Annotated in this window: 46 protein-coding genes and 1 pseudogene (2 of these 47 running past the window's edge); 19 read left to right on the top strand and 28 right to left on the bottom strand. The window is 66.4% G+C overall.

The features are described from left to right. On the top strand, positions 1–142 hold the 3' portion of the coding sequence (locus IFT58_RS13850) for a hypothetical protein (RefSeq protein ID WP_192095542.1). Its footprint begins 1,676 nt before the window's first position; only the last 142 of its 1,818 coding nucleotides appear in the window; its start codon lies off the left edge, out of view; it ends in the stop codon at positions 140–142. A 43-nt stretch (positions 143–185) separates the two neighbouring features. Here IFT58_RS13850 and IFT58_RS13845 read toward each other — a convergent pair whose 3' ends face one another. Next, entirely contained in the window at positions 186–668 is a 483-nt protein-coding gene (locus tag IFT58_RS13845; protein ID WP_249405708.1) for a hypothetical protein, read from the bottom strand. A gap of 232 nt (positions 669–900) precedes the next feature. On the opposite strand from IFT58_RS13845, the gene IFT58_RS13840 reads away from it, so the two are divergent. Together IFT58_RS13840 and IFT58_RS13835 are read left to right on the top strand one after the other, a co-directional pair. Beyond that, entirely contained in the window at positions 901–3,390 is a 2,490-nt protein-coding gene (locus IFT58_RS13840) for a DEAD/DEAH box helicase (protein WP_192095541.1), read from the top strand. A gap of 227 nt (positions 3,391–3,617) precedes the next feature. Beyond that, positions 3,618–4,412: pseudogene (locus tag IFT58_RS13835) on the top strand (ribonuclease H-like domain-containing protein); the annotation flags it as partial. A 1-nt stretch (position 4,413) separates the two neighbouring features. Here the strand turns inward: IFT58_RS13835 and IFT58_RS13830 are convergent. Continuing rightward, positions 4,414–5,016, bottom strand: coding sequence for a hypothetical protein (locus IFT58_RS13830; protein WP_192095537.1), 603 nt, complete (start codon positions 5,014–5,016; stop codon positions 4,414–4,416). A gap of 195 nt (positions 5,017–5,211) precedes the next feature. On the opposite strand from IFT58_RS13830, the gene IFT58_RS13825 reads away from it, so the two are divergent. Continuing rightward, positions 5,212–5,466, top strand: coding sequence for an I78 family peptidase inhibitor (locus IFT58_RS13825; RefSeq protein WP_249405218.1), 255 nt, complete (start codon positions 5,212–5,214; stop codon positions 5,464–5,466). 69 nt (positions 5,467–5,535) lie between these two features. Here the strand turns inward: IFT58_RS13825 and IFT58_RS13820 are convergent, their stop codons facing one another. The 6 genes from IFT58_RS13820 to IFT58_RS13795 form a co-directional block, all read right to left on the bottom strand. Further along, positions 5,536–7,359 (bottom strand): M56 family metallopeptidase, encoded by a 1,824-nt coding sequence (locus IFT58_RS13820; RefSeq protein WP_192095535.1) that lies wholly within the window; start codon positions 7,357–7,359, stop codon positions 5,536–5,538. 3 nt (positions 7,360–7,362) lie between these two features. Continuing rightward, positions 7,363–7,749 carry a BlaI/MecI/CopY family transcriptional regulator gene (locus IFT58_RS13815; RefSeq protein ID WP_188325620.1) on the bottom strand — a complete coding sequence of 129 codons (387 nt, stop codon included), beginning with the start codon at positions 7,747–7,749 and terminating at the stop codon, positions 7,363–7,365. Positions 7,750–7,843: 94 nt separating this feature from the next. Beyond that, positions 7,844–8,326, bottom strand: coding sequence for a hypothetical protein (locus tag IFT58_RS13810; protein ID WP_249405707.1), 483 nt, complete (start codon positions 8,324–8,326; stop codon positions 7,844–7,846). Between the two features lie 591 nt (positions 8,327–8,917). Further along, positions 8,918–9,697: a hypothetical protein gene (locus tag IFT58_RS13805; protein WP_197974632.1), complete on the bottom strand. Its 780-nt coding sequence runs from the start codon at positions 9,695–9,697 to the stop codon at positions 8,918–8,920. 2 nt (positions 9,698–9,699) lie between these two features. Then, entirely contained in the window at positions 9,700–11,121 is a 1,422-nt protein-coding gene (locus tag IFT58_RS13800; RefSeq protein WP_192095533.1) for an XVIPCD domain-containing protein, read from the bottom strand. Positions 11,122–11,263: 142 nt separating this feature from the next. Continuing rightward, positions 11,264–12,391 carry an SDR family oxidoreductase gene (locus IFT58_RS13795; RefSeq protein WP_192095531.1) on the bottom strand — a complete coding sequence of 376 codons (1,128 nt, stop codon included), beginning with the start codon at positions 12,389–12,391 and terminating at the stop codon, positions 11,264–11,266. Between the two features lie 223 nt (positions 12,392–12,614). Here IFT58_RS13795 and IFT58_RS13790 point away from each other — a divergent pair, with 223 nt between their 5' ends. Then, entirely contained in the window at positions 12,615–12,959 is a 345-nt protein-coding gene (locus tag IFT58_RS13790) for a hypothetical protein (RefSeq protein WP_192081994.1), read from the top strand. Here the strand turns inward: IFT58_RS13790 and IFT58_RS13785 are convergent. Continuing rightward, a complete protein-coding gene (locus IFT58_RS13785; RefSeq protein WP_192095530.1) occupies positions 12,943–14,007 on the bottom strand; it encodes a DNA topoisomerase IB in 1,065 nt (354 codons plus the stop codon). The genes IFT58_RS13790 and IFT58_RS13785 overlap by 17 nt on opposite strands. 118 nt (positions 14,008–14,125) lie before the next feature. Here IFT58_RS13785 and IFT58_RS13780 point away from each other — a divergent pair, with 118 nt between their 5' ends. The 3 genes from IFT58_RS13780 (at position 14,126) to IFT58_RS13770 (ending at position 20,651) form a co-directional block, all read left to right on the top strand. Beyond that, positions 14,126–14,512: an I78 family peptidase inhibitor gene (locus tag IFT58_RS13780; protein ID WP_188325616.1), complete on the top strand. Its 387-nt coding sequence runs from the start codon at positions 14,126–14,128 to the stop codon at positions 14,510–14,512. A 168-nt stretch (positions 14,513–14,680) separates the two neighbouring features. Beyond that, positions 14,681–19,135 carry a glutamate synthase large subunit gene (gene gltB, locus IFT58_RS13775; RefSeq protein ID WP_192095528.1) on the top strand — a complete coding sequence of 1,485 codons (4,455 nt, stop codon included), beginning with the start codon at positions 14,681–14,683 and terminating at the stop codon, positions 19,133–19,135. Between the two features lie 70 nt (positions 19,136–19,205). Beyond that, entirely contained in the window at positions 19,206–20,651 is a 1,446-nt protein-coding gene (locus IFT58_RS13770; RefSeq protein WP_192081991.1) for an FAD-dependent oxidoreductase, read from the top strand. Between the two features lie 13 nt (positions 20,652–20,664). Here the strand turns inward: IFT58_RS13770 and IFT58_RS13765 are convergent, their stop codons facing one another. Beyond that, positions 20,665–23,442 carry an ATP-binding protein gene (locus tag IFT58_RS13765; RefSeq protein WP_192095526.1) on the bottom strand — a complete coding sequence of 926 codons (2,778 nt, stop codon included), beginning with the start codon at positions 23,440–23,442 and terminating at the stop codon, positions 20,665–20,667. 185 nt (positions 23,443–23,627) lie between these two features. On the opposite strand from IFT58_RS13765, the gene IFT58_RS13760 reads away from it, so the two are divergent. Then, positions 23,628–24,491 carry a methylglyoxal synthase gene (locus tag IFT58_RS13760; protein WP_192095524.1) on the top strand — a complete coding sequence of 288 codons (864 nt, stop codon included), beginning with the start codon at positions 23,628–23,630 and terminating at the stop codon, positions 24,489–24,491. A 540-nt stretch (positions 24,492–25,031) separates the two neighbouring features. Here IFT58_RS13760 and IFT58_RS13755 read toward each other — a convergent pair. Genes IFT58_RS13755 through ttcA form a run of 3 tightly spaced genes read right to left on the bottom strand, consistent with a single transcriptional unit; the run spans position 25,032 to position 27,675 of the window. Next, positions 25,032–25,811, bottom strand: a complete 780-nt coding sequence (locus IFT58_RS13755; RefSeq protein WP_188325611.1) for a SprT family zinc-dependent metalloprotease — start codon at positions 25,809–25,811, stop codon at positions 25,032–25,034. A gap of 58 nt (positions 25,812–25,869) precedes the next feature. Then, positions 25,870–26,775 carry a recombination-associated protein RdgC gene (locus tag IFT58_RS13750; RefSeq protein WP_188325610.1) on the bottom strand — a complete coding sequence of 302 codons (906 nt, stop codon included), beginning with the start codon at positions 26,773–26,775 and terminating at the stop codon, positions 25,870–25,872. 12 nt (positions 26,776–26,787) lie between these two features. Next, complete coding sequence (ttcA, locus tag IFT58_RS13745; RefSeq protein WP_192095522.1) at positions 26,788–27,675, bottom strand: tRNA 2-thiocytidine(32) synthetase TtcA; 888 nt, start codon at positions 27,673–27,675, stop codon at positions 26,788–26,790. A 90-nt stretch (positions 27,676–27,765) separates the two neighbouring features. Here ttcA and IFT58_RS13740 point away from each other — a divergent pair, with 90 nt between their 5' ends. Continuing rightward, positions 27,766–27,969, top strand: coding sequence for a DUF465 domain-containing protein (locus tag IFT58_RS13740; protein WP_188325608.1), 204 nt, complete (start codon positions 27,766–27,768; stop codon positions 27,967–27,969). Positions 27,970–28,234: 265 nt separating this feature from the next. Here IFT58_RS13740 and plsB read toward each other — a convergent pair whose 3' ends face one another. Next, entirely contained in the window at positions 28,235–30,865 is a 2,631-nt protein-coding gene (gene plsB, locus IFT58_RS13735; protein ID WP_192081987.1) for a glycerol-3-phosphate 1-O-acyltransferase PlsB, read from the bottom strand. Continuing rightward, positions 30,865–31,806 (bottom strand): hypothetical protein, encoded by a 942-nt coding sequence (locus IFT58_RS13730; RefSeq protein WP_249405706.1) that lies wholly within the window; start codon positions 31,804–31,806, stop codon positions 30,865–30,867. Before IFT58_RS13730 ends, plsB begins: the two co-directional genes overlap by 1 nt. Positions 31,807–32,312: 506 nt before the next feature. Between IFT58_RS13730 and IFT58_RS13725 the strand changes: the two genes are divergently transcribed. Further along, positions 32,313–33,113, top strand: coding sequence for a serine protease (locus tag IFT58_RS13725; protein ID WP_192095518.1), 801 nt, complete (start codon positions 32,313–32,315; stop codon positions 33,111–33,113). 33 nt (positions 33,114–33,146) lie between these two features. After that, positions 33,147–33,953, top strand: coding sequence for a serine protease (locus IFT58_RS13720; protein WP_192095516.1), 807 nt, complete (start codon positions 33,147–33,149; stop codon positions 33,951–33,953). Positions 33,954–33,991: 38 nt separating this feature from the next. Here IFT58_RS13720 and pyrF read toward each other — a convergent pair whose 3' ends face one another. Together pyrF and IFT58_RS13710 are read right to left on the bottom strand one after the other, a co-directional pair. Continuing rightward, positions 33,992–34,714: an orotidine-5'-phosphate decarboxylase gene (gene pyrF / locus IFT58_RS13715; RefSeq protein ID WP_192095513.1), complete on the bottom strand. Its 723-nt coding sequence runs from the start codon at positions 34,712–34,714 to the stop codon at positions 33,992–33,994. Then, the gene (locus tag IFT58_RS13710; RefSeq protein WP_188325602.1) at positions 34,711–35,625 is read right to left on the bottom strand and encodes a 5'-nucleotidase, lipoprotein e(P4) family; all 915 of its coding nucleotides are present in this window, start codon (positions 35,623–35,625) and stop codon (positions 34,711–34,713) included. Before IFT58_RS13710 ends, pyrF begins: the two co-directional genes overlap by 4 nt. A 100-nt stretch (positions 35,626–35,725) precedes the next feature. Between IFT58_RS13710 and IFT58_RS13705 the strand changes: the two genes are divergently transcribed. Further along, complete coding sequence (locus IFT58_RS13705) at positions 35,726–36,376, top strand: DUF480 domain-containing protein (RefSeq protein ID WP_192081982.1); 651 nt, start codon at positions 35,726–35,728, stop codon at positions 36,374–36,376. 234 nt (positions 36,377–36,610) lie between these two features. On the opposite strand, the gene IFT58_RS13700 is transcribed toward IFT58_RS13705, so the two are convergent. Together IFT58_RS13700 and IFT58_RS13695 are read right to left on the bottom strand one after the other, a co-directional pair. Further along, complete coding sequence (locus IFT58_RS13700; protein ID WP_192095511.1) at positions 36,611–37,132, bottom strand: GNAT family N-acetyltransferase; 522 nt, start codon at positions 37,130–37,132, stop codon at positions 36,611–36,613. Positions 37,133–37,172: 40 nt separating this feature from the next. Then, complete coding sequence (locus tag IFT58_RS13695; protein ID WP_188325598.1) at positions 37,173–39,149, bottom strand: UvrD-helicase domain-containing protein; 1,977 nt, start codon at positions 39,147–39,149, stop codon at positions 37,173–37,175. 94 nt (positions 39,150–39,243) lie between these two features. Here IFT58_RS13695 and IFT58_RS13690 point away from each other — a divergent pair, with 94 nt between their 5' ends. After that, a complete protein-coding gene (locus tag IFT58_RS13690) occupies positions 39,244–39,846 on the top strand; it encodes a thymidine kinase (RefSeq protein WP_188325597.1) in 603 nt (200 codons plus the stop codon). 133 nt (positions 39,847–39,979) lie between these two features. Here IFT58_RS13690 and IFT58_RS13685 read toward each other — a convergent pair whose 3' ends face one another. The 5 genes from IFT58_RS13685 to IFT58_RS13665 form a co-directional block, all read right to left on the bottom strand. After that, complete coding sequence (locus tag IFT58_RS13685; protein WP_188325596.1) at positions 39,980–41,581, bottom strand: glucan biosynthesis protein D; 1,602 nt, start codon at positions 41,579–41,581, stop codon at positions 39,980–39,982. Between the two features lie 49 nt (positions 41,582–41,630). Further along, the gene (locus IFT58_RS13680) at positions 41,631–44,102 is read right to left on the bottom strand and encodes a serine/threonine-protein kinase (RefSeq protein ID WP_192095509.1); all 2,472 of its coding nucleotides are present in this window, start codon (positions 44,100–44,102) and stop codon (positions 41,631–41,633) included. Between the two features lie 17 nt (positions 44,103–44,119). Continuing rightward, positions 44,120–44,683 (bottom strand): ECF-type sigma factor, encoded by a 564-nt coding sequence (locus IFT58_RS13675; protein ID WP_188325594.1) that lies wholly within the window; start codon positions 44,681–44,683, stop codon positions 44,120–44,122. A 68-nt stretch (positions 44,684–44,751) separates the two neighbouring features. After that, positions 44,752–45,564 carry a bifunctional DNA-formamidopyrimidine glycosylase/DNA-(apurinic or apyrimidinic site) lyase gene (gene mutM / locus IFT58_RS13670; RefSeq protein WP_188325593.1) on the bottom strand — a complete coding sequence of 271 codons (813 nt, stop codon included), beginning with the start codon at positions 45,562–45,564 and terminating at the stop codon, positions 44,752–44,754. A gap of 480 nt (positions 45,565–46,044) precedes the next feature. Next, positions 46,045–46,401 (bottom strand): EF-hand domain-containing protein, encoded by a 357-nt coding sequence (locus IFT58_RS13665; RefSeq protein ID WP_192095507.1) that lies wholly within the window; start codon positions 46,399–46,401, stop codon positions 46,045–46,047. Positions 46,402–46,532: 131 nt separating this feature from the next. Here IFT58_RS13665 and IFT58_RS13660 point away from each other — a divergent pair, with 131 nt between their 5' ends. Both IFT58_RS13660 and IFT58_RS13655 read left to right on the top strand, forming a co-directional pair. After that, positions 46,533–47,378 (top strand): ATP-binding cassette domain-containing protein, encoded by an 846-nt coding sequence (locus IFT58_RS13660; protein ID WP_249405175.1) that lies wholly within the window; start codon positions 46,533–46,535, stop codon positions 47,376–47,378. 110 nt (positions 47,379–47,488) lie between these two features. Next, a complete protein-coding gene (locus IFT58_RS13655; RefSeq protein WP_192095506.1) occupies positions 47,489–48,331 on the top strand; it encodes a phosphatase PAP2 family protein in 843 nt (280 codons plus the stop codon). 68 nt (positions 48,332–48,399) lie between these two features. On the opposite strand, the gene IFT58_RS13650 is transcribed toward IFT58_RS13655, so the two are convergent. Next, on the bottom strand, positions 48,400–50,667 hold the full coding sequence (locus IFT58_RS13650) for a TonB-dependent receptor (RefSeq protein WP_192095504.1): 2,268 nt from the start codon (positions 50,665–50,667) through the stop codon (positions 48,400–48,402). A 156-nt stretch (positions 50,668–50,823) separates the two neighbouring features. On the opposite strand from IFT58_RS13650, the gene IFT58_RS13645 reads away from it, so the two are divergent. After that, a complete protein-coding gene (locus IFT58_RS13645) occupies positions 50,824–51,849 on the top strand; it encodes a TIGR00266 family protein (protein ID WP_192081977.1) in 1,026 nt (341 codons plus the stop codon). Between the two features lie 167 nt (positions 51,850–52,016). Beyond that, entirely contained in the window at positions 52,017–53,003 is a 987-nt protein-coding gene (locus IFT58_RS13640) for a patatin-like phospholipase family protein (RefSeq protein ID WP_188325588.1), read from the top strand. A 248-nt stretch (positions 53,004–53,251) separates the two neighbouring features. Here IFT58_RS13640 and IFT58_RS13635 read toward each other — a convergent pair whose 3' ends face one another. Further along, a complete protein-coding gene (locus IFT58_RS13635) occupies positions 53,252–55,273 on the bottom strand; it encodes a hypothetical protein (RefSeq protein WP_192095503.1) in 2,022 nt (673 codons plus the stop codon). Between the two features lie 535 nt (positions 55,274–55,808). On the opposite strand from IFT58_RS13635, the gene IFT58_RS13630 reads away from it, so the two are divergent. Next, positions 55,809–56,213: a hypothetical protein gene (locus tag IFT58_RS13630; protein ID WP_192081974.1), complete on the top strand. Its 405-nt coding sequence runs from the start codon at positions 55,809–55,811 to the stop codon at positions 56,211–56,213. Positions 56,214–56,275: 62 nt separating this feature from the next. On the opposite strand, the gene IFT58_RS13625 is transcribed toward IFT58_RS13630, so the two are convergent. Then, positions 56,276–57,610 carry an XVIPCD domain-containing protein gene (locus IFT58_RS13625; RefSeq protein WP_192095502.1) on the bottom strand — a complete coding sequence of 445 codons (1,335 nt, stop codon included), beginning with the start codon at positions 57,608–57,610 and terminating at the stop codon, positions 56,276–56,278. After that, a protein-coding gene (locus IFT58_RS13620) for a hypothetical protein (protein WP_192095501.1) crosses the window boundary here: on the bottom strand, positions 57,607–57,671 show its final stretch. Its footprint extends 793 nt past the window's final position; the window shows 65 of its 858 coding nt (coding positions 794–858); its start codon lies off the right edge, out of view; it ends in the stop codon at positions 57,607–57,609. Before IFT58_RS13620 ends, IFT58_RS13625 begins: the two co-directional genes overlap by 4 nt.

Genomic DNA, 57,671 nt, shown 5'->3' with positions numbered 1-57,671 from the left:
GCACCGGCTGGCCACGACCGAACCGACGCCGGTGCAGGCCAGCCAACGCGTGCCGGGGCCGCGCTGGCCGTGGTGGCTCGCGTTCGTCGCCTGTACGTCGCTGCTGTGGTGGTTGGAACGACGGCCGGCCCCTTCGGCGTAAGCGCGCTCCGGTCGCCTCATGGTGAAGGCACGACGGACACTGCCTATTCCTGTGGCGGTGCGCCGCACCCTTCCTGCTGCGCGCAGAACTGCAGCGCGCGCCGTTGCTGCTCAGCGCTCAGTTCCGGCGGCGGCCGGGCAATGGCCGCCTGGATCTGGTCCGGGCCGCCGGTGATCTTGTTCAAGCCCTTGGCCGCTGCGGCCACCCCTTTGACAACACCCATCATCAGGTAGCCACCGCTCATGCTGACCTGCTCGGGCGACGGCGGCTCGCTCCAGTTACGGCTGAAGCGGTTGTCCTCCGCGCGCATCGGGTTCTTGAAGCGATACAGGTCCAGTGGCTGCTCGTCATCAGGCCGGAGCGCGCGCACTTCGCCCAAGGTGGTGACATCGTTCTGTGCGGCCGACCCGCCGACCCGTTCCACAGCGCCCGGCGCCGTCGCGGGATCCTCCACAGGCACGGACGCGGCCACCGGTGCGGCCTGCTGCGCCTGCGCGCCCCCTGCCAGCAGCAAGACCGCCAGCATTGCGCCCTGCATTGCACGTCGTGCCACCGCCCTCCCCCCGTGCCGCCTGTGTCCAACGGGCGAGGATACGGTCATGGGGCTTCAGATTTCGTTGATACGCGTGCGCGTGGCCGGCGCGCTGCACGGCGTATCGGGTCGCACTGCGCTGAATGATTCACGCCCTTCCGTCATGGTGTCTCACACGCTGAGACCCATCTGTGGTGCCATGTCACCCCCTGTAATCTGTGTCCCCATGGCCTACGAACTCGCCAAGCGCACCGCCGACGCCGAGCACCAGCTCGCCACCCGCGACGGCCTGCCGGCGCGCGATGGCGCCCTGCTCAGCACCCGCCTGCAGCGCCGTTACCACGACCGCATCACCGGCAGCTTCGCCATCCCCGGCCGCGAAGGCAGCTACGCGCCCATTCCGGACAGCGTGCCGCCTGCACTGGCTGCGGCCTTGAAGGCGCGCGGCATCGACCAGCTTTACAGCCACCAGGCGCAGGCCTGGGAGGCAGCGCAACGCGGTGAGCACGTGGCCATCGTCACCCCCACCGCCAGCGGCAAGTCGCTGTGCTACACCTTGCCGGTGATCAGCGCGGCCATGCAGCACAAGGCCAAGGCGCTGTTCCTGTTCCCGACCAAGGCGCTGGCGCAGGATCAGGTGGCCGACCTGCTGGAGCTCAACCGCGCCGGTGACCTGGGCGTAAAGGCGTTTACCTTCGACGGCGATACACCGGGTGATGCCCGCCAGGCGATCCGCCTGCACGGCGACATCGTGGTATCCAACCCGGACATGCTGCACCAGGCCATCCTGCCGCATCACACCAAGTGGGCGCAGTTCTTCGAGAACCTGCGCTACGTGGTGATCGACGAAGTGCACACCTATCGGGGCGTGTTCGGCAGCCACGTCACCAACGTGCTGCGTCGCCTGAAGCGCATCTGCGCGTTCTACGGGGTGCAACCGCAGTTCATCCTGTGCTCGGCCACCATCGGCAATCCGCAGCAGCATGCCGAGGCACTGATCGAAGCCCCGGTCACCGCCATCACCGAATCCGGGGCGCCCAGTGGGCCAAAGCAGGTACTGCTGTGGAACCCGCCGGTGGTCAACCCGGATCTCGGCCTGCGCGCATCGGCACGCTCACAGAGCAACCGTATCGCCCGCATCGCGATCAAATCCGGATTGAAGACACTGGTGTTCGCGCAGAGCCGGCTGATGGTCGAAGTGCTGACCAAGTACCTCAAGGACATCTTCGACCACGATCCGCGCAAGCCGGCGCGCATCCGCGCCTACCGCGGTGGATACCTGCCAACCGAGCGCCGCGAGACCGAGCGGGCCATGCGCGCCGGGCAGATCGACGGCATCGTCAGCACCTCCGCACTGGAACTGGGCGTGGATATCGGCAGCCTGGACGTGGTGATCCTCAACGGCTACCCGGGCAGTGTCGCAGCCACCTGGCAACGCTTCGGCCGCGCCGGGCGTCGCCAGCAACCGGCACTGGGCGTGATGGTGGCCAGTTCGCAGCCGCTGGACCAGTACGTCGTGCGGCATCCGGACTTCTTCGCCGAGGCATCGCCGGAGCATGCACGGATCGCGCCGGACCAGCCGCTGATCCTGTTCGACCACATCCGCTGCGCGGCCTTCGAGCTCCCGTTCCTGGTCGGCGATGGCTTCGGCCCGATCGACCCGGAGGTGTTCCTGGAAGCACTGGCGGAAACCGAGGTCGTGCACCGCGAGGGCGAACGCTGGGAGTGGATCGCCGACAGTTATCCCGCCAACGCGGTCAGCCTGCGCTCGGTGGCCGATGGCAACTTCGTGGTGGTGGACCGCAGTGGCGGCAAGCAGCAGATCATCGCCGAGGTGGATTATTCGGCGGCCGCGCTGACCCTGTACGAAGGGGCCATCCACATGGTGCAGTCCACGCCGTACCAGGTGGAGACGCTGGACTGGGAAGGCCGCAAGGCCTACGTCACGCGTACCCACGTGGACTATTACACCGACAGCATCGACTTCACCAAGCTCAAGGTGCTGGACCGTTTCGATGGCAACAGTGCCGGCCGCGGTGATTCCCACCATGGCGAGGTGCACGTCGTACGCCGCGTGGCGGGCTACAAGAAGATCCGTTATTACACCCATGAAAACATCGGCTACGGTCCGGTCAACCTGCCGGATCAGGAGCTGCATACCACGGCGGTGTGGTGGCAACTGCCGCAGGCCCTGCTGCTGCGAGCGTTCGCCAGCAAGCAGGATGCGCTGGACGGCTTCCTGGGCGCGGCGTACGCGCTGCACATCGTGGCGACCGTGGCGGTGATGGCCGATGCGCGCGATCTGCAGAAGGCGGTCGGCAACGGCGACGGCGCCTGGTTCGCCATCGCCGACCAGACCGGCCGCGGGCAACTGCGGGGCGAAGAAGGTGATCCGGCAGCGGTGGAGCTGCTGCAGCAGTTCGTACCGACGGTGTATCTGTACGACAACTTCCCCGGCGGCGTAGGCCTGAGCGAGCCGCTGTGGATGCGCCAGCAGGAGCTGGTGCAGCGCGCGCGTGAGCTGGTGCAACGTTGCGACTGCAAGGCCGGCTGCCCCGCCTGCGTGGGCCCCGTGCTGGCCGCGCAGGAAGCCGACGACACCACGCCGCGCGCGTTGGCGTTGCGGGTGCTGGATCTGTTCGATGCCGTGGCCTGCGAAGAAGTGCCCGATGTTGCCGTGACCGTGGTCGATTCGATGGAGCTGTTGGCACCGTGAGCCTGAGCCTGGACAAACTGCGGCTGCTGCGTCGACAGGCCGGTGATGCCAAGGCGGTGGCGCCTGCGCCTGCGCCCGCAGCAGTACCGGCCCCTCCCGAGCCGGCGCTGCCTGGCGCCGCCAACGATGCAAGGCAGCCTGCCGCCGCACGGTCGGTGTTCGCCTGGGTGGAACAGGAAATCCGCCACAAGGCGACGGGTGTCGCCACGGCCCCGCGCGCCGTCGCGGATGCCTCCAGCCTGCGCCGTCTGCTGGGCGTACGTGATCGCAGCAGTGACGCCGCACCGGCCAGTCGCGCACGCGCACTTGACCGCCACCTGCCGGGCAACGAGATCGCACCGGGCCTGCACCTGATCGAATCCTTCGTGCCGCAGGACATCCCGTCGGTACCGCTGTCACTGGCCTTCGCCAAGCGCGAGACCGAGCACGTGTCACCGCGTGACCTGATGTTCTTCGATACCGAAACCACCGGCCTGGCCGGTGGTACCGGCACGCGCGCCTTCATGATCGGCGCGGCGGACTGGCATGTGGATCCGACACGCGGGGCGGGGCTGCGCATCCGCCAGTTGATGATCTCCACCATGGCGGCAGAAGCCGAGATGCTGCGTACCTTCACCGGTTGGCTGTCGCCGGGCACGGTGTTTTCCAGCTACAACGGACGCAGTTATGACGCGCCCCTGCTGAAAACGCGGTACCGGCTGGCGCGACAGGGCGATCCGATCACCCCGCTGGACCATGTCGACCTGCTGTATCCAACGCGCCGGCGCTATCGCGGGGTATGGGAAAACTGCCGCCTGGCCACCATTGAGCGTCAACTGCTGAAGATCGTCCGCGAGGACGACCTGCCCGGGTCGGAAGCTCCGTCGGCGTGGCTGCGCTACCTGCGCGGCGGCGATGCGGTGAACCTGCGCCGCGTGGCCGAACACAACCACCAGGACGTGGTGACCTTGGCCCTGCTGATGCAGCGGCTGGTGCACGAAGAAGCACAGGACCGGCAGACGCTCGCGCTGGCCGGCGAGTAGGTCAGTGCGGCTTGCGGCGGAACAACGTACGCAATCCGGCGGAAACACGCTGTGGCGGCGCCGGACGTCCTGGACGATCACCGGGAACGCCCGCAGCCGGCCCGTTCCGTTCCTCGATCCGTTTGACGATGTCCTGCTGCGCGATGGTTGATTCCAGATCGGACGCCAGCGCATCCACGGCCGCCAGCAGCCGCTGCATGTCATTGTCCGGATCGGTGTAGAACCAGTCGATGCGGAATCGCAGGGTCGATCCGAACTGCTCTCCAATGGGTGGCAATGCGAGGCTGCGCACCTGCATGGCGGCGCCCGCACGGGCCGCATCACGCACCCACCACGATACGAATTCCAGACCGAGCAGCCCGCGTACGCCCTCCTCCAGCGCGAAGTCCATGCAGATGACCAGCTCATCCGCACGCCCGCCTGCGGTACGTTTCATCGCACCCAGTGGCAGATCCGCATAGGGCAGCAGCGAGAAGTCATCGGCGGTCAGATCACCCACGTCCATCTTCTGCACCGACACTTCCCTGAGGCCCGGAATGCTTGCCAAGGCAGCATTGAGCCGGATGACCTGTTCCACCACGAGTGACCTTCCGTTCTTCGACACGAGCAACCGCCAGCGTAATGGAAACGGCCTGCGTTCATCAGCCGATAGCGGTTTGACTCCCTGTTTACGCCGGATGGCGCCTGATGGAACAGTTCCTCATCCAATCGACCTGGGAGATCCACGATGCTATCGAACCGCTGGTTGTTGCTCGGCTCTTTGTTGCCGCTCACCGCATGCAGCAGCGCTGCGCCGGGCATGGATCCCCCCGCTGGCGATCCCAAGCCCCACGTAGCGGGCGGCGAGGGCCATCAGTGTCGTCCGGATACATTGGAGGCGCTGGTGGGCAAGACCGCCAGCGAAGAGGTCATCGCGAAAGCCGTGCGGGATTCGGGGGCGCGCAATGCCCGCGTAGTGAAGCCGGGCATGGCGGTGACGATGGATTTCCGCGAGGATCGGCTGACGATCCGCGTGGATGAGGCCAACAAGATCGAGGGCGCCAGCTGCGGCTGACGTTACGTTGCAACGGTGCCAGGGTCCGGTCCCTTCCGCACAGTGCGAAAGGGACCTCCCACCTGCGCCTCAGAGTCGCTGCGCTCGCCCGTCCTGCAGCGCCTGGGCCATGATTTTTTCGGCTTCGCGTGCCGCCCGTGCATGCGCCTGCGATTGCCGCTGACCCAGCGCAGCCTGCTCCGCGCCCAGTGATGCTTGGCGTTGTGCCAGCGTGGCGAGTTCCGCATTCCCGCGCGCGTCTTTCGCGGCACGACTGGCCTCGAGGGAGGCACGTGCTGCTTCCGCAGCGGCATCGCGGTTGATGTCCGTGCTGTGGCGGACGGCACGCAGCGCCTCTTCCCGCGCCACCATCGCCACAGCGCGCGCCTGCTCGCCGGTGCGCCGGCCAAGCTCACCCTGCTGTCGGCCTAGCTTCGCCTGCTCGGTGCCGATCCGCGCCGCATCCGCATAGGCCTCCTGCATCTTCAGCAGCAGGGTGCGGTCACGTACCACGTAGCGCTCTGTTCCCTGACGGAACCAGAACGCCTGCGAATCGGCACCCAGATCCCGGCGTGCCTGTTTCACGTCGTCCATTGCACCGTGGGCGTAGCTCGCGTTGCCGTCGAGCAGCACATAGGCGCGGTCCGGGCGCTTGCCCAGGTCCAGCTCGCCGTGGGTGATCATGCTGAGGCTGTCGTCATCACTACCCCGCATGATCGTGGTGGTGCTCGTCGTTTTCTCGTGCACTGTGGCAGGTGCAGCCGGTGCTGCAGGGGCAGGTGGTGCGGCAGGCAGGTCGATTGCCGGGGGCGCGGCGGGGGCTGGCGGTGCGGCCGGCGGTGGCGCTGGTGGCACGGGAGCATTTGGTGCAGCCGGCGCAGCGGGTGGTGCGGGCGGCGGCGGCGCAGCGACCAGACGCATCGGCAGCACGCCGATGGCCAGCACCGCAACAGTGAGCGCCACCGCGACCGCCTTCGGGCAGGCGTGCCGCTGCTGCAATGACAGCAGCCGGCGTTTCAGGCTGGCCGTGCTCGGCGCGGCGCTGGCAACGCCCAGATGCGGCCGCGGCATCACGCCCAGCTGCAGCAACAAGCGCCCGTAATCCTGGCGGCGCTCGCTGCGCCCCTCGACAACCGCCGCGTCCACTGCTTCTTCGCGGGCCTGCGCATATTCCCGCACGGCCAAACGCAGCAGCGGATGGAAGAAGAACAGGTGCTGCGCCACGGCGGGCAGCAGTCCCCACTGCAGGTCGTGCCGCTGCAGATGCTGCAGTTCGTGGGTCAGTGCCAGGTCCAGTGCATCACCTTGCAGCGCACGCGCGCCAGCAGGCAGCAGCAGCACCGGGCGCAACGGGCCGACCACCTGCGGTGCATCGATCTGTGCGCTCATCCAGAGCCGGGGGGCACGGCGCAGGCCATGCGCTTCGGCCGCCAAGTGCAGCGCCTCCACCAGCGTCTGGTCCGCGCACGGCTGTGCGGCAGCCATCAGGGCCCGAGTGCGCCGCCACTCGGCGGCCGTGCGCCAGGCCATGGCCAGCACACCGCTGATCCACAGCGCAGCAAGGACCTGCGCCCACCACGGCGCAGCGCCGATGGCAGCGCTGGACACCGTGTCGATAGCGCTGACCACCTGCGCTGTCGGCAGCGCCGGCGCGTGGGTGTACGCGACGTCGGTGCCGGCAATGAAGATGTCGGCTGCCAGCGCAGGCGCGGGCAGCACCGCCAGCTGCAACGGCTGGGCCCAGAACAGCCCGGCCACTGCCTGCAGCGACACCAGCCACCACAGGCGGCAGCGCGTGGCCGCGCCCAGCGAAGGCACCAGCCGGCACACCGCCCACACCAGCCCAACCAGCAACGCGGTCTGCACGCTGGTCCAGGCCAGTCGCTCCACGATCGTGATCACGGTCGTATCCATGGCTCAGCCCTCCTGCCGGCGTGATTGCAGCTGTTCGACCAGGGCTTCCAGCTCGGCCAGTTCATCGTCACTCACCTGCTCGCGCTGCGACAGGTAGGCCACGAACGGCGATACCGAGCCCTGCAGGGTGCGATCGACGAACTGCGCGATAGCCCCTTGGACCACGCTGTCCTGTGCGGCGGTGGACTGGTAGCGGTACATGCCGTCAGCCTGCTGGCGACGCAGATAGTTCTTGCCACGCAGCCGCTCCATCATCGTCAGCACGGTGGAACGCGCCAGGCCGCGCGGCTCGCCGAAGCCCACCGCCACTTCACCGACGCTGGGCGTCCCGATTTCATCGATGTACTGCAGCAGGGCCAGTTCCTGGTCCCCGATCGTCTTACGGCGCATGACACGTCCCTGGTTGACTACACGTGTCGCTACCGTGCCCGTAGCGACAACTGTAGTCAACCCCCCGGAGGTCATGGACCGACGAACGGTCCGGTCAGCGCCCTTCTACGAATGGGTCGTCATCGCAGTCGATGGGCTTGCCGTCACAGGGCCACATGGCCGCCGTTACTTTCTGTCGGACCTCGAAATGGTCACCCGCCCACACCAGGAATCCGCCATGCACCAGCCCTCCGTGATCGAACGTGCGGTTGTCCAGAACCAGTTCTTGATCAGGATCGGCCTCTGCAACCCATCTGATGACGGGTACTCGATCCAGCTTGCGGACCTGTGCAAAGAGCTCACTCGCTCCCTGGTCCACATACTTCTTCATCGCCTTCTCATCCGGGAAGCCGCCACGGGCAAGAATTGTCGCAGTTACATCTTCGGGTGCACGACCGTCCTTGGAAATGTAGGCCCGCATCCCGACTGTCCATGCCGGGCAGCCGTTCAACTGGGCCAGGTAACCGGTTGTGCCTTCGGTACCGGCGAATGAGCGTATCCAATAACGAAAGTTTGACCCGCTGCGATCAGTGACCATGAAGTCGGATCGACCTCCTTGGGTTGGAATCGTAAAGATCTGGTGCTTGGATGAATCATCCCCTACGCACTGCAGATGCTTCAGCACAGCCTTTGCCTCCACCGGCAGTGTTCCGTGGATTCCCCCACGCCTGCCAGAGCCCGAAGCTGAAGGAAGTGGAGGCAGCCCGTGATCGCTATGAACAGCTCTGATAATAGGTTCTGGGGTTGACCCCGTCCCCATGGCGAGCGACGAAGCTGGCGCACTCGCGAGAAACGAAGCGAAGCAGATGCTTACGATTGGCAGAGAGATTTTTGACGCTCGCGCGGGCTTGATAAACATATTCAATGTCCTCTCCGCATTATTGCTTTGGCTTGATGCATAGCACTGTCAGCCGTGTGGGTCGCCCGTCACCAGCAGGACTACGCCACCGATGTAGCTGAAGCGGCTGGGTGCGGCAAGGAACACGTACGCCGGCGACAGTTCTTCCGGCATGCGCGGCATGGCCCATTTCGCTGTCCTGGCGCTACTGACCGTGATGCCGATGACTTGTCAACTCCGCATGTGTCGATCACTGATGCGAGGTCGACCCCACACGCTTTCAAGCGAGGTTCAAGGGCCTTCCAAAAATGGATCGTCGATACACTCGGGAGCCTTAGGGTTCTCGCACAGCCACAGGGCGGCCGACACTTTCTGCTTTACCTCGAAGTCTTCGCCCGTCCACACCAAGAATCCGCCATGGACATAGTTTCCGCGGCCGAAGGTACGCCTATCCGTTCGAAGTCCACGATCAGGATCAGCCTCTGCATACCACCGTACGAGAGGTACGCGACCCAGCTTTTCAAACTGGGCGAAAAGCTCACTCGCTCCTTGGTCCACGTACTTTTTCATTGCCTTCTGGTCTGGAAAGCCGCCACGCGCAAGGATCGTAGCAGTGACGTCGTCGGGTACACCACCGTCCTTGGCGATGTAGGCCCGCATCCCGACTGTCCACGCCGGACAGCCGTTCAATTGGGCGAGGTATCCAGTCGTGCCTCCAGTGCCAGCGAATGAACGTATCCAATAGTGAAAGCGGGAGTCACTACGATCGGTGACCATGAAGTCGGTCTTACCGTCTTGACCAGGTATCTGAAAAACTTTCGCCGTGGTCGGATTGCCGACTTTGCAGTCCAGCTGCTCAAGTACGACCTTCGCCTCCGGTGGCAACGTACCGTAGGATCCGCCCCTTATCGCGCTTCCCGAAGGTTCCGGGAGCGGTGGAAGCCCATGGTCCGATACGGTTCGTGGAACAGAGGAGGGGCGGGCCCGAGTGTCCTCAGCAATCGCCGAGCAGTTGCTGTTGGCGATGACAAGGATGACCAAGAGATCCAATCTGATACGGCCAACGATCATTTCTAGTGGCCTCCCATCGCAGGCGCGTTGTGTTGATGTAATGATTGGTCTACATCCGGTATCGGCTGAGCCTGCCCTCCCGCCTGCTGCTGTAGCAGTTGAAGGCTGGTGTTTGCCGGCGTTTCGATCACTACCGCGGCGTTTACCCCTACACGAAGCGCTGCGGGATCGGTTGGCGTGCCCTGTACCAGAAACAATGTTTCTCCGGCACTGCGATCACCCACGGCATTACTGCTCACTATCTGATCGACGCGGGTCATTCCTGCCGACTTTGCTTCTACCAGCAGCCGCAAACTGGAGTCATCAGCCCGCTCTGCGTACTGGCCTCCCATCTCCGTCAATCGGGTGCTGATCTGCTGCTGCATTGCATGGTCGCGATGCTGCGGATCACGAGGATCATCAGCTTGACGAGCTGGATGATCATCCAGTGTGCGCGATGGACTTGGGATTACGGTGGTGAGCACGTATTGCCAGCGGTCCTGGTCAGGCGTTCCTCGAACGACAGCCACAAACGCATCGTATTCGTCCTTTCCAACAGTCTGGCAACCAGCCGAATAGGTGTTGCGCGCACTTCCACGATGGATTTTGAAGGTATCGTTAAGGTCCTGCACACCGTTGATATCGCGCGCATCGAACCAGCCATCACCGTTGGTGTCGCGCTCTACACGCTTCGAACCCTCAGCAACTGCCGCCCTCGTGGGACGCAATGAGAACTCATCCGCCATTTTGAAACGGGGATGGGTGGTCTCGCGCATCTCCGTGGTTCCCTCCGCCAGTCGTCCCATGTCTCTCACCCGGTCCGCATTGACATCTTCACCCTCGGTCTTCGTCCGTGTGATTACGTCAGCAAAACCAGCGCTGGGCGGAGTGGTCTTGGCGTGGCCGTCGTATTGGGCGGATGGCTCGGTAGTAGTTTCGAGGAACTCACGTACGTGTCCCTGCCCTTCCGCGTCGCGCCAGAGCACTACGATGCGATCATCGTAATCGCCTCGGCCTCTCTTCACGGTCGTACGGGTCTCCTTCCGCAACCCCAGAATCACCCGATCCTGCGTCTCCATGGCTTCCTGTGCAGCGGCGTTGCCACGTAGCTCCACCATGCTTCCGTACACATCATGCTGCTGGGCTTGGCTCAGCGTGGCGGTTTCGGTAGACGTCGGCATCCGCGGCGGTCGCGACGCCACGCGCAAGCGCTCCAGCATCGGCGTGACGGTGGCCCTGTCCGCCGCTACAACGCCTCCCGCTTGCCCCAGCGCCTCAAGCTCCGGCGCCGCACGCACCGCGACATAGCGCTCCAGCGCTTCCTGCACGACGAGCGCCTGCGCGTCCCGCAGTGTCTGCAGCTGCGCGGCGGCCTCCCGTGCACGCTGCGAACGCAGAAGCGCCACTACGTCATCCGCAGCGGCGCTGATGTTGATCTCGGTCATGCGTCAAACCTCCACCCCCCTGAAGCCGGAGCTTCACGCTAGCGACGCGGCGCAGGGGGTGGGTTTGACCAGGGGCACACTCTGGCGTGTTGGCGTCAGCGCCCTCTCAGCGGCGAGAGGAAGCCGACGGTGCCTGTCGCGGTCAGCCGTGCGGGCCGCCCATCACCGGCAGCACCACGCCGCTGATATAGCTGGAGCAGCTGGGTGCGGCAAGGAAGACGTACGCGGGCGACAACTCTTCCGGCTGCGCGGCGCGGCCCATGTCGCTGTTCTGGCCAAATTCGCCGACATCCGGTGCTTCTTTGTCAGCCGGGTTCAATGGGGTCCACACCGGACCCGGTGCAACGCAGTTGACCCGGATGCCACGTGGCAACAGCTGGCTGGCCAGCGCCTTGGTGAACGCGTGGATCGCGCCCTTGGTCGCCGAGTAATCGATCAGCGATTTGCTGCCGAACAAGCCCGTTTCAGAGCCCGAGTTGACGATGCTCGATCCTTCACCCAGATGCGGTAGCACCGCCCGCGCCATCTGGATGTAGCCACCGATATTGGTCTGCAGCGTTTCCTGCAGGTGCGCGTCATCCAGGTCTTCGAGGCGATGGCAGTGCAGCTGGAACGCGGCGTTGTTGACCAGGATATCTATACCGCCGAACGCCTTGGCGACCTGCTTCACTGCGCGGTTGCAGAACTTCGGATCGCGCACGTCACCGGCAATGACAATGCAGCGTCCCCCTTCCTGTTCGACATGCTGACGGGTGACGTCGGCATCTTCGTGCTCATCGAGGTGCAGTACGGCTACGTCGGCCCCCTCGCGGGCATACAACACCGCCACTGCTCGGCCGATGCCGGAGTCACCGCCGGTCACGATCGCGCGCAGTCCCTTCAGCTTCCCGCTGCCGACGTAATCCGGGGCGAGGAAGCGTGGCGACAGGGAAAGCTCATGCTCGTTGCCGGGCTTGGCGATGGTCTGGGCGGGCATCTTGGTCGGCTGCTTGCGTGCACCGGCCTGAGTGACTTTCTTCTTGGCGGCCTTCTTGCTGGCGCGAACATCCTTTGCCTTTTCCTGATCCTGCAGACGGCGCTGACGTGCAGCAACGCGGGCGCCGCGCTCGTCGGTGGCGGCTGTCTTGCGGGTGGCGGTCTTGACTACCCGCTTGCGTGCGGCGGTTTCGGCAGGGGCGGCTGCGGTGGCACGGGTGCCCTTGCGGACCTTCGGGGTGGCTTTCTGGCGGGCGGGAGCTTTCTTCGTGGTGGTGGTCTTGGCGGTTGCCATGAGATCTCCTTTCGACACGGATTTACCAACACGTGCCGCATGAGAACCGCGGGGCATTGCGCCGCGCTACCGGTGAAGCGACACGTCAGGAACGTGCAACCAGTGTGGACATCCCGACTTCCACTGCCAGTGAATGCAACGTGCCCACCGTGTGCAGGCGTTCATCCTGGCACCACGCGCGACACGGCACGCTAGGCACCTCAACAACACTGGAGCTGCACCGATGATCCGTTATCTGAGCGTGGCCGCGATGGCCGTTTCCCTGGCCGCCTGCAGCAGCACGCCAATGGCCCAGGTCCAGCCCATCGACGGCGTGATTTCCGGCCAGTGCCACCTGGACAAGGTGCAGGGCGCGGTTGGGTTGGCGGCCTCAGCGGCCACCGTAGAACGGGCCCGCGTGGACAGTGACAGCCTGCAGGTGCAGGTGCTGCGGGGCACGCTTGAGCGCAGCGGCCCGACCGCCAGCGGCAGTGCGGATCCGGCGGCCGGTGCGGCGCATCAGGGCGGCGAGCGGCTGACCATCGAAACCGGCCGCACCAACAACATCACCGCTATTTACTGCGGCTGAGTTTCTTGCTGACCCGGCGTGCCCTGCGCAGGTAGCGCAGGGTCGCCTGCTCCCACTGCCGCGGCCCACGCAACCCGGCCAGCGCAGTCAGCTCACCGCGCTCCCAGCCGTCGAACACGCTGGGATCGATGTACGCCTTGCGGCACACCGCGGGCGTGTTCCCCAACAGGTCCGCCACTTTGCACACCACCTCGCGTTGCGCGGCGGCCAGCGCCGTCTTGCTGGCCGGCTCCGGCAGCTCCGTTACGGCGAACACGCGGAGGGCTTCGACGGTGCCACCCCAGGTGCGGAAATCCTTGGCGGTGAACTCTTCGCCCATCACCTCACGCAGGTAGTCGTTCACTTCACCGGAGTCCACCGGCTGCACGGTGCCATCGTCGTCGCGATACTGGAACAGCGCCTGGCCGGGCAGCTGCTGGATCCGCCGCACCTGTTTGGCCAGTTGTTTGTCGCCGATCTCCACCTCGTGATGCTGGCCGGATTTGCCACGGAAACGCATCTGTACCCGGCCTCCGGACACCAGCGCCAAGTGACGATTTCGCAGGGTGGTCAGGCCGAAGGATTTGTTCTCCCGCGCATAGGTTTCGTTGCCCACGCGCACCAGCGTATCGGCCAACAGCGCCACGACAATGGCCAGCACTTTCTCCCGCGGGAAGCCGCTGCGCCGCAGATCCTGACCCAGCCGCCGACGCAGTTTCGGCAACGCCTCACCGAAGGCGATGGTGCGATCGAACTTGCCCGCCCCGCGAACCCGCGCCCACTCGGCGTGATAGCGGTATTGCTTGCGGCCCCGGGCATCGCGGCCGGTTGCCTGCAAGTGGCCGTTGGGCCAGCTGCATATCCACACATCGGTATAGGCCGGCGGCACCGCCAGCGAGCGGATGCGGGCCAAGGTCTCCGCGTCGCGCACAGCGTGGCCATCGGCATCGCGGTAGGCGAATCCCTTGCCGGCACGGCGACGCCGGAAGCCGGGCTGGCTGTCATCGACATAGCGCAGGCCGGCGGCACGGGCGGCGGTTTTTTCAGGGGTTACAGGCGTCTGGCTCATGGCGGGCAGTGTGGCGGGGGCGAGTGCGAGGCGGCGTCAATAACGCAACACGAACACGTCAGCGGCCATCAGCCGGTATGCTCACGCATTCGTCACCCCGTACGCTTATGGAGTCCGCATGTCGTTCCTGCAGTTCTCTCGCCCCTTCCTGATCCTGCTCCCCGCTACGCTGTTCTTGGCCGCCTGCTCGGCGCCGCCGATGGACGAACAGGACGCCGTTACCGCCCAGGCGCAACAAGCCGCCGAAAGCGCGACCGCGCCCACCGATGAAACCGGCAAGGCGACCGAAGCGCCGCCTGTCGGCAACTGTGATGCCACCCAGGTGCAGAGCCTGGTCGGCCAGCCGTTCACCGATGAACTCGGTGGCCAGGCCCAGCAGGATGCGGCGGCGCGTGACCTCCGCGTGCTGCGTCCCGGCGACATGACCACGATGGAATTCGTGGGCGAGCGCCTGAATGTGGAAGTGGACGAAAAGAACGTGGTCACCGGCGTCCGCTGCGGTTGATTTCCTGAGCGCTGGCAAGCACTTGCCAGCGCCTTGGTTGCGCGTGCAACCGTGTGTTGCGGCATTGCACCATCTATGATCTAGTCAAAGTATCCGGTGGCCTCCTGATACACGCTCCAAGGATTGGGCGGGGGCAAGTGTCGCCGCTCACCTGACGACGAGGCAAAGATGGCCCCCCGCAACCGCCAAGGGCTTTACAACCCGCAACATGAGCGCGATGCCTGTGGTTTTGGCATGGTGGCCCAGCTTGATGACCAGCCCTCGCGGCTGCTGGTGGACACCGCGATCGCCGCGCTTTCGCGGATGACCCACCGCGGTGGCGTGGCCGCCGATGGCGTGACCGGTGATGGCTGCGGCTTGCTGCTGCGCCGGCCGCAGGCGTTCCTGAAGGCCATCGCCAGCGAGGCCGGCATCCGCGTCGGCGAGCGTTTCGCGGCCGGCGTGGTGTTCCTGCCACACGACGAAGCCGCTGCTGCAGCGTGCCGCACTGCCCTGGAAGCCGAGCTGGTCAAGGCCGGCACCCAGCCGCGCGGTTGGCGCGTGGTGCCCACCGATGACAGCGTCTGCGGGCAACTGGCACGCGACACCCTGCCGCACATCGAGCAGATCTTCGTCGATGCCGGCGATGCACAGGACAACGCGGCCTTTACCCTGGCACTGTTCCTGGCCCGTCGCCGCAGCGAGCAGACGCTGCGCGAGCACGCCGATTACTACGTCACTACGCTCAGCCCGAATGCCATCAGCTACAAGGGCATGGTGCTGCCGGACAAGCTGTCGCGGTTCTTCCTGGACCTGCAGCGCAGTGACCTGGCCTCCAGCGCCATCGTGTTCCACCAGCGCTTCTCCACCAATACGCTGCCGCGCTGGCCGCTGGCGCATCCCTTCCGCATGCTTGCCCACAACGGTGAAATCAACACCATCGAAGGCAACCGGCGCTGGGCGCAGGCGCGCAGCAAGGTCTGGAAGACGCCGCGCTTCGACATCGGCGAGTTCGATCCGGTGATCTCCATGCACGGCTCGGATTCGCAGAGTTTGGACAACATGCTCGAGCTGATGGTCAGCGCGGGCATGGAGCTGATCCAGGCGCTGCGCATCCTGGTGCCGCCGGCGACCCAGTCGCTGGAGTTCAAGGATCCCGACCTGGCCGCGTTCTACGAATTCCATGGCCTCAACAGCGAACCGTGGGACGGCCCGGCCGGCATCGTGGCCTGCGATGAGCGCTATGCGGTGTGCACCCTGGACCGCAACGGCCTGCGTCCGGCGCGCTGGATGCTGACCTCCGACCGCCACTTCCTGGTGGCGTCCGAGGCGGGCGTGTGGGAAGTGCCGACCGAGCGCGTGGTTCGCAAGGGCAAGCTGGGCCCGGGCGAGATGATGGCCATCGATCTCAAGCGCGGTGACCTGTTGGATTCGGATGCGGTAGACCGCATCAACCGCGGTCGCGCACCGTACAAGCAGTGGCTGCAGCAGGGCGTGACCTACCTGCAGACCGAGCTGATCGACCCTTCGTTGGTGGAGGAGCCGTTCGACGCGCGCACCCTGCGCAGTTATCACAAGCTGTACCAGCTCAGCACCGAAGAGGTGGAGCAGGTGCTGCGGCCGCTGGCCGAAACCGAACAGGAAGCCACCGGCTCGATGGGCGACGACACGCCGATGGCGGTGTTGAGCCAACGCAGCCGCCCGCTGTACGACTATTTCCGCCAGGCGTTCGCGCAGGTCACCAACCCGCCGATCGATCCGCTGCGCGAAGACTGCGCGATGTCCCTGTCCACCCAGTTGGGCAAGGAGACCAACATCTTCCATGCGGGCGCGGAGACCGTTAACCACGTCATCCTCAATTCGCCGGTGCTCAGCCAGCGCAAGCTGCGCCAGCTGCTGAAGATGGAGCAGTACGTCGACGCCAACCGGCTGATCGATCTGTCCTACAGCGAGGAAGAAGGCCTGCGGGCTGGCATCGAGCGCATCTGCGCCGAAGCCGAGCAGGCCGCGCGCGAGGGCATCGTCATGCTGCTGCTGTCCGACCGCTACCCGGTCACGGACCGGCCGATGGTGCATGCCCTGCTCGCTACGAGCGCGGTACACCACCATCTGTGCAACACCGGGCTGCGCTGCGACGTTAACCTGATCCTGGAAACCGGCACCGCACGCGACCCGCATCACATGGCCTGCCTGTTGGGCTTCGGCGCCACTGCGGTGTATCCGTACCTGGCGTACCAGACGCTGTTCGACCTCGGCCGTCGCGGCATCCTGAAGCTGAGCAAGGGCGGCGAGCAGTCGCAGATTGGTCGGCGTTACCGCAAGGGCGTGTACAAGGGCCTGTCGAAGATCATTTCCAAGATGGGCATCTGCACGGTGGCCAGTTACCGGGGCGCGCAGTTGTTCGAGATCGTCGGGCTGGAGCCGGACGTGGTGGACCTGTGCTTCCCGGAAACGCCGTCGCGCGTGGGCGGTGTCAGCTTCGCGCGGCTGGATGCAGAAGCCCGCGAGCTGACCGTACAGGCCTGGGATGACCAAGTGCAGCCGGACGTCGGCGGCCTACTGAAATACGTGCACGGCGGCGAGTACCACATGTACAACCCGGACGTGGTCATGAGCCTGCAGCGCGCGTCGCGCTCGGGCGATCCGGCGCACTGGCAGGCGTACTGCGATGCGGTGCACGCCCGTCCGCCATCGGCACTGCGCGATCTGCTGCAACTGGTACCTGCCACGACACCGACGCCGCTGGATGACGTGGCGCCGGCCAGCGAGCTGTTCCCGCGCTTCGATACGGCCGCGATCAGCCTGGGCGCGTTGTCGCCGGAAGCGCACGAAGCGCTGGCGATCGCGATGAACCGTCTGGGTGGACGCAGCAACTCCGGCGAAGGCGGCGAAGATCCGGCCCGCTACGGCACGGAGAAGCGCTCCAAGATCAAGCAGGTGGCGTCCGGACGCTTCGGCGTCACCGCCGAGTACCTGGTCAACGCCGAAGTGCTGCAGATCAAGGTGGCCCAAGGGGCAAAGCCGGGCGAAGGCGGACAGCTGCCCGGCCACAAGGTCAACGAACTGATCGCACGGCTGCGCTATGCCAAGCCGGGCATCGGCCTGATCTCACCACCGCCCCACCACGACATCTATTCCATCGAAGACCTGGCCCAGCTGATCTACGACCTCAAGCAGGTCAATCCGACCGCGTTGGTGTCGGTGAAGCTGGTCAGCCATGCAGGTGTGGGCACGATTGCCGCCGGTGTGGTCAAGGCGGGCGCGGACCTGATCACCATTTCCGGCCACGACGGCGGCACCGGTGCATCGCCGGTCAGTTCCATCCGGTATGCCGGCGTGCCGTGGGAACTGGGCGTGGCCGAAGCGCATCAGGCGCTGGTCGGCAACGATCTGCGCGCCCGCACCATCCTGCAGACCGATGGCGGACTGAAGACCGGACTGGACGTGGTCAAGGCCGCGATCCTCGGCGCGGACAGCTTCGGCTTCGGCACCGGCCCGATGATCGTGCTGGGCTGCAAGTACCTGCGCATCTGCCATCTGAACAACTGCGCCACCGGCGTGGCCACGCAGGACGAGCGCCTGCGCGAGCAGTATTTCACCGGCCAACCCGAACGCGTGGAAAACTTCTTCAAGCTGCTGGCGGAAGAAGTACGCGGCTGGCTGTCCTACCTGGGCGTGCGTTCGCTGCAGGAGATCGTGGGCCGCACCGAACTGCTGCGCCAGATCGATACCGCACCGCGCGAAGGCGTGCGCGTGGATCTGTCGCGCCTGCTGGTGGATGCCAGTTACGAGGGCAGCCACTGCGCGGCGCAGCGCCTGTACGAATCGCCGGACAGCCTGGCCACGCAGATGGATGGCCTGTTGGCCGATGCCATCGCCCACAAGCGCGGCGGCGACCACCGCTTCCTGATCCACAATACCGACCGCAGCATCGGCACCCGCCTGTCGGGCACCATTGCCCGCGCACATGGCAACCAGGGCATGGCCGACGCCCCGCTGGAGCTGCGCTTCCGCGGCACCGCCGGGCAGAGCTTCGGTGCCTTCAATGTGGGTGGCCTGCACCTTGAAGTGGAAGGCGAAGCCAACGATTACGTCGGCAAGGGCATGGCCGGCGGCCGGCTGGTGGTGCGTCCGCCGCGTGGCGCGCGCTTCGAAGCACGCAGCACGGCGATCATCGGCAACACCTGCCTGTATGGCGCGACCGGCGGCGAACTCTTCGCCGCAGGGCGTGCAGGCGAACGGTTCGCGGTCCGTAATTCGGGTGCACTGGCGGTGATCGAAGGCGCCGGTGACCACTGCTGCGAATACATGACCGACGGCGTGGTGCTGGTGCTGGGCAAGGTGGGCCTGAACTTCGGCGCGGGCTTTACCGGTGGCCTGGCCTACGTGCTCGACGTGGACCGTGATTTCGTCGACCGCTACAACCACGAGCTGATCGACATCCACCGCGTGTCGGCGGAGGGCTTCGAGAACTATCGTCAGCACCTGCATCGCCTGATCAGCCGTCATCGCGAACTGACCGGCAGCATCTGGGCGCAGCAGATCATGGACGAGTTCCGCGATTACATCGGCAAGTTCTGGCTGGTGAAGCCCAAGGCCGCGAGTATTGAATCGCTGACCGAAACCCTGCGTCGCGCCGCATGACCGCGCCCTTTCCACTGGTGCTGCCGGTCACTGACCCGCCGCACCTCCACGCCGACAGGCAGAGCACGCCATGAGCCGCAAGCACGCATTCCAGTTCCTCGACCTGCCCCGGACGATGCCGCAGCGCATCCCGGTCGAACTGCGCACCTCCGGCGACTGGGGTGAGCTGTACGGCAAGTTCGGCAAGGAAGAAGCTCAGTTCCAGGCCGGCCGCTGCCTGGACTGCGGCAATCCGTACTGCAGCTGGAAGTGCCCGGTACACAACGCCATTCCGCAGTGGCTGCAGCTGGTGCAGGAAAACCGCATCGAGGAAGCCGCGACGCTGTGCCATAGCACCAATCCCTTGCCGGAAGTGTGTGGCCGCGTGTGCCCGCAGGACCGGTTGTGCGAGGGCAGCTGCACGCTGGAAGAATTCGGTGCGGTGACCATCGGCGCGGTCGAAAAATACATTGTCGATACCGCGCTGGCCCGCGGCTGGCGCCCTGACCTGAGTGCAGTGGAGCCGACCGGCCGCACGGTGGCGGTGATCGGTGCCGGCCCGGCCGGGCTGGCCTGCGCGGATCGGCTGGCGCGCGCCGGCATCACGGCCGTGGTGTACGACCGCTACGAACAGATCGGTGGCCTGCTGCAGTTCGGCATTCCCAGTTTCAAGCTGGACAAGGACGTGATCCGCAAGCGCCGCGAGGTGCTGGAAGGCATGGGCGTGCAGTTCCGGCTGGGCGTGGAGATCGGCCGCGACGTCAGCGTGGACGACCTGCTGCAGCGGCACGATGCGGTGTTCCTGGGCACCGGCGCGTACCGGTATACCGATGGCGGGCTGGATGGGCAGGATCTGAAGGGCGTGCTGCCGGCCCTGCCGTTCCTGGTGCAGAACGCCCGCATCGTCAGCGGTGACAATCCCCAAGGGCGGCCGATCGCCGGCTGGGAAGATCAGATCGCGGTACCGGATCTCAACGGAAAGCGCGTCGTGGTGCTGGGTGGCGGCGATACCGGAATGGACTGCGTGCGCAGTGCGATCCGGCTGGGCGCAGCGAAGGTGACCTGTGCCTACCGCCGCGATGAAGCCAATATGCCCGGCTCGGCGCGCGAGGTCGCCAATGCCCGCGAAGAGGGGGTGCGCTTCCTGTTCAACCGCCAGCCGCTGTCCATTGAAGCCGGCGCGGACGATGAGGCCATCGGCGTGACCGTGGTGGAAACCCGGCTGGCCGAGCCGGATGCCAACGGCCGTCAGGCGGCGGTCGCGATCGAGGGCAGCGAATCGCTGCTGGAAGCGGACATCGTGATCATCGCGTTCGGCTTCTCGCCCAGTGCACCGGACTGGTTGTCCGCGCAGGGCGTGGAAGCGGCCAGCAATGGCCGGCTGCAGGTCGGCGGCAAAGACCGCCTGCCCTTCCAGACCGCTCATCCGCGGCTGTTCGCCGGCGGAGACGCCGTGCGCGGCGCCGACCTGGTAGTGACCGCTGTCGCCGAGGGACGCGACGCCGCCGCCAGCATCGTGCGCCTGCTGGCCAGCTGAGCGCTGGCCAGCGCTAGGGTGTGAGGCGTTGCAGCTGCGCGATGCACGCGCGCAGGTGGATCGCCACCGCCACGCGCTGGGCCTCCTCGATGGGCGCGTCGCGTTCGCTGAGCTCGCGCAGTTCGGCGGACAACATCGTCATGCCGACGCTGCCCACGCCGCCCGACATGCGGTGCAATCGTTGCGCGGCGGCCTGCATCGATTCCTGCTGCCATTCGCGCTGCAGCGCCAACAGGTCGTCTTCCAGGCTGCTCCGCAGCGTCTGCGCCAGCGCGCGGGCGACCTCCTCGCTGCCAAAGCGGCCCGCCAGGACCGACAGCGTCGGCACGTCGGCGCGGGCGCGCGCCGCCGCCGCATCCACCACCCCGGGCGCTACCAGCAGCGCGGGTGCGACCATCGCGATCGCTGCCTGCAGTGTTGCCCTGCTTATCGGCTTGGCCAGCAGGTAGTCCACGGGCAGGTCGCGCAGGCCATCGGTATCGGCGCTCATGCCGATGATCGGGGTGCGTGGCAGCCCCAGCTGCGCTTCCCGCAGGCGAACCTGCCGCACCAGGCCTTGGCCATCCAGGCCGGGCATGCGCTCATCGGTGAACAGCAGCGCTGGCCGCGTGACCTGCCAGCGCTCCAGTGCAGCGACGCCATCGGCGACCACCTCCACGTCCAGCTCCATGCCACGCAGCCACCACTGCATCAATACCTGTTGAGTGGGATCGTCTTCGGCGACCAGCACACAGTGTGGTGCCGCCGGTTGGACAACGGCGCCTGTCGGTCCAGTGCGCAGCGCGGGTGCGTCGGAGCGCACGGGGCTACTGCGCGGAAGCTCCAGTTCGACCGCCACCACGGTGCCTTTTCCAGGCACGCTGTGCAGGCGCAGGCTGCCCCCCATCCGCTGCGCGAGTTGTCTGCAGATGCCCAGGCCGAGTCCGGTGCCGCCGTACAGCCGCGTAGTGGACAAGGTCGCCTGGGCGAAGGGCTCGAACACGGAATCCTGACGTTCGGGTGCGATCCCCACACCGCTGTCAGCGACCTCGATGCGCACGCGTTGTGACGCGCCGATGTCGCCCACCCACTGCACGCGGAGCGTTACCTCGCCCTGCGCAGTGAACTTGATGGCATTGCCGACCAGGTTGAACAGGATCTGCCGCAGCCGCGTGCCGTCCACCTCCAGCCAGTCGGCTACCTCGCTGTCCACCCGCTGATGGAACATCAGGCCCTTGGACAGCGCCACAGGGCGCAACAGGGTCTCCACGCCGATCAGCAATTGCCTGAGGTCCACTGGCGCTGCGTGCAGCATCATCTCCGCCGCATCGCCCGCAGACAGCGCGCGCACGTCGTCGAGTATCCGCGACAGCATCGTCGAGGCATCCTGCAGCGAGGCGAGTGCGGCACGTTGCTGTCCATCGAGAGGCCCATCATCCAGCACCGCCAATCGCTGCTGCAGGGCATGGGTCGGCTCGTCCATCCCGCTGCCCAGCGCAGCAGCAAGGCGGGTGCGATCGTCCGCATCGGCGGCGGCATGCGCCTGCGCGCGTTCAATGGCGCGTTCGCGCATCTGCTCGTCGGACACGTCCAGCCAATAGCCGGCCCAATGCTGCTCGCCGTTCTGCTGCAGGGTCGGCCATGCGTGCATGGCAATGCAGCGCATGCCCCGCACACCGTGGGCGCTGAAGCGGAACGACACGGGTTGGATGCGCCGTGCGCCGCGTTCCAGGGTCGCCAGCACACGACGACGGTCTCGACCGCGCAGCGCAGCAAGCGCCCGCGAAGGATCTGCCTGCAGTTCGCCCGTCGATGCACTGAACAGCTGCGGTACGTCGCCCACCACCAGATCCATGCAGATCCGCCCATCACGCTGCCGTCGTGCGTGGAACACCACGACCGGCAGGTTGTCCGATATCTCATCGATACGGCGTCGCAGCCGACTGCGCCGCCGACTCTCGCGCCGGAGTTTCCAGTAGCCGTTGGCGTGCACCAGGCCGATCGCCAGTACCGCCAGCGCCAGTCCGAGCAGCGCAAGCGGCCGCTTCATCCCCTCGGCATCCACCCGCAGCGAGGGCACTGGCGTCCGTGCGGCACGCCCAATGGCCGGCGCCAAGGCGGGCCACTGTTGGTCGAAGGCCATCAACCATCGCGCACAGCGCGGTTGCACGGCGAGCACCAGGATGTCATCGAAGCCGGCGGGGGCGCCCACCACCAGCCCGACCGCCCGCGTGGCCCGGCGCGCGTGTTCGATGACAAGGGCGTTGCCCACGGCTGCATCCACCTGGCCTGACAGGAGCAGCGCGAGCGCCTGCCGTGCATCGGTACTGCGCTGTACGTGCGCATCAGGGGGGGGCCATCCGTGCGGCAGATCATCGATGACGGCGATGCGCCGTCCCTGCAGGTCATTGGCATCATGCGCACTGATGCCCTGTCGGCGCGTGACGATGACATTGGGAACACGCAGATAGCCGCCGGAGTGCAGCCAGTGCGCAGGAAGATCACGGACGGGCAGGCCGATGGCGGCGTCCAGTTCGTCCTGCGCGATACGGCGACGCAGTTCATCGGTGGGCAGCGCCTGCACCTTGAACGAGGCCTGGGGCAGCAACGCCAGCAGCAGCGGCAGCACACCACCGGGGTTACGCGCCGAGCCCGATGACAGCGGTGCGCGGTCGTTGGGAAAGCCGAGGCGGATGACAGGCCGTTCGTCGTCGGCGCCCAGGCGCATGCCACACCCGGCGCTGGCGGCCGCATCGGTTGCCGGCGTGGCCGCGCGCGCCGGTGCAGCCGCGAGCGATGCGGCCAGCAGCATGGCCAGTCCAGACACGTACCCGGTGATGCCCCTGCTCCCCACCCCGATGTTCTCCCTGTCCGCGATCCATGACCTGCCGACGCTAGCAGCCTGCGCGTAGCGGGCCATCAGGATTGCTGCATAAGCGGCTCGGCGCGACGCCATCAACGGCATACACTTCGCCGACGCCACAGGAGAATGACCGTATGCGACTTGGCCTTGCAGCCAACCGGCTTCATCACCATGACGGCAACGCCGCACTTTTCCGCTGGCTGCGCGCCTGCCACGCCGGCATCGCCGAGCTGGAGGTGTCGCTGCATGCGGTGGGGCGCACCTTCGACGCGATCCAGCACTACGGTCCGCTGCAGGCTACCACGCAGCTCACGCGCTACCCCAACGGACGCGAGGGCGGCTTGATGAAGCTGGTGGCCGAAGTGGTCGGCATGGGGCCGGAACGCACGCTGGACGGCGCAATCTACCTGATCGACCCGGTCGACCCGTCATCGATCTTCCCCGAGGCCATCGCGCTCAAGCGGCAATGCGTCATCCACGGCAAACCCTTCCTCTCCACCGTTGCCAGCGCCCGCGACTGGGTGGAAGTGGAACGCGTGCATGCGGGATGGGCGGCCGATCCGGGTGCCGATGACCTGCATGCGTTCGGCCACCAGACGCTGGCCCTGATCGCCCACGACGCGATGAAGCCGGCGATGCTGGCATTCGCCGCCAAGCACTTCGACGTGTTGTCCCGTTTCGCCTCGCGCATCGGCACGGGAACCACTGGCCAGCGACTCAACGAACTGGCATGGAGCCGCGGCTGGCCCCTCGACCAACCGTGGGTGACGCGCTACCAGAGCGGCCCACTGGGCGGCGACGCACAGATTGCCGACCAAGTGCTGGAAGGCCATTGCCAACGTGCGATCTTCTTCGAAGACCCCCACGTCGCGCGCCAGCACGAAGCGGACATCCAGCTGCTGGAACGCGCCGTCACGACCGTCACCGATCGCGCCGTGTGCATCACCGCCCCCGCGGTCGCCACACGCTGGGCGATCGCCGCCGCACAGCGGCGGTAACCCGGACCGGTGACGCCATCGCCGCTGCGCTCGCCGAGCATGGCTCGGCGCTACCGAGTGCATAACGCACAAATTCCCAAGGTGCGTGCCTCGCAGCAATCCCCACGGTAGCGCCGAGCCATGCTCGGCGAGCGCAGCGGCGACGACCTCACGAACTAACTGGGGGAGAGCCCCCTTGTTGTTCAAGGGGGCGCGCCGAAGGCGCGGGGATAAGGTGACATGCGTGGGCAACTGCTTTGACGCCGCTTCACCGCCGCTGCGCTCGCCGAGCACGGCTCGGCGCTACCAGGTGCATAACGCACGAATTCCAACGGCATGCCCCACGCACGAATTCCCACGGTATTTGCCACACACCAATCTCCCGCAGTACGTGCCAGGCACGAGTCCCCAGGGTAGCGCCGAGCCATGCTCGGCGAGCGCAGCGGCGACGACCTCACGAACTAACTGGGGGAGAGCCCCCTTGTTGTTCAAGGGGGCGCGCCGAAGGCGCGGGGATAAGGTGACATGCGTGGGCAACTGCTTTGACGCCGCTTCACCGCGTCAAAGCAGTTGCCGCAGCATCGCCTTCAACCGCCGTCCTTCGTCATGGAAATAGTCGCGCTGCTCCCGCCATGCCGGAAAACGCTGCTCCACTTCATGCCAGAACGCCGCGGAGTGATTCGCCTGCAGCAGATGGCAGAGCTCATGCACCAGCACATACTCGAAGGCGGCAGGGCGCCCCAGCACCAATGCGAGATCCAGCGCCATGCTGCCATCCGGTGCCAGCGACCCCCACTGCGAGGACATCACTTTCAAGCGGATCCGCGTGGGTGCGCGCGGCAGTCCAGGCAGGTAACGCGGCAGCCATTGGCCCACGTCGGCCCGTGTCTGTGCCTCGTAGAACTCACGCAGCACGCGACGCAGCGTGGCCGGCGTGGCGCGCACCGGCCAATGCACGCATGCGCCCTCTGCATCGATCTCCAGCTTGGCGTAGCGCGCCTCCTGCCAACGCAACGGCAACAGCTCGCCGCGCAGGGGCAACAGGCCGGGCTGGCCCGGAACCAGCGCAGGCGGCATGCGATCGGATTGAAAGTGCAGCAGCTGCTTCGCCAACCAGCCCCGGTGCTCTTCCAGGAAACGGTCCCCGGTCTGCAGACTGGCACGCAAGGGCAGGGTCAGCCTTGCGCCACGCTCGTCCACGCTCAGCTTGATGCGGCGCGCGCGCGGGTCGCGCACGCGCAGGATGTCGATCTCCGCGTCCCCGATGCGCAGGCGCACGGTGTCCCGCTGCACCGAAGCGGTGGGCGCGGGAGACAACAGGCGGCGCAGCAACGGACTCATGGAGCCAGCATACGCCGCACGGCGTCAGCGGGGATGGACACGTACCGGGTCGCCCCGTTCAGTCGGCCTTGCTGAGCTTGAACGCCTCTTCCAGCAGCAGGAACAGCCGACGGATTTCGGCGCTCTGCAGCGCGAAGCGTGCATCCAGCTCGGCACGGCGGCCGTCATCATCGGTGTGTTCCAGCTGGTCCAGCGCACCGTCCAGGAACTTCAGCTTGCGCACGATCAGGTCATCGCCGATCACGAAGGACAGGTTGTCCTCGAACACCAGCGCCAGCTTGGTCACCTGCTTGCCGGCATCCAGATGCTTGTCGATCTCGTCGCAACGCAGTTCCTGGTGCTGGCACTTGACGACGGCGCCACCTTCCACCGGATCCTTCATCTCGCACTCTTCGCCCAGCGACAGACCGGTCGGCAGCGGCTCGCCGGCGATCCAGCCGGTCAGGATGGAACGCGGGGCCACCTCGGCATTCAGCGGCATGGCCGGGAAGCTGCCCAGCAGGCCACGGATATCGGACATGAAGTACTCGGCCGTCTTGCGGCTGGAGCAATCCACGGCGACGTAGCCATGCTTGAGGTCCAGGAACGCATCGTTGCGCGAGTTCTTGACGAAGGCGCGCGGCAGCAGTTCATGCAGCAGGTCATCCTTCATGCGCTTGCGTTCACGACCACCGGGACGACGCCCCTCGTTGGATTCGATCTCTTCCAGCTTGCGCTCGAGCAGGTCGTTGACCACCGCGCCGGGCAGCAGCTTGTCCTCACCCCCGACGGTCAGCCACAGGTGCTCTTCGATGCGATGGGAGAACTGCTCCTTTTCCTCGCGGCCGAACGGGGAGATGAAGCCGCGTGAGCTCATCTCCAGCGGACCGACCGGCTTGAGCAGGGCATTCGGCAACTGGGTGTCCACGCTGGAGAAATCAGTGGCGGTAGGGAAGCGGAAGAAAGTCAGGTTGCGAAAGAACATGGAATTCCGGATTCAGGAGTGAAGGGCGCCACGGCCATCTTCGGCTGCGGGCGTCTCAGGAGATGCGTCGCACGGGCGGCGCTCCAGGGAATGAAAATCAAACAGGCGCGGGTCCGCCAGCTGGGACGGCTCCACGGTAGCCAGTGCACGGGCGATCTGGTCCACGCGACCGGGATGGTCGATGTCCCATTGCGCCAGCATCTGCCCCACCTGGCGACGCTGCAGGTTCGGCTGGCTGCCACACAGGGTGCACGGAATGATCGGGAATCGCCGCGCCTGCGCGTACTCGGCGATGTCCCGCTCACGCACGTAGGCCAGTGGCCGGATCACCACGTGCTGGCCGTCATCGCTGCGCAGCTTGGGCGGCATGCCGGACAGCTTGGCATGGTGGAACAGGTTCATCAGGAACGTCGCCGCCATGTCATCGCGGTGGTGTCCCAACGCGATGCGGGTGAAGCCGTGGGTGGCGGCATGGTGGTACAACGCGCCGCGTCGCAGCCGCGAACACAGCGAACACTGCGTGGCGCCCTCTGGAATCACCCGGCTGACCACCGAATAGGTGTCCTGCTCGATGATCTGGTACGCCACGCCCAGGCCGGACAGGTACTCGGGGAGCACGTGGGCGGGAAAGCCCGGCTGCTTCTGGTCGAGGTTCACCGCCACCAGCTCGAACGGCACCGGGGCGCGACGCTGCAGGTCCAGCAGGATGTCCAGCAGGGTGTAGCTGTCCTTGCCGCCGGACAGGCAGACCATCACCTTGTCGCCCTCGCCGATCATGCCGTAATCGGCGATGGCCTGGCCCACCTGGCGGCGCAGCTGCCTGCCGAGCACGCGCACCTGCTGATCCGCATCACGGCGCACGCGCGGCAGGGGATCGGGCAGGGAGATGACAGCGCTCATCCTCCCATTCTACCGGCTGCCATCGGCACTTCCCCAGTCATGGTGCTGCCGGTTGCCCCGACGCTCACCTGCGCTGTGTATGCTCGGCAGGTGGACACTTACACACCCGCTGAAATCACCGAGCGCCTGGGCGCACTACGCGCGGAACACCGTGCGCTGGATGACCGCATCACGCACATGGCCGCCAACGGCAGCGACGACCTGGAGTCCAAACGGTTGAAGCGGCACCGCCTACAGCTGAAAGACTGCATCAGCCGGCTGGAGAGCCTGCAGATTCCCGACGAACCAGCCTGACGACGGCTGCCCTGGCGTTCGGTAGAGCCGACTTCAGTCGGCTGCTCAAACCTTTGGTAGAGCCGACTTCAGTCGGCGGCGGCGGCAAGCCGACTGAAGTCGGCTCTACCAACCCATGCCCACCAACCCATGCCCACCGCCCGTACCCAACCATCACGCCCACCGCGGCGTTTTCCAGGCCCGTGCCCAACCATCACGCCCACCGCGGCGTGTCCCAGGACCGTGCCCAGCGACACGCGAGGCCCAGCGCACGCATTCCGTGCGCTCAATCCTGCGGCGCGGCTTCTTCGGGCTTGGCGGCTTCCGGACTGACCCGCTCGATGGTGTGGCGCAACTCGCGGCCGAGGATGAACTTGGCATCCTTGGCCCAGCCGTCCAGCCGCTCATCGAACAACAGCTTGCTGTTTTCATCCGGCCATACCAGACGCAGCTCGCGCAGCTTCTGGATGAATCCACGGAACAAGGTCTTGTCGAAAAACTCCGGCGCGGCCGGTGCGTACAACAGGCTCAAGCGTTGCGCCGCCTGCTGGCACAGACTCTCCAGCTCAGCGGCACCGAGCGTGCCCGGACCGTTCTTGACCAGCACGGAAATGGCGATGTAATAGCGCTCGAAGGCCTGCTGCAGCGAATGGCCGATGGCGCGCAGGCGGAACACTTCGTCGGTCTGCCCGGTGTTACGCGCCAGCACGCCGCCTTCGTCTTCGCCCACCTGCTGCAGCAGCCCTTCGCGGATGAACAGATCGATGGTCTGCTCGATGCGCTGGCCGAACTCGTCTTCCGTCCACGGCAGGAACAGCTCGGCCTGCAGGAACGGATAGACCGTGCGCCCCAGCCGCACCAGACCCGCGCGGCCCATGCGGCGGTTGTTCTGGAAGCAGCACGCCACCCACGACGACGCCGTGAACAGGTGCAGCACGTTGTTGCGGAAGTAGCTGAGCAGCACAGCGGTATCGCCGCTGACACTGAGCACGTCCCCCAGCGGATGGCGCACGCGGGTGAGGACGTTGATCTCCTCGGCGTGGGCGATGATCCGCGCAGGCGAATGCGGGGTCACCGTCACCCGGTCGGAGTACGGCATTTCTTCCAACAGGGTCTTGCACAGCTGGATCTGCGCGATCAGGTCGGCCTCGCCCATCGCGTGCTTGGGCGTGGACAGCAGAGCCAGCGCCAGCAGGTTGATCGGATTGACGTCGGCGGCGCCATTGATGCGCACCTGGATGCGTTCGGCCAGCGTATCGACCGTGCTCGCCAACCACGCCGGCTTTTCATCCTCGGCCACGGCGCTGCCATCCCAGTCGGGTGCCTTCTCGGCCAGTACGTCGTTCAACGCAATCGGTTCGCCGAAGTTCACCACCACTTGGCCGTAGTTCTGCTTGAGCACCTTTGGGATGCCCCACAGCAGCGACCAGATCGACTCTTTCTCTTTCGGCCGCCCTGTCAGCTCATCCAGATAGCTGCCGCCCTCCATCAGCTTTTCGTAGCCGATGTAGATCGGCTGGAACAGCACCGGTTTGCGCGGCTGACGCAGGAACGCCTTCAGCGTCATCGAGATCATGCCGCCCTTCGGCTGCAGCAGGCGGCCGGTGCGTGAGCGCCCGCCTTCCACGAAGTACTCGATGGAGTAACCACCGGCGACCAGCTGGGCAACGTACTCACTCAACACCGCCGAGTACAGCGCATTGCCCCGGATCGAGCGCCGTATGAAGAACGCACCGCCCTTGCGCAGCAGGGTGCCGACGACCGGCAGGTTGAGATTGATGCCCGCCACGATGTGCGGCGGCACGATGCCGCGGTCGTACAACAGGTAGGACAGCAGCAGATAGTCCATGTGGCTGCGATGGCTGGGCACGTAGACCACTTCATGGCCCGGCGCGGCGGCCTTGAACTTATCCAGGTGATGCACCAGCACACCGGCATAGATCCGGTTCCACACATGGCTGAGCATGAAGCTGGCCGAGCGCACCGCAGGGCTGGAATAATCGGCCGCGATCTCCCAGGCATAGGCATGCGCCTTCTTCCACGCGTCAGCCGGTTTGCTGTTGTCGCGGCGTGCCTGGGACGCGATGGCTTCGCGCACCGGCTCGGCCTGCAGCACCTGGTCCACCAGCAGGCGACGGGTCGACAGGTCGGGCCCGATCACCGACTCGCGGATCCGCCGGAAATGGGTACGCAGCACGCGCTGCAGCTTGCGCACCGTGCGTTCCGGGTCCAGCCCTTCATCGATGGTGGAGCGCAGCGAAATCGGCGGGGCGAAGCGCACGATCGTGCTGCGACCGTTCAACAGCACGGCGAGCAGGCGGCGGAACCGGCCGACCAGTGCCCAGTTCTCCGAGAACAGCACGGCGAACCAGCCGCTCTGCTTGTCCGGTGCGCGGCCGACGAAGATCGATACCGGCACCAGGTGCACGTCCAACTCGTCGCGCACGCGATGCGCCTGCAGCACCTTGGCCAGTGAATCGGAATGGGTCTTGGCGCCGCGTTGCTCGGGGATGAGCGAATTGCTGGAACTGCGTCGCGACAGCGCCACGTAGGCACGGCGGCGGCCGGTGGGGTCACCGGGCAGCGGCACCAACGGCGAAGGCAGCCCCGCCTGGCGGCAGGCCTTGTCCAGGATCAGCGCATTGGACAGCCCGTAGTCTTCCAGCACGTAGATCACCGGCCGACCGTCGTTGTACTGGCCGGGATCTTCGGGCTCGATATCCAGCGACAGCCATGGCTCGACCAGCCGACCCAGCAGTCGCGCCCACCACGGCCGGCGTCCGCCTGCGACGCGCGCAGGGGCGGGCGGCGGCAGCGAACCGTCGGTCGTCGGGGATACCGGCGTCGCGTCGGCGGCGGTCGGCTCGGGTTGTTCGCCGGGGAACGGCAGGGGATTCTGTTTCGACATCGGCGCCATTATGGCTTAGCCGGAGGCATTGCATCTGCCCCGGTCTCATCGGCTGGCGCGATGGCGGCATCGGATTCAGCCTGCGCCGCGTCGGCGTTGCGCAGCAGGGCATCGGTATCGGCCAAGGTGCGGGTGAGATACCAGTGGCCTTCGCGGCGGGTGAGCGGGATCTGCAGGTTGACGGTCTGTCCGGCCAGCGGGTACTGCAACCGCACCAGGGCATTGTCGCCCTGCTGGGACAGCACTTCGCCCGTCAGTTCCCGCAGCGATTCGTCCACGTCCAGTCCATAGCTCGCCATCACCGCTTTCAAGACGCCGATGAAGGGGCCGAGTTTCTGCAGACTGCCTTCCATGCCGTGCTGCTGCAGGTGGCTGTCATCGCTTATGCCGGTGGCGCGCGCCGCGCCGGTCAAGGCCGTGATGGCGGCCCGTGCACGCGCGCGATCGCTGATCGGGGCATCTGCGGCCCAGCCCGCCAGGGTTTCCACCACCTGTATGTAATGGCTGCGCTGGCTGGCCGTGATCGTGTTTTCGTGGCGAAGGTACTGCACGCCGAACAGGCCCATCGACTGCGCTGCCTGGCGTACTGCGGTGGTCTGACCGGCCAGTTGCCGCTCGAAGCTGCGCTGCAGCTGCTGGCTGCCGTCCGGCGCCGACAACGCCTGCAACATCGGCAGCAACTGGTCATGCAACGGCAGCTCGGTCAGTGGCCAGCGGCTGTGCCCGTGGGCCCAAGCGTCCTGCAGGCGGCGGTACTGGGCCGGCGGCACGGACAGCCGCGCATAGGCCAACAGATCGTTGGCGGCCACGGCGCGGGCCATCGCCTGCACGGCGGCAACCGGTTCGGCGGGCGGCTTTGCCGGATCCACCGCGTCGCGCCCGCAGGCGGCCAACATGAGCAGCAGCACGGCTCCGCAAGCCCACGCCTGGCGCTGTGTACGCCGTTTCATGATCGACATGTTTGTTCGGACTCCCCAGACCGGCCTGCATCTTGACCGGTCATGCATGGCGGCAGCAAGACAGGCGCGAACGGCGCCGTCCTCGTCGTGAAAAACCATTGGATCACAAAGCGTGCCGGGCAGACGGGGTCCCGCACTGGCGGCGGCATGCGGGGGAGGCGGGTCATGGGGGGCGACCCGGCATGGGCTGGCAACCGGATCGCGGGCTGCGCGTACCGCCTCACCGTCGCCGTTCGACCATCAACTGGAGTGGGTTTCCGGTCGCCGGCCACCTGTGCGGTGGCACAGCAATCCCGCCCTTTCCCACGCTGATTGCAGCTGATTGCGTCGTGGATGCGTCGCGCGGTTACGCGTTGCACGCCGGGATGCATCTGCCGCTTCGACGTGTAGGGATGTGGCTGCAAGCACGAACAAAGTGACCCCGCCCCCACTTTGGCTGGGCTCTTTACGGCGGAATGGCGGCGTCGGCGTACCGCCGTCGTAACGGGAGTGTTCTCATGCGCCTTATCCCTGCCTGCCTCCTGGTCAGCCTGCTTGCCGGCCCCGCCCTGGCGGCTTCCCCCGAACTGGCAAAGCCCGCGATCGTGGGGGGCGAAGACGTCGCCGATGGAGAATACCCGTTCCTGGCCAGCCTGCAGGTCGCCGGAACAGACGACCCCCGCTATGGCCACATCTGCGGTGCCTCCCTGATCTCGGCCTCGTGGGCGCTGACCGCCGCCCATTGTGTGTGGGGCGCATCCGCCTCCCGCTTGTTCATCCGCACCGGGGAAACCGACCTGGAGGCCGGCACAGGAACCAATCATCCGGTGGCCGCCATCCACATCCATCCGGCATACGCAGGCCGTACGAACGACGTTGCGCTGCTGAAGCTGAAAAAGCCCGTTCAGGGCATCACGCCAGTGCGTCTGCCGCGTGGCGAGGGCACCGGCTACGAAGTCCCAGGGCGGCTGCTGACGGTTGCCGGCTGGGGTCGGCTGTCTTCGAGCGGGAGCTCGCCTTCGCGCATGCAGCACGTCGAGGTGCCCTTCATCGATACCCGCGCCTGCCAGGCGCTGTATGAAGGGCGCGCTACGGTCCATGGGGACAGGGAAATGTGCGCCAGCCGCGCGGGCAAGGACGCGTGCCAGGGCGACTCTGGCGGCCCGTTGTTCGTGAAGGCCGCCGACGGCAGCTGGTCCCAGTTGGGTGTGGTGAGCTGGGGTATCGGCTGTGCGCGCGGCGATTCCCCCGGCGTCTATGCACGGCTGGCCTCCGCTGACATCGATACCTTCATCCACTCGGTGTGGACGGGTGATTGACTGCTTCCCTTTTCGCTACAGGAGGATCCCCTCATGCTTCGTACCCCGCTCGTGGTAACGGCCCTGTGCCTCACTGCGCTTTTCTCAGAAGCGGCGGCGGCCGCGCCTCGCATCATCGGCGGCGAAGACGCGCCCACCGGCGTCTATCCCTTCATGGTCAGCATCCAGGTCCCCGCCGTCGGTGACACGCCACGCCAGCAGCACTGGTGTGGCGGCACCCTGATCTCGCCCTCGTGGGTGCTGACTGCAGCGCATTGCATGGGCGTAACGGTCGATCAGGCAGTCGTCCGTGTCGGCCAGACAAATCTGGGCCACGACGAAGGCGTGGTGCATCGCATCGCGGAAATTCATTCCCACCCGGACTACAGGGAGGGCGGCCCAGACGTTGCCCTGCTGCGCCTGGAGCAACCTGTCAGCGGAATCCAACCGGTCCAGCTGTTGGGCCTGGATGGCACTGCCTTCGAGCAGGACCAGCGCCCTGTCACCCTGATCGGATGGGGAGTCGTCAAACAGACGGGTGACGACTTCACGACCGTGGATCCGCTACAGCACGTGGAAACGCCGCTTGTCGCGATAGCCGAATGCAGGCGGCTGTGGGGCGAAGCGGCCAAGGTGGACGTGCAGGCAGACCTCTGCGCCGGAGGGCGCTACAGGGACACCTGCTATGGAGACTCCGGGGGCCCATTGCTGGTCCCTGCGCCGGGCGATGGCTGGTACCAATTGGCGGTCACCAGCCGGGGAAATCTTCGCTGTGGCGAGCCCGGGCGGCCCGGCATCTTCACGCGACTGGCGGGCGCGTCGACGAATGCATTCATTGCCCACACCTGGGATGGCCGTTGATCCGTTGATCGCGGGACGCACCGGGCGTCCCGCAGCGGTCAGCGACGCAGCGCCGTGTGGATTTCCTGCTGGATGCCGCGTGCAGCCGCCTGCGGATCCGCTGCCAGCCGGATCGGTCGCCCCACAACGATCGCATCGGCGCCGTCGCGGAAGGCCTCGGACACCCCGACGGTGCGCTTCTGGTCATCGCCTGCCGGGCCGCCGGGACGGATGCCAGGGCAGACGATGGAGAACCCGGCACCGGTCGCCGCGCGAATCGGCGCGGCTTCCTGGCCCGACGCAATGACGCCATCGATGCCCGCGGCCTGGGCGGCCAGCGCGCGTTCAACGACCACGTCCACCGGCTCGCGGTCGATGCCCATCTGCGCCAGGTCTTCCCGCCCCATCGAGGTCAGCACGGTGACCGCCAGCAGTCGCATGTCGCCCCCTGCAACCGCGGCACAGGCCTCCATCATCACCGGATGCCAGCCATGGATGGTGCAATAGCTCACCGGCCACTGCGAAAGCCGCTTGATCACCGCCGCAGCGGTGGCAGGAATATCGAAGAACTTCAGATCAACGAAGACCCGCTTGTCGCGGCGGGCCAATTCATCCAGCACCTGGAAGTACTCGCCCGACGCCAGCAGTTCCATGCCGATCTTGTAGAACCCCACGCTGTCGCCCAAGCGGTCAACCCACTCCAGCGCCTGCACGCGGTCTGGTACGTCCAGCGCGAAAATCAGGCGTTCGTCATCGCGTAAGGGCAGCGGGCCGCGGCTCATGGGGCGTAGTCCAATGCGGCGCGCTTGGCGTCATGGCGCGCCTGGCGTGGCTGGCTGTAATCGTTGTTGAACTGCGCCGGCTCCCAGCCGCCGTACGTGGGGTTGGGCAGCATCCACCAGCGCTCACCGAACCAGTCGTGGTACTGCTCGAGCAGCGCGGCACGGCCTTGCGGGGTGTTGGCGGTGACCTCAACGAAATCGCCGAGCTGGTCGCCGAACTGCATCAGCACGCGGTACTGCTGGCCTGCCAGGCGGCGACGGCAGTTCTTCTCGCTGCCGGCCTGCTCGCAGCCTGGCACCACGGTGCCCAGGCCCAGGAACACGCTGTCATCTGCCACCGGCAGGCCGACGGCACGCAGGTTGGCCAAGGTGGCGTCCTTCAGATGGACGGCGCGATTGGAGATGTAGACCAAGGTGACGCCTTTTTCTGTCGCGGCCTTGGCGAAGTCGACCACGCCCGGGACCGGCTTGGCCTTCTTTTCGGCCACCCACTGGTCCCACGTCATCTCATCGTATTCCTTGCCATCGCGAACCAGCCGCGCCTGGTACGGTGAGTTGTCCAGCACGGTCTCGTCCAGGTCCAGCACCACCGCCGGCTTGAGCCCCTTGGCCTCGTTACCGCGCTCTTCCGGCACCAGTGCGTCCCAGTGCGCCTCCTTCAACGCCGCATCCAACCGATCGGCGGCGGCCCGGTAGGTCTGTTCGGCAGCGGCCTTGTACTCTTCCGACCGCTGCACCCACAGCACCGCGTTCAGGTTGTCGTTGGCACTGCTGTCCATGCTCGGCGACGCAGGCGCCACCGCTACGGGTGCCGCATCAGCAGCCGGCGCGTCGACGCGCTTGCAGGCGGACAGGCCCAACGTCGCCAGGGCGAGCAAGGACAGGGAGAGAGGGGCGATACGACGAGGCATTGGCTTCACCATGTACAGAACCGGCCCATTTTAACGGCAAAGATGTCAAAGGCAGGGGCTATGCTTGGTGGCTGTCCGCCTGACCAGTACGGAGCCTTCCATGACCGACGTCCTCGACACCCCCGCCCGCCCGCTGTTGGATGCTGCACAGGCGCGCCTGCTGGGCAGCCTGGTGGAAAAGGAGGCGACCACGCCGGACACCTACCCCTTGACCGTCAATGCGGCGCAGTCGGCGGCCAACCAGAAGACCGCGCGCGACCCGCTGATGAACCTGGATGCGGGCAACGTGCAGCATGCGTTGCGGGCGCTGGAGACGATGGGCCTGGCCCGCCAGCACTTCTCTTCCCGCGCCGACCGCTACGAACACCGTCTCCAGACCGCCCTGGACCTGACCCGGCAGCAGACGGTGCTGTTGGCCCTGTTGCTGCTGCGTGGCCCACAGACCCTTGGCGAACTGGTGACCCGTGCCGAACGCCTGCACCGGTTCGGCGACAGCGACGAGGCACGCCATGCGATCGAGCGCCTGCAACAGCGCGAGCTGATCGTGGTGCTGCCGCGTGCCGCTGGCCAGCGCGAAGATCGTTACATGCACCTGCTGTGCGGCGACGTGGACGGTGCGGCATTGTCGGCGCGCTTCGCAGCCTCTGGTGCCGCATCGGCGGCCAGCCAGGATCCGGGGTTGGCAGAGCGCGTGGCGCAGCTGGAGGCGACCGTGGCCGACCTGCAGGCGCAGCTGGACGCACTGCGGTGATGCGATGCGGTGACGCGATGCGGTGACGCGATGCGGTGATGCACTACGGTGACGCGATGCGGTAGAGCCGACTTCAGTCGGCTGCGCCAGACACTCCGCCGAGCATGGCTCGGCGCTACCACGACACCGCTCGCGTCACGGGCATCGGCACCGCACGCATCACGGGCACGGCACCGCGCACGCCGCGGCATCGGCACGGCACCCGGCACCCGGCACCCAACACTCCGCCAACCATCAGCGTGCGCCCGGCGTGGCGAAGCAGGTCACCCACTCCTCGCTGCCGGGCAGCTGCAGCAGGCCGCGCTGCTGCATGCCCAGCCCGCGCAGGATCGCTGCCGAGGCCAGGTTGTCCGGGTCGGTGATGCCATACAGGTCCTGCAGGCCCAGCGCGCCGCGCGCATGGCTGAACACCGCGCGCGCCGCCTCGCCCGCGTAGCCTTGGCCCACGTACTCCTGCAGCAGTGCATAGCCGATGTCCGGCCCCGGCAAGCCATCGCGGCGCACCAGCCCGGCATTGCCCAGCCAAGCGCCATCGGCACTCCGCTCCACCGCGTACATGCCGAACCCATGCAGCGCGTAGCTGGCCAGCACGCGCGTGGCGATGTAGTCACGCGCCTGCTCCTCGGTGCGCACGTCGCGATCACCGATGAAACGCAGGAAGCCGGGATCGTTGAGCAGGGCCAGCGTGTTCGCTGCATCCAGCGCGGGGCTGATCAGCCGCAGGCGGAGGCGTTCGGTCTCGATCTGCACGGACATTCCACGAACGGGAGGATGGCCGATTGTGGCCACCACTGACTCAATCAAACAAGGCCTGGATGGCCGCCAGCCCGGCCGATGCACGCTCTTTCTTGCGTGCCGCGTCGGCGACCGGATCGGCCCCATCGCGCTGCAGTTCTTCGGCCGGCAGTTCGGCGAAGAAACGGCTCGGCTTCAGCCGTACATGCTCGCCGAACTTGCGCGTCAGCTTGCTGTGACTCATCCACAGCTGCACCTTGGCGCGGGTGATGCCCACGTACAGCAGACGCCGCTCTTCCTGCAGCGTGCCCTCGTCCAGGCTGACCTGGTGCGGCAGCACGCCGTCCTCGCAGCCAACGATGAAAACGTAGGGGAATTCCAGCCCCTTGGACGCGTGCAGGGTCATCATCCTGACCTGGTTGCCGCCGTCGTCCTTGTCGTTGCGCGACAGCAGCGCCAGCTGTCCGGCCAGGTCGGCGGCGGTCGCGCCGCGCGGGCCGCCCTCGAACCACTGCGCGAGTTCCTCGATGTTGTTGGCACGACGCTGGTAGGTGGCCTCTTCCTTCGCCTGCTGGCGCAGCTCGCTCAGCAGCCCGGACTCCTTGGCCACCTTGCGGATCATGTCGCCGGAGGAAATCTCACGGGTCTGCGCACGCAGATCGCGCAGGATGTCGGTGAACCGGGACAGGCTGTTGGCCGCGCGCGGTGCCAGCTGCTGCAGCGCGCCGAGCGCCTCGGCCGCCTGCGCCATCGGCATGTCCTTTTCAGAGGCCAGCTCGGCCAGCTTGGCCAACGTGCCCGCGCCGACATCGCGCTTGGGTGCCTGCACCGCGCGCATGAAGGCCGTATCGTCGTCCGGATTGACCAGCAGCCGCAGCCACGCCAGCGTGTCTTTGACTTCCTGACGTTCCAGGAACACCGTGCCGCCGGACAGGTGGTAAGGCACCCGCGCCAGCTGCATCGCCTTTTCCAGCGGGCGTGACTGGAAATTGCCGCGGAACAGGATGCAGAAATCGCTCCACGGCACCTGCCGCGCCTGCGCGATGTAGGCGATCTCCGCGGCGACTTTCTCGGCTTCGTGCTCGCTGTTGCGGCATTCCCACACGCGGATGCGCTCACCGTCGGCCTGGTCGCTCCACAGCTTCTTCAGGTGCTCGTGCGGGTTGTTGGCGATCAGCGCATTGGCCGCACGCAGCACCCGGTTGGAGCAGCGGTAGTTCTGCTCCAGCTTGATGATCTGCAGGGCGGGATAGTCGCGCCCCATCTGCTGCAGGTTCTCCGGATTGGCGCCCCGCCAAGCGTAGATGGACTGGTCATCGTCGCCCACGCAGGTGAAGTTGCCCTTCTCGCCAGCCAACTGCTTCAACAGCCGGTACTGCGCGTCGTTGGTGTCCTGGCACTCATCGACCAGCAGGTAGCCGATGCGCTCGCGCCAGGCCACCGCGATGTCCGGGTTCTCCTCCAGCACCTGCACCGGCAGCCGGATCAGATCGTCGAAGTCGACCGCGTTGAAGGCGGTCAGCCGCAACTGGTAGCGCTCGTACACGCTCGCTGCTTCTTTTTCGCGGTTGCTACGCGCCTCGCGCATCGCCTGTTCCGGCGACATCCCGGCATTCTTGGCTCGCGAGATCAGGTTCTTCACGTCGTCGATGTCATCCGGCTTTGCGCCGTACATCAGGTCTTTCACCTGCGCATTGCTGTCATCGGCATCGAAGATCGAGAAGCCGCGCTTCAACCCCACCGCCGCGTGCTCGATCTGCAGGAACTTCAACCCCAGTGCGTGGAAGGTGCAGATGGTGACGTCCTCCGCATCCTGGTCGCGCAGGCGCTTGCCCACGCGCTCGCGCATTTCCTTGGCGGACTTGTTGGTGAAGGTGATGGCCGCGATCCGGCGTGCGGGATAGCGTCCGCAGCCGATCAGGTGGGCGATCTTTTCCACGATCACACGCGTCTTGCCACTGCCGGCGCCGGCCAGCACCAGCAAGGGGCCTTCGATATGCAGCACCGCAGCGCTTTGGGGGGGATTGAGACCGTGCATGTGGTGCTGATTGTAGCGGCCAGAGCTTGGGCTGCGGTGGGCCCACGCTGGCGGACAGGGGCGGAGCGACCACCTGAACAGATAGAATCTGCCCATGGCCAAGCTCTATTTCTATTATTCGGCGATGAACGCCGGCAAGACCACCACGCTGCTGCAGAGCGCGCACAACTACCGTGAGCGCGGTATGCGGGTGGCCATCCTTACCCCGCGCCTGGATGACCGGGCCGGTAGTGGCGTGGTCGCCTCGCGCATCGGGCTGAAGGCCGACGGCATGGCCTTCGAGCGCGACAGCGACCTGCAGCAGGTGATCCAGGCCGATCTGGATGCACACGGAAAGCTGGGCTGCGTGCTGGTGGACGAGGCGCAGTTCCTCACCCGCGCCCAGGTCTGGCAGCTGAGCGAGGTGGTGGACCAGCTGCGCATTCCGGTCCTCTGCTACGGCCTGCGCACGGACTTCCGCGGCGAGCTGTTCGAGGGCAGCCAGTACCTGCTGGCCTGGGCCGATGAGATGCAGGAGATCAAGACCATCTGCCATAGCGGCAAGAAGGCGACGATGACCGTGCGCGTAGACGAGAACGGCCATGCCCTGCATGACGGCCCGCAGGTGGAGATCGGCGGCAATGACCGCTACGTGTCGGTCAGCCGCGCAGAGTTCAAGAAGATCACCCGCGGCGAAGGCAAGATCGATCTGCTGTGAGGCGGCGCCGGTAGCGCGGTAGCGCCGAGCCATGCTCGGCGGATTCCGTCCGACATCGTGAGATCACAGAGACACGCCGCGCTTCGCGCTCGCCGAGCATGGCTCGGCGCTACCGGTTCCCCGTTTACCGGGCTCAGTACAAGGTGCGTTCGGATGCACCGGCCGGTGGCGGGCTGTACTGGTACAGCCAGGTTTCGGTCAGCGTCTTGCCGCCGCTGCGCAGGAACAGCCGGATGTCGATCTGCGCGGTACTGTCATCACCCGGCACCAGGTCGAACATCGCACGATAGCCGTCGATCTCGCGCAGGGGGCGCGCAGAGACGATCTCGACCTTTCCGCGGCTGGTCTGCACCACCGCTTCCACCTCGCCTTTGTCGATCAGACTGGCCAGCTCGCCGCCGGCGAAATCCACGGCAAACCGCCATGAGAAATAGTCGCGCTTCTTGCCGATGATGCCGCCCAGCCCGGTGCGCGTGGCCACGGTGTGTGCCAGCGGCGGGCGTGCCGGCGGCTCGGCGCCCCAGTACAGGCGGTACCCGACCAGCAGCTCCTGCCCGGCCTGGGGCTTGGCCTTGGGGTTCCAGAAGGCAACGATGTTGTCGAAGGTTTCGTCCACGGTGGGGATCTCCACCAGCTGCACCGAGCCTTCGCCCCACTCGCCCTTGGGCTCCACCCACAGGCAGGGACGCTTCTCGTAGAACACGCCGTCATCCTGGTAATGGTCGAAATTGCGGTCTCGCTGCAGCAACCCGAAACCACGCGGGTTACGGTCTACGAACATGTTGAAACGCAGCTCGCGCGGGTTGACCAGCGGCCGCCAGATCCACTCGCCACTGCCGCTCCACATCGACAGCCCGTCGGTGTCATGGATTTCCGGACGCCAGTCCCACGCCATGCGGCGGTCGTTCTCGCCGACCTGGAACATGCTGGTGCACGGGCCGATGCCCAGCCGTTCAATGGCCTTGCGCGGGTACAGCGCGCTGTCGATATCCATCAACAGCACATCGCCGTTGGTGATCGCGAAACGGTAGGCACCGGCGACGCTGGGCGAATCCAGCAGTGCGTACACCACGATAGTGTCCGAATCGTCTGCCGGGCGCTCGAGGTAATACGCGATGAAGTCCGGGAATTCCTCCGGGCCACCAGTACCGGTATCGATCGCCAAGCCACGCGCGGACTGCCCGTACTGCCCTTCCTTGCCAACGGCCCGGAAATAGCTGGCGCCGAGGAACGCGGCGAAGTCACGGTCGGTGTCCTTGCGCGTGTTGAGGCGGAATCCGGCAAAGCCGAGGTCCGCCGGCAGCTGTCCGGCCTTGATCCCACTCTTGCCGTAATCGAACGCCGCGCCGTCGTAAGCCAGCTCCTGTGCCTTGCCATCGACCACGTCGAACATCCGCACCGGCGAGTGGAAGTACAGGCCCAGATGGAAGAACTTGGCCTGGAAGCGGCCCGGCTCGTTGCCCCACAGCGCATGGTCCTGGCGGTAGCGGATCGACTGGTACTGGTCCCAGTCCAGGGCTTCAACCGGTCCGGGCAACGTGCGCTTGTGTGTCTGGTAGGGGGCATTGGCCAGGGCACGCGCCTGACCCTTCAGGCTGGCGAAGTCGAACGGATGCGCCTCACCCAGCCGGCGCAGGCCGACCTGCCGGGTCCCTGCGGCGCCCACGTTCAGTGCTGGCAGACCGAAGGCGGCCAAGGCCAGGGAAGCATTGCGGAGGAAATCGCGTCGTTGCATTCGAGGCAGCCGGAGCTTGGAGGGATCGCGCATTATTCCAACAGATTCGTTAATTGGTAGCAGTCGGACGCGGTTGGTGTTCAGCTGGCCACGTCACGGCAGCCATCCGGGTATCCAATCGGCGTACGGCCTCGGACGGAATGCCGCGCTGGGCGATCAGCAGTTGTCGGGCCTCGCGCCATGCCCCCTTGGCCGCGCCAAGCTCTCCGGCCTCGTAAGCGGCCTGCCCCAGGTCCAGTAATCCCTGCGCCAGCAGGGCGACATGGTCGGGCTGGCGCCAGATACGTACCGCAGCGCGATAGTGCACGAGCGACTGCTGCACATCACCCGTGCTTCGATACAGCTCGCCGAGCGCGTGCTCGGCCAATCCGGTTTCGCGATGATCCGGTCCCAGCGCGCGCTGCAGTTTCACCTGTACCTCGCGCAGCTCCTGGCCGGCCCAGGCCGCGCGCCCCTGCCGCATCGCCAGCAGGGCGCGCGCGCGGCGAACCGACAGGGTCTCCGGATGATCAGGGCCGAAGGCCTGCACCGCGGCTTGCCAGGCGAGTTCCAGCGCAGCGGCGGCCTCCGCAGGCCGTCCGGCGCGCGCCAGGGCTTGCCCCAGCTGGCGACGCAGGACGATGGTCTCCGGAGCCCCGGGAGCCGCCGCTGCCATCAGCCGCAGGGCCTGCTGGTAAGCCACCAGGGCATGCGCTGCGTCACCTGCTTCTTCATCCAGCGCGGCGAGGTCCGCCAACGACTCGGCGACACCGCGCGAGTTGCCGTGGCCATCGCCGTGCTGGTACAGCGACAGCGCCCTGCCGAACGCCTGGCGCGCACCGTGAACATCGCCGAGCTGCGCCTGGCAACGGCCGAGCTGGCTTGTAAACGCGGCCGCTGCGGCAGGCAACAGGCCCTGCTGTTCGTCCGCCAGTGGCCGCATCGCTTGCAGATGGGCGACGCACTCACGGTCGCGGCCCAACATGCGCAGCGCGCGTGCACGCTGGGTCACGGCATCCAGCTGCAGCACCGGCGGCACCACGGCCTGTGCCTGCAACAGGGCACGTTGCTCGTCCAGTATCTGCAGGGCAGCCTGATAATCCCCCAGGCCGATGCGCAGGCGTCCGATCACGCCGTACAGCTCGGCCAGCGCCACCGGCTGGTCACGCAGTTCAAGCTGGGCGCGCTGTCGGCCCATCTGCAGCAACTGGCGAACGTCGAAGCGTCCGTGACCGCTGGCCGCCGCGCGGTCGAACAGGCCGACGCTGAAATCCTGCATGGCCTGCGCGCGCGCCATTTCAACCCGCGCCTGCTGCGCCTGCCAGAGCGCCACGGCGGACACGGTGAGCACCATCAGCAAGGCCGAACCGGCCCCGATCACGCCCCAGCGGTGGCGCTGCAGGTACTTCTGCAGGCGGTAGCGCCTTGTCGAGGCGCGCGCTCGCAGCGGCTTGCCATCAATGAAACGGCGCAGGTCCTCGGCCAGTGCATCGACCGACCCATAGCGGGCCTGCGGGTCCTTGGCCATCGCCTTGTCCAGCAGCAGATCGAGATCGCCGCGCACCTGCCGGGCCATGCGCAAGGCCGCCAATGACGGACGCGCTGCCCCTGCGTCGGCCAACTGCAGGCGTCGCGATGCCGGCATCGGCTGCACCTCCAGAATGGAGCGCTCCCACTCACTGTCGGTTTGGCGGCGCAGGCGATACGGCTTGTGCCCGGTGACCACCTCGTAGATGACCACGCCCAACGAATAGATGTCGGTGAGGGTGTTGACCGGCTCACCGCGCACCTGTTCCGGAGCGGCGTAATGCAGGGTAAAGGCGCGTGGCTCGCCGGGTCCTGGCCCTGCGCCCTCGTCGTCGCGGTCCAGCAGTTGGGCAATGCCGAAGTCCAGCAGCTTCACCGAGCCGTCGGCCGCGACCAGGATGTTGGAGGGTTTCAGGTCGCGGTGCACGACCAGGTTGGCGTGCGCGTGCGCCACCACCGAGCAGACCTGCAACATCAGCCGCAGCCGCTCCAGCAGCAGCGGCTGCATACGTGCGCAATAGTCCGTGACCGGTTCGCCCTGCACGTAGTCCAGCGCGATGTAAGGGCGCCCGTCCAGGTCGATGCCGGCGTTGTGCAGCTGGGCCAAGTTGGGATGCTGCAGGCGGGCGAGGATCTGCCGTTCGCGGGCGAAGCGTGCATGCAGCCCGGGATCGGCGAGGCCGCTGCGCAGCAGTTTCAAGGCCACCTTGCGCTCGTACATCCCATCACAGCGTTCAGCCAACCAGACCTCGCCCATGCCGCCTTCACCAAGCAGGTGCAGCAACCGGTACGGGCCTATCCGCGTGCCTGCGCGCGCGCAGGCCGGTGCGGCGAATACCGGTTGGGCCATGAACTGCTCGCTTTCCTGCTCACGCGACAGCAGCTGCTGCAGCTCCGCGGCCAGCCCCTCGTCGCGCTCGGCGATCTGCCCCAGGCGCTGTATCCGTGCAGGTGCCTCCATGTCCAGCAGCTGGTCCAGCCAGGACGAGAGTTCACGCCAGCGCTTGGCATCCATCGCGTCGTTGCCTGGGCTCAGTCTTCGCGCACGGCGGCCAACAGGAACAACCGCGCCTTCTGCCAGTCACGGCGGATGCTGCGCTCGGACCGCTGGCTCAGCTCCGCGATCTGCTGCTCGGTCAGGCCGGCGAAATAGCGCAGCTCCACGACCTTGGCCAGGTGCGCGTCCAGTGCACCGAGTTTCTCCAGGGCTACATCCAGCGCCAGCATGTCCTCATCCATGCGGATGCCGCTGCTGCTGTTCTCAGGCAGATCGACACGCTTGAGGTCACCGCCCCGCTTGCGCGCCATCCGGTTGCGCGCATAGTCGACCACCACGCTGCGCATGGCCGATGCGGCGTAAGCGAAGAAGTGGGCGCGGTCTTCGAAGCGGGCGCCACTGCGGCTGCCCAGCAGTTTCAGGTAAGACTCGTGCACCAGCGAGGTGGCATCCAGCGTGCGGCCCTGCTGCCCCGCCAGCTGCCGCCGGGCCATGCCGTGCAGCTCCTGATAGAGGACGGTCAGCACACGGTCCAGCGCGGCCCGGTCACCGCCCCGCGCAGCATCCAACCACACCGTGATGTCGGATCCATCGTCCATCGCTGCGCCTGCGCCCCCGGAGACTTGAGGCGACTATAGCCCTCGACGTGATCTGTGCCTGAATCCATTCACCTTTGGCAGTGACTGCACCAGACACTGGCGCGCTGGCCGATCATCGCGTGCTTGAGCGGCCGCCCGCAGGTCTTGCACAGCTGGCCATCGCGTCCGTAGACCGACAGTTCCTGTTCGAAATAGCCTGGCGCGCCGTCGGGACTGATGAAGTCGCGCAGCGTCGTGCCGCCGCGGGTGATCGCATGACCCAGGATGTCCTTCACCGCCGTCGCCAGGCGCTGGTAGCGCTCACGCGAGACCTTGCCCGCTTCGCGCAGGGGGCTGATGCCTGCACGGAACAGACTTTCCGCTGCATAGATGTTGCCCACGCCCACCACCACCGCCTGATCCATCAGGAAGGTCTTGATGGGCGCCTTGCGACCGCGGCTGCGCTGGTACAGATAGTCGCCGTCGAAGTCGTCTTCCAGCGGTTCCGGGCCGAGCCCCTGCAGCAGCGGGTGGACCACGCCGGGGGGTTGCCACAGCAGGCTGCCGAAGCGTCGCGGATCGTTGAAGCGCAGCAGGCGACCGTTGTCCAGGCTGATGTCCACGTGGTCGTGGGCGCGCAACGGGGTATCGCCGGGCAGCACCCGCAGGCTGCCGGACATGCCCAGGTGCATCAGCGCACTCCCGGCATCGGTATCGAGCAACAGGTACTTGGCACGCCGACGCACATCGCGGATGCGCTGGCCGGGCAGCAGGCTGGCCACCTCGTCGGGGATCGGCCAACGCAGTTCCCGGCGCCGCAGGATCACCCCATGGACGGCGCGCTCCAGCAGATGCGGAGCAAGCCCACGGCGTGTGGTTTCAACTTCGGGCAATTCAGGCATGCGCAGATTCTACGCCCGCCCGCAAAGCGGTAGCGCCGAGCCATGCTCGGCGGCGCTGTATTGCGGCGCCGGACGGTATCCGCCGAGCACGGCTCGGCGCTACCCCTTCTTTTTTTCATTACGCGGCCGGCAGCCACCGGAACCTGTCAGCGGGCCGGGCGGGGTGGGGTCTGCAGGACGCTGAGCCGCATGGATGCGGCGATGCAGCCTACAGGGACGTACTTGCGGCGCCGGACGGTATCCGCCGAGCACGGCTCGGCGCTACCCCTTCTTTTTTTCATTACGCGGCTGGCAGCCACCGGAACCTGTCAGCGGGCCGGGCGGGGTGGGGGCATGGTGGACTGTTGGAGCCCATGGATGGGCGGAAACAAGCCTACACGGACGTACTTGCGGCGGGTCCCCCATGCCCCCACCCCACCCGGCCACCCTCAGCTCAAGCAAGAAGCCAGCCGCGAGGGGTCTCACCGTTCGACCTCCCACTCACCGCGGCGGCGCAGCCAACTCCCGTGCATCCAGATACCCGTCCCGGTTCGCATCCTGCTTGTGGAAGCGCTGCACCAGCGTCTGCAGGTGCTGCTCACGCGTGATCGGCCGGCCCTTGCCGCCCGGCAACTCGCTTGCGGTGAGCACACCGTCGCCATCCCGATCCATGTGGTCGAAGGCATACATCATCCACTGCACGTATTCCTGCTCGCTGACGCGCCCATCGCCGTCGCCGTCCATGCGCTGCAGATAGCTGCCCGTGTCCGTTACCTGCGCCGTCGCCGTTGGCGAGCCACTGCACAACACCGCGCACAACGTCGCGATCGCCACGATTCCACTGCGCGCATGCGCCATGTCAGGTCCCAGGCCGGCCACCGGCCAGCAACAGCAAAGGTGGCAGACATGATGGCCCGCCCCGTTGCAAACTGCATCCCTGTGCCACCGTATCGACCGCCCTTGCTGCCGGGAAAACCGCGTTGTCCAGCCTGACCTCCACCGCTGTTGCATCCGCCCCCTCCGTCCAACCACCTGCCGATGCGCCGCCGCTGATCGAGCTGGACCGTGCCACCGTCGTGCGTGGCCAGGTGAAGGTGCTGCACGAGCTCACCCTGCGCATCGCGCAAGGCCAGCACACCGCACTGCTGGGCCCCAATGGCTGCGGGAAATCCACCTTCATCAAACTCATCACGCGCGAGCTGTATCCCTTGGCCCACGCCGACGGACACGTGCCGGTCCGCGTGCTCGGACAGAGCCGCTGGCAGGTTGATCGGCTGCGCGCGCAGCTGGGCATCGTCACCGGCGACCTCAGCAGCATCCTGTCCGAGATGACGGGCCTTACCGTGGAGCAGGCGGTACTGACCGGTTTTTTTGCCAGCTACACGCTGCCCGCTTTCCGCGAGATCAGCGCGGAAATGCGCGAGCGCGCTGCGCAGACCCTCACCATGACCGGTGCGCTGGCGCTGCGCGAGCGCGCCTTTGCAGAGCTTTCGGCGGGTGAAACCCGGCGCGTGCTGATTGCCCGTGCGCTGGTCAACCGACCACATGCGCTGCTGCTGGATGAACCGTCCACCGGCTTGGACCTGGTGGCCCGCCAGCACCTGGTGAACACCATGCAGTCGTTGGCGCGGCAGGGCATCACCCTGGTGCTGGTGACCCACCACGTGGAAGAAATCATCCCGGAGATCGAGCGCGTGGTGCTGCTGCGCGAAGGCAAGGTGCTGGCAGATGGCACCCGTGCCGAACTGCTGTGTGATGCACCGCTGTCGGCTGCCTTCGGTGGTCCGATCCGCGTCACGCTGCAGGACGGCCGCTTGAACGCCATCGCAGGCTGAGCCTTCTCCCACACCCACCGACCGTGCAGCATCTGGCCGGATGCGCGTAGCCCCTGCGCCGGCCGTTGCGGACTGCGATCATGGTGCTCCGCTTATGCCCGAGCCCTGCGATGTCCTTCCCCCTGCGCCGTCCCGCGTCCCTGCTTTGTCTGTCGGTTGCTCTCGCCCTGAGCAGCTGTGCCAGCCCGCCTACCCGCCCAGCGACGGCGGTGGAGGCCACGGTCACCACCCGCGCCGTCGGCTACCTGGCCGATCATGCCGTCCCTGCCAGCCTTGAACTGGTGCCCGCACCGCCCGTCGCGGGATCGGCCGGCTTCGCCTTGGACGAGCAGGTCAGCCGTGAGGCGCGTGCACTGCGCGGCACGGCGCGTTTCACCCAGGCCACGCGCGATGCGGAACTCGCTTTCCCGGTGGGTGCCAGTCAGTTTTCCTGCGCCATCGATCTGGACGTCGACGCACAGCGCACACCGGCGCTGTACCGCCTGCTGGAGCGCAGCCGCATCGACGCCAGTGCGGCCACGCGCGCGGCGAAGAAGCACCATCAGCGGCCGCGGCCCTTCATGGTCAACAACGAACCCACCTGCACGCCGGACGACGAGGAGGGCCTGCGCAAGAACGGTTCATATCCCTCCGGCCACACCTCGATCGGTTGGGCCTGGGCATTGATCCTTGCGGAAATCGCGCCGGATCGGGCCGATGCCATCATCGCCCGGGGCCGCAACTACGGCGAAAGCCGCCTGGTGTGCAACGTGCACTGGCAGAGCGACATCCTGGAGGGACGCTTCATGGGCGCAGCGGCGGTGGCCAGGCTGCACGACAACGCGGCCTTCCAGTCGGATCTGCTGAAAGCGCGCAAGGAAATCGCCGCAGCCCGCAAGGCGGGACAGCACGCCAGCCGTGACTGCGCAGCGGAAGAAGCCGTGTTGAAGGTGCGACCGGCCAGCGCGCTCTGACGGCGATGACGTGACAGGGGCTCGGGTTCCGCCCGCCATGCGGACGGAACCCGAGCCTTGTCTGCTTATCAGAACTTCGCGGTGAACTCGACGCCGAACGTACGCGGCTCGTTGATGAAACCGGTCAGGTTGTTGAAGTCGATCGCACCGACCACGCGGACCTGATCGGTCAGGTTGCGGCCGAACACGGCCACGTCGTACTGACCGTAATCCCAGTTGTAACCCAGGCGCAGCCCCCCTTCCAGCGAGCTGCGGCTACGGAACTCCGGCGACTCGTACAGGAAGAAGTTGACGGGGCCCTTGTACGCCCAGTCGGTGTACACGTAGAACTCGCTGGCATCGTTGACCGGGAAGCCGGCACGCAGGGTCAGGTTGTGGATCCACTTCGGCGCCTGCGGCAGCGAATTGCCGTTGACCAGCGCGTAGGTGCCGCCGTTGATGACCGTGGTCGGATCGGTGATGGTGCAGCCGCCGCCGCAGATCGCCACCGCCAGGTCGGGGTCCTTGATCTCGGTGTCGTTGTAGCTGCTGCCCAGGGTCAGCAGCACGTTGTCGGTCAGGTATGCCTCGAAGTCGAGCTCGAAGCCCTGGCCGATGGTCTTGTCCGCATTGAGCAGGGTGGCGGTGTTGTTGCTGCCGCCCACGGCGATCAACTGCTGGCCGTCCACGTTGTAACGGAACACGCTGAAGCCCAGGCGCGCACGACGATCGAACAGGTCGGCCTTGATGCCGGCCTCATAGGAGATGACCTTCTCCGAATCGGCCTGGGTGACGCCACCGAAGGCAAGCCGGCCCTGGATCGACGGCGCGCGGAAGCCCTTCGCAACGCGGGCGTAGGCGTTGATGTTGTCGGTGAGCTGATACACGCCGCTCAGGTCCCAGCTGACATCGTCGACATCGCTGTTGGCAACGTAGGGGCCACTGACGGGTGTGCCGCCCGGTACGGCCTGCAGCACGCTGGCGGTGAAGTCCTTCTTGTCCTGGGTGTAGCGCACGCCGGCACGCAGCTTGAAGCGATCGGTGACGTCGAAGTCGCCGGACGCGAAGGCGGCCCACGCCTTGTTGCGCTGCTGCTGCACGGCATGGCCGGTCTGCGGATTGCCCAGGGTCAACGAGTCGTAGTTGAAGCTGTCGATGGTCACGTCTTCATCGAAGTAGAACACGCCCGCCTGCCAGTCGAAGCGACCCCATTCGTTGGATTCGACGCGGAATTCCTGCGTCCACTGGCGGTGACTCGGCAGGCCGTCAGCCGACTCGGACGGGAACGGAATGAAGCCCGGACCCGAGTTGCCGGCGCCAAGGAACGCCGCGCCGTAGCCGCCGTCGATGTCACCGTGGTTGAGCGATTCAGCGGTTTCATACCCGGTGATCGAGTGCAGGGTCACCCGGCCGAGGTCCCACTTCAGGCGCGCGCTGCCACCCCAGGTTTCCAGATCGGAGAAGTTCTGCCCGTCGGTGGACACTTCATCGCGGTCGAAATTTTCCACCAGCTGGTTGCTGCCCGGCTGGATGATGTTGGCGCGGAACAGGCGGGCGGTGCCGTTGAGTTTGCGCTTGTGCAGGTTGAACAAGCCTTCGAACGCGTCACCTTCGTACAGGAACTGCACGCGGGCGGCGGCCTCGTCGTAGCCTTCGAAGCCCTGCGCCGGCGCGTTGTCGCGCGTATTGGTGACCCAATCGTCGCGGCGCTGGTACAGCGCGGACACGCGCGCGGACCAGCGGTCAGTCAACGGACCACCGTAGGCCCCCTGCGTGTTCCAGGTGTTGTAGCTGCCATAGGCCACCTTGACGTAGCCATCGGCATCCTGCGAAGGACGCGCCGAATCGAACTTGACCACGCCGGCCGGCGTATTGCGGCCGAACAGCGTGCCCTGCGGACCGCGCAGTACTTCCACGCCGGCCAGGTCGAACAGCGGGAAGCCCTTCAGCAGCGGGCTTTCCTGCACCACGTCGTCGTACACCAGCGAAACCGGCTGCGAGGCATTGAGATCGAAATCGGTGTTGCCCAGGCCACGGATGTAGAAGCGCGGGAAGGCACGGCCGTAGGACGATTCGATGTTCAGGCTGGGTACGCGTCCGGCGAGGAAGCGGATGTCATCGCCCGCCGAACCGAGTACATCGAGCTTTTCACCCTGGATGGCGGTGATCGCCACCGGTACGTCTTTCGCGTTTTCCACGCGGCGCTGGGCGGTCACCGTCAGCGCGTCGAGGGCAACGGGATCCTTGCTGGCGGGGGCTTGCTGGGCAACCGCAGACAGCGGCAGCAGGGCGGAAAGCGCGAGAACGAGCGGACGCACGACCGGTCGGCGGTCGTGGACGGAACGGTTCGGGGACATGGCGGTAGGCTGTGTTGGGAGGGGTGGTGGAACGGCGCTACCAGATAATTGTTGCAATACAACACGCCGGCCGCAAATGCCGGTCGTTCATGGCCGCTGCCGGGCAACGCCGTGGACCGCTAGACTCGCGTTTTCCTCCCCTTTGGACGCGCAGCGATGAACCAGTGGTACTTCCATGTTCCCGGCCAGGCCGACCGCGTGGGCCCCTTCGATGACCAGGCCGCGCGCCGTTACGCGGACGCTGCGCCGCATGCCCTGGCCTGGTGCCAGGGTATGAGTGGCTGGATGGCGATCCGCGATGTGCCGGAACTGCGCTCGGACGTTCCGGGGATGACCAGTGCGCCCCCCCCGGTACCGGGCGGCGCAGCGCGCGGCCAGCGCGCCGATGACATCGACTTCCGCATCGTCGGCCATGAAATGCAGTTCGTTGAGATCGAGCTGGACCCCGGCGAAAGCGCGATCGCCGAGGCCGGCGCACTGATGTTCAAGGATTCGGCGGTGCAGATGGACACCGTGTTCGGCGACGGCTCGCACAGTGGCCAGGGCGGCGGATTCATGGGCAAAGTCATGTCCGCCGGCAAGCGCGTGCTCACCGGCGAGAGCCTGTTCGCCACGCTGTATACCCACACCGGCCACGGCAAGGCCAAAGTTGCTTTCGCGGCGCCTTACCCCGGCACCGTGCTGCCGATGAAGCTGGACGAGCACGGCGGGCGGCTGATCTGCCAGAAAGACAGCTTCCTGGCCGGCGCGCGCGGCGTGCAGATCGGCGTGCAGTTCCAGCGCAAGATCATGACCGGCCTGTTCGGCGGCGAGGGCTTCATCATGCAGAAGCTGGAGGGCGACGGCTGGGTGTTCATCCATGCCGGTGGCTGCGTGGTCGAGCGCGATCTGGCGGCCGGTGAACGCCTGGACGTGGATACCGGCTGCGTGGTCGCCTACCACGCCAGCGTGGACATGGACGTGCGCCGCGTGGCCGGCATCAAGAGCATGGTGTTCGGCGGCGAGGGCGTGTTCCTGGCCACCCTGACCGGCCCGGGCAAGGTGTGGCTGCAGTCGCTGCCGTTCTCGCGTCTGGCTGGCCGGATGTGGATGGCGGCCCCGCAGGGCGGCGGCCAGAACCGCGGCGAAGGCTCGGTGCTGGGCGGGCTGGGCCGGATGCTGGACGGCGACAATCGCTTCTGAAGTGAATGACGCGCGCTTCCGGTAGTGACGGCCGCTGGCCGTCAATCGTGTGCAGGACTGTGACGGCCAGCGGCCGTCACTACCGGCTGAATGCGAGCAGCGGCTGCTCCCGCAGTGGCTCTCCCCTTCGCTATGCTGGCGCCCTTTCCTGTTGCGTTGCCCAGCCGATGACCCTGTCCCGCACCCGTGTGATGTTGTCTGTTGCCCTGCTCGGCCTGCTGGCCGGCTGCGGCGGTGAAAACGCGCGCCCTGCCCCGCCGGCCACGCCCACCGTGGTGCCGTCCGCCAAACCGGTGAAGATCGGCATCGCGTTGGGCGGTGGAGCAGCCAAGGGCTTCGCCCATATCGGGGTGATCAAGATGCTGGAAGCCAATGGCTTCGAGCCGGTCGTGGTATCAGGCACCAGCGCAGGCAGCGTGGTCGGTGCACTGTATGCCAGCGGCATGGATGCGTTCGAGATGCAGACCAAGGCCGTGGCGCTGGATGAAGCCAGCATCCGCGATGTGCGGCTGTTCTCCGGCGGGCTGGTGCAGGGCCAGAAGCTGCAGGATTACGTCAACCAGCAGGTCGGCAACAAGCCGGCGGAACGGCTGAAGAAGCCCTTCGCCGCCGTCGCCACCAATCTGGAAACCGGTGAGCGCGCGGTGTTCGTGCGCGGCAACGTCGGCCAGGCCGTGCGCGCGTCCAGCAGCATTCCGGGCGTGTTCGAACCGGTGAAGATCGGCCAGAACAATTTCGTCGATGGCGGCGTGGTCAGCCCGGTGCCGGTGGATGCGGCGCGCCAACTCGGCGCCGAGTTCGTCGTCGCCGTGGACATCTCCAGCAAAGCCAGCGGCCGCACGCCGACCGGCATGCTCGGCATCGTCAACCAGTCCATCGCGATCATGGGCCAACGTTTGGGCGAGCAGGAACTGGCACGTGCGGACATCATCATCCGCCCGCGCGTGCTGGATATCGGCGCGTCTGATTTCAGCCAGCGCGGCAAGGCGATCCTGGAAGGCGAGAAAGCGGCCATGGCGGCGATGCCGCAGATCCGCGCGAAGATCGAACAGATTCAGCGCGCCCGTGCGGCCGCCCTGCTGCCGCCGCCGAAGCCGAAGTGCGATGAGCCCTCGCGCGTGGGCAAGTTGATGGGCCGCAAGGCAGATTGCTGACGCGGTAGCGTGCGGCCATCATCCGTAGCGCCGAGCCATGCTCGGCGACTGTTGCCTCTGCCGCTGCGCTCGCCGAGCGTGGCTCGGCGCTACCGGGCACCGTCGGCCTTTGGTAGCGCCGAGCCGTGCTCGGCGGCTGTTGCCTTTGCCGCTGCGCTCGCCGAGCATGGCTCGGCGCTACCGGGCACCGTCGGCCTTTGGTAGCGCCGAGCCACGCTCGGCGGCTGTTGCCCCTGCCGTTCGCCGGGTCAGCGCGGCTTGACGTGGCCTGCCGCGCGGCGCCGTTCCATGCGCTGGGTTTCCTTTGACTGCGCGTGGCGCTGCGCGCTGAGCTGCAACTGCTCCATCGCATCGTCCGGCAACCACAGCTGCTGGCTACCGCGCGTCAGCGCCAGATACGCCGCGCGCACCGGACTGTGCTGCTGGCGTGTGTCATAGCCGGTGACGAAGCAGCAGGCGGACATGGACACCCTGTCGAACTGCAGGTTCTTCGCATGCTGGGCCAGGCACAACACGACCGTCGCCTCCTGTTCTGGAACCAGCGTGGCCAGCAGGCGCTCCAGCGCCGCACTGTCGAACCCACTTGAGAACAACACCGGTATGTCCGCCAGCCCGCGCTCTTCGCAGGCCTCGACGAAGCGTTCCCAACGGTGGGACGATTCGCCACGGCCGACGCTGCGCCACGCCTCGATGGGCGCCTGCGCCTCTTTGTGCAGCACACGTGCCGATGCCGGATGGACATGCACGCGGGCGCCCTGCTCCATCAACTGGTGCGCCTCCTGCAGCAGCCGCCACAGGCTGCCGTAGATGCGCGCCCCGTGTACGGGCACCTGTGACCACGCCGCATAGCGACGCACCCCCGTAGCGCGGTCGCTCGCCCCCATGAAGCGTTCACTGGTGCCGCCCAGATCATCCAGCGCCAGCGACTGATTCACCAGTCCATCGACCTGGCTGCCCTGGCGTACCGATTGACTCATTTCCAGCATCTTCGATGACGACCAGCGCGAGGCGCGCCCGACCAGCCGCTGATGCGGATCGCCCAGGCTGACCACGCCCGGCGCATGGCGCGCCAGCACGTCCTTCCAGGCCGGGCTGAGCTCATGCGCTTCGTCCACCAGCAGCATCCCCAGTTCCACCGGCGGCGCCACGCCCTGCAGCCACAGCCACTTGCCCAGGTGGCCGGTGTTGATGCTCAGGCAACCGCCCTTCTGCACGGCAGGGTCGAACATGCAGCGCCACACGTGTTCGGCGGCCGCCACATAAGGCGCGGCATCAAGCATCGCCCACGGCAGTGAGCGATCGAAATGCACGGCCTGCACCTGCGCTGCGGAGGACGCGCACCAGCGGTTGATGCCGTCCAGCGCGGTCATCAGCACCTGCTCGGGCACGCGCTGGCCTATACCCTGCACACCGATGCGACGGGCGATTTCCCACAACGGCACCGTGCTCAACCGATAGGTGGGCACGAAGCCCTTGCTGCGTCCGCTGCGCGCGGCCTGCTGCACCATCAGGTTGGCCAGTTCGATCTGGGTCAGCAGGCGCGTGGCGGCCTCGCTGGGCATGCGTGGGCGGAAGGCCTCCACCTGCCCCCGCGAAGGCGCGATGTAGGTGTAACGGCCGGGCCGCGCATCCATCAGCGCCAGTACCAGATGACTCTTGCCAGTGCCTGCGTAGGCCTCCAGATCGATCAGCTCGTCCGGATTGGCGGCGATGGCACGCAGCACACGGGCCTGTTCCGAGGTGTACAGGCCGTTGCGCTCGATGGCCGGTACCGCTGCTTGGCGATCCTCTTCATCGGCTTCCGGATCGGCCTGCTCGTCCTCATCGTCCGCCGCCGCCGTAGCCGGGTAGCGGATGGTGTGCTCGGCCAGCGTGGTCAGGCACGCCGCCTGGAAATCGGCGCCAGGATAGGCGGCAGGCGACTGCACGATGAAGGCATCGACGACCTCGTCCGGTGCCAGCAGCACGCCGTGCGCGGCCAGATCCTGCAGCCATGCATCGAGATCGGGCTGTCCCGCACCGCCCTTGCCGGCCAGCTGCGCGGCCACCGCACTGCCCTCGCCTGCGGCGAACAGCGCACAGGCGTCGTGCAACAGGCGTTCAAGCTGGCCGACCGACTGCGGCTGGGTGCGGCACAGCGACGCGGCCAGCAGGCCGGCCTGTTCCAACGGCGTCGCCGGCGGTGTGCCACGTGCCAGGTGCTGGGCCAGTGAGCGCCGTCGCAGCGGCAGGAAACGGGTGGTGAACGAAAGGTGCGCGGTATCGGGCATATCAAGGTTCGAAAGAGGTGCTGCAGCCAACGCCCCTGTTCGACGCTACCGCTGGCGACGATGCTCGGCTACCGCAGCCCCGCCGTCAAACGGGCTCATTCAAGTTGGGATTCAGGGCGGCGTGCGGGGAAGTCATCCAGTCGCGTCGTAGATGTACCCGTATGGGGCGGGACGATGACGAAAAGGCAGCCAAGCCGTTGGCCTTATCGACCATCCGTGCATGAGCCACCGAGCGGTGCCGGACTTCGCAGTTTTCCTCATGGACGCAGGCACTTGGCGTTGCGCACGATGACCACGCTGGAGCCACGGGGCTGCAGCCGGGATTGCCATCCTGTTCGCGTTTTCCGACTGTTGACTCTGTTCTGCCCCGGGGCACGGCGGAGAATGCACTGCATCGCCTATCGGTTTCATGGCAGGCGATGCGGGGGATCCCTGATCCGCCGGTTAATGGTCGTAAACGCCCGGTATGGCAACCCGCATCGCCCGCCACCTGTTGCCCCTTCGGCGCAGGTGGCCTCACTGCGAGGTTCTGCCGTTGACTCCCGACCACCCCCTCAGCTCCGCGCATCTTGCCTCCCTGCTGGGCGAGCAGATTCACGACGTGCCGCAGAAGTTCATCGAAACGCTGGAACGCCGTCTGCAGCAGTACGCCACCGAGCATCCCGCCAGTACGCGACTGACCCATCTGACACTGGTGCCGTCCCTACCCGCACCGGATGCAGACCCCGCTGCGGAACTGGAGCGCGTGGGTAAAGTCGCCGTACCGATCCGGGTGATGCAGGCCTTGGATGCGGCACTGGAAATCCTGCACGCCGAGCACATCGCACGCTGCGACGGCGATACCACGTCGCTGCTCGGGGAGCATCTGGTGGATGGGCTGCTGGTCGCCGGGCGCGAATTGATCAAGGCCTCCGCCGGGCGGCAATTGGACGCGCGATGAGCGTGGGTGGCGCGGCGAGCATCGCGACGCGTTGGGGAGTAATGCCCACCACCCGGCCTGCGTCAGCTGTGCATCAGCGGCACTGCACGCGCCGGCACATCCTGCTCGCGCTGCAACTGCTGGGCCTGCTCACGTTCTTGATGCCGATCCAGAGCTGCAAGCTGCAGGAACGACTGCTCCGTTGACGTCGAGGTCGCCTGCTCGGTAGGCATGTGCGCGCGCTGGTGCGCGGGGTCGCCCGGGGCGCCCTGCACCACGAAGACCCGCTCACCCGCCGCCGTTTCCGTGCCGCGCACGCTCAGCAGCACATGGTCCACGCGCTCCAGGCCGTTGCTGGCGGCCAGCGTGGTCAAGCTGGCCGCCATGCACGCGCTGTGATGGTCCGGCGTTCGGCCCAGGCGTGCATCCAGCGCGTGCACGCCCTCGATGCATTGCTGGTACAGCGCATGACGTGGGTGTTCGGGTTCGGCGGGATCGGCGGCCCCCGTGATGCGCGCCTGCATCGTCGCGTTCGATGGCTCTTGCGCTGGGCTTGCATCGGTGATCAGCCACGGGCTGGCCTGGATCGGGCGACTGCGATTGGGGTCGTCCGGATGGAACTGCGTGCGCAGCTGTTCACGTTCCTGGCGCAGTGCGCGGCTGTCGTTAAGTGCCTCGATCAGCGCCGGGTCGGTCACCGGCAGCTTGATCGCGATCCGCGATTCGATCGGCGCCGGTCCGCTCCATGTGCCGGACTCGGCGTGGAAACTGTAAGTCTTGCCGTCGCGGTCGATCTTGTCCGGTTCGGAATTGGGCGTTGGAAACAGGCCTGCGTTGGTCCGGGCCAGGCCCATCGCCGCCACGTATGCGGTGGCATCGAGTTTTTCATCGTTGTAGCGGTGGGCGAGGTTCTCGGTGGTGCTTGCGCCACGGGTGAGTCCCAGCAACTGGTTGTCCAGCATCATCGACCAGACCTTCTCCGCCTCGGGTTCGCCTCCCTGGCGGCGGGCGGCTTCGAGCAGCTGACGTGGAGTCCAAGCATCGGGATTGATTCCGCGAGGACGAAAGGTTTGGTCATGCGCCAGCTGAACATCCTGGACGGGAAGATTCAGTGCCAGATCAGGACGGCCTGACTCAAAATGCATTTCCCGCAGCGCAATGTCGTGTTTGATCAGATCCGCCCCAACGCGCTGCCAGTCTCTCTCGCCATACTTCAAGCCATCCCTACTCGCTTGACCGAGTGCAAACTGGTTCGCAGTTGCTCCTGGACCGTTGTCATTTCTGACCACGCCCAAGGCAAGCGTTGCGTAGCCGTCGTTCCCTTCCTTCTGGGCAAGGAAGTTGAAGTAGAGCTCCCGGTTCTGCACCTGGGCGTATGATCGCAGGACGTCCAGGTCTGATCGCGTAAGACCGGTCATTGGTCTGCTTTCCTGCTCTGTTCAACCGTGAATTTTGTGAGCATATCTCGAGCGCGCTGTT

Origin of the sequence: Stenotrophomonas sp. CFBP 13718, assembly GCF_014842145.1 — a bacterium.
In the GTDB taxonomy this organism is placed as follows: domain Bacteria; phylum Pseudomonadota; class Gammaproteobacteria; order Xanthomonadales; family Xanthomonadaceae; genus Stenotrophomonas.
This window is presented reverse-complemented; position numbering and strand designations above follow the sequence as displayed.

Coding starts and splice junctions, on each gene's coding strand:
- IFT58_RS13675 (WP_188325594.1), bottom strand. CDS start 44,683: ATGGACGATGGATCCGACATCACGGTGTGGTTGGATGCTGCGCGGGGC.
- IFT58_RS13760 (WP_192095524.1), top strand. CDS start 23,628: ATGCGACTTGGCCTTGCAGCCAACCGGCTTCATCACCATGACGGCAAC.
- IFT58_RS13750 (WP_188325610.1), bottom strand. CDS start 26,775: ATGTTCTTTCGCAACCTGACTTTCTTCCGCTTCCCTACCGCCACTGAT.
- IFT58_RS13825 (WP_249405218.1), top strand. CDS start 5,212: ATGGATCCCCCCGCTGGCGATCCCAAGCCCCACGTAGCGGGCGGCGAG.
- IFT58_RS13795 (WP_192095531.1), bottom strand. CDS start 12,391: ATGGCAACCGCCAAGACCACCACCACGAAGAAAGCTCCCGCCCGCCAG.
- IFT58_RS13770 (WP_192081991.1), top strand. CDS start 19,206: ATGAGCCGCAAGCACGCATTCCAGTTCCTCGACCTGCCCCGGACGATG.
- IFT58_RS13755 (WP_188325611.1), bottom strand. CDS start 25,811: ATGAGTCCGTTGCTGCGCCGCCTGTTGTCTCCCGCGCCCACCGCTTCG.
- pyrF (WP_192095513.1), bottom strand. CDS start 34,714: ATGAGCCGCGGCCCGCTGCCCTTACGCGATGACGAACGCCTGATTTTC.
- IFT58_RS13730 (WP_249405706.1), bottom strand. CDS start 31,806: ATGAAACGGCGTACACAGCGCCAGGCGTGGGCTTGCGGAGCCGTGCTG.
- IFT58_RS13720 (WP_192095516.1), top strand. CDS start 33,147: ATGCTTCGTACCCCGCTCGTGGTAACGGCCCTGTGCCTCACTGCGCTT.
- IFT58_RS13655 (WP_192095506.1), top strand. CDS start 47,489: ATGTCCTTCCCCCTGCGCCGTCCCGCGTCCCTGCTTTGTCTGTCGGTT.
- ttcA (WP_192095522.1), bottom strand. CDS start 27,675: ATGAGCGCTGTCATCTCCCTGCCCGATCCCCTGCCGCGCGTGCGCCGT.
- IFT58_RS13810 (WP_249405707.1), bottom strand. CDS start 8,326: ATGGTCACTGATCGCAGCGGGTCAAACTTTCGTTATTGGATACGCTCA.
- IFT58_RS13705 (WP_192081982.1), top strand. CDS start 35,726: ATGACCGACGTCCTCGACACCCCCGCCCGCCCGCTGTTGGATGCTGCA.
- mutM (WP_188325593.1), bottom strand. CDS start 45,564: ATGCCTGAATTGCCCGAAGTTGAAACCACACGCCGTGGGCTTGCTCCG.
- IFT58_RS13790 (WP_192081994.1), top strand. CDS start 12,615: ATGATCCGTTATCTGAGCGTGGCCGCGATGGCCGTTTCCCTGGCCGCC.
- IFT58_RS13725 (WP_192095518.1), top strand. CDS start 32,313: ATGCGCCTTATCCCTGCCTGCCTCCTGGTCAGCCTGCTTGCCGGCCCC.
- IFT58_RS13690 (WP_188325597.1), top strand. CDS start 39,244: ATGGCCAAGCTCTATTTCTATTATTCGGCGATGAACGCCGGCAAGACC.
- IFT58_RS13685 (WP_188325596.1), bottom strand. CDS start 41,581: ATGCAACGACGCGATTTCCTCCGCAATGCTTCCCTGGCCTTGGCCGCC.
- IFT58_RS13800 (WP_192095533.1), bottom strand. CDS start 11,121: ATGACCGAGATCAACATCAGCGCCGCTGCGGATGACGTAGTGGCGCTT.
- IFT58_RS13680 (WP_192095509.1), bottom strand. CDS start 44,102: ATGGATGCCAAGCGCTGGCGTGAACTCTCGTCCTGGCTGGACCAGCTG.
- IFT58_RS13785 (WP_192095530.1), bottom strand. CDS start 14,007: ATGAGCCAGACGCCTGTAACCCCTGAAAAAACCGCCGCCCGTGCCGCC.
- IFT58_RS13650 (WP_192095504.1), bottom strand. CDS start 50,667: ATGTCCCCGAACCGTTCCGTCCACGACCGCCGACCGGTCGTGCGTCCG.
- IFT58_RS13645 (WP_192081977.1), top strand. CDS start 50,824: ATGAACCAGTGGTACTTCCATGTTCCCGGCCAGGCCGACCGCGTGGGC.
- IFT58_RS13700 (WP_192095511.1), bottom strand. CDS start 37,132: ATGTCCGTGCAGATCGAGACCGAACGCCTCCGCCTGCGGCTGATCAGC.
- IFT58_RS13625 (WP_192095502.1), bottom strand. CDS start 57,610: ATGACCGGTCTTACGCGATCAGACCTGGACGTCCTGCGATCATACGCC.
- IFT58_RS13765 (WP_192095526.1), bottom strand. CDS start 23,442: ATGCTGCTGGCCGCATCGCTCGCGGCTGCACCGGCGCGCGCGGCCACG.
- IFT58_RS13845 (WP_249405708.1), bottom strand. CDS start 668: ATGCTGGCGGTCTTGCTGCTGGCAGGGGGCGCGCAGGCGCAGCAGGCC.
- gltB (WP_192095528.1), top strand. CDS start 14,681: ATGGCCCCCCGCAACCGCCAAGGGCTTTACAACCCGCAACATGAGCGC.
- IFT58_RS13710 (WP_188325602.1), bottom strand. CDS start 35,625: ATGCCTCGTCGTATCGCCCCTCTCTCCCTGTCCTTGCTCGCCCTGGCG.
- IFT58_RS13840 (WP_192095541.1), top strand. CDS start 901: ATGGCCTACGAACTCGCCAAGCGCACCGCCGACGCCGAGCACCAGCTC.
- plsB (WP_192081987.1), bottom strand. CDS start 30,865: ATGGCGCCGATGTCGAAACAGAATCCCCTGCCGTTCCCCGGCGAACAA.
- IFT58_RS13635 (WP_192095503.1), bottom strand. CDS start 55,273: ATGCCCGATACCGCGCACCTTTCGTTCACCACCCGTTTCCTGCCGCTG.
- IFT58_RS13815 (WP_188325620.1), bottom strand. CDS start 7,749: ATGCGCCGTAAGACGATCGGGGACCAGGAACTGGCCCTGCTGCAGTAC.
- IFT58_RS13640 (WP_188325588.1), top strand. CDS start 52,017: ATGACCCTGTCCCGCACCCGTGTGATGTTGTCTGTTGCCCTGCTCGGC.
- IFT58_RS13805 (WP_197974632.1), bottom strand. CDS start 9,697: ATGATCGTTGGCCGTATCAGATTGGATCTCTTGGTCATCCTTGTCATC.
- IFT58_RS13780 (WP_188325616.1), top strand. CDS start 14,126: ATGTCGTTCCTGCAGTTCTCTCGCCCCTTCCTGATCCTGCTCCCCGCT.
- IFT58_RS13695 (WP_188325598.1), bottom strand. CDS start 39,149: ATGCACGGTCTCAATCCCCCCCAAAGCGCTGCGGTGCTGCATATCGAA.
- IFT58_RS13820 (WP_192095535.1), bottom strand. CDS start 7,359: ATGGATACGACCGTGATCACGATCGTGGAGCGACTGGCCTGGACCAGC.
- IFT58_RS13665 (WP_192095507.1), bottom strand. CDS start 46,401: ATGGCGCATGCGCGCAGTGGAATCGTGGCGATCGCGACGTTGTGCGCG.